The organism is Alcanivorax sp., from assembly GCF_040118815.1.
Taxonomy (GTDB): Bacteria; Pseudomonadota; Gammaproteobacteria; order Pseudomonadales; family Alcanivoracaceae; genus Alcanivorax.
The window spans coordinates 515,047-572,717 of record NZ_JBEDTC010000001.1 but is presented as its reverse complement, the minus strand read 5'-3'; the positions used below and the strand labels follow the sequence as shown (position 1 = coordinate 572,717).

The 57,671-nt window shown below is 53.8% G+C and carries 46 protein-coding genes and 1 tRNA gene (1 of these 47 running past the window's edge); 9 read left to right on the top strand and 38 right to left on the bottom strand.

What is annotated here, in order from left to right; translation table 11 throughout:
- The first annotated feature begins 167 nt into the window (after window positions 1-167).
- From ABNH18_RS02615 to ABNH18_RS02605, 3 genes are all read left to right on the top strand, one after another.
- Window positions 168-1,937 carry a DUF1302 domain-containing protein gene (locus ABNH18_RS02615; protein ID WP_349381319.1) on the top strand — a complete coding sequence of 590 codons (1,770 nt, stop codon included), beginning with the start codon at window positions 168-170 and terminating at the stop codon, window positions 1,935-1,937.
- Between the two features lie 54 nt (window positions 1,938-1,991).
- Window positions 1,992-2,612: a hypothetical protein gene (locus tag ABNH18_RS02610; protein WP_349381318.1), complete on the top strand. Its 621-nt coding sequence runs from the start codon at window positions 1,992-1,994 to the stop codon at window positions 2,610-2,612.
- A 671-nt stretch (window positions 2,613-3,283) separates the two neighbouring features.
- Window positions 3,284-4,348 carry a 3-deoxy-7-phosphoheptulonate synthase gene (locus tag ABNH18_RS02605; RefSeq protein WP_349381317.1) on the top strand — a complete coding sequence of 355 codons (1,065 nt, stop codon included), beginning with the start codon at window positions 3,284-3,286 and terminating at the stop codon, window positions 4,346-4,348.
- Window positions 4,349-4,600: 252 nt separating this feature from the next.
- Here ABNH18_RS02605 and ABNH18_RS02600 read toward each other — a convergent pair whose 3' ends face one another.
- From ABNH18_RS02600 to smc, 6 genes are all read right to left on the bottom strand, one after another.
- The gene (locus ABNH18_RS02600; protein WP_349381316.1) at window positions 4,601-5,506 is read right to left on the bottom strand and encodes a PhzF family phenazine biosynthesis protein; all 906 of its coding nucleotides are present in this window, start codon (window positions 5,504-5,506) and stop codon (window positions 4,601-4,603) included.
- Between the two features lie 294 nt (window positions 5,507-5,800).
- Window positions 5,801-6,229, bottom strand: coding sequence for a hypothetical protein (locus tag ABNH18_RS02595; RefSeq protein ID WP_007148883.1), 429 nt, complete (start codon window positions 6,227-6,229; stop codon window positions 5,801-5,803).
- Between the two features lie 134 nt (window positions 6,230-6,363).
- The gene (locus ABNH18_RS02590) at window positions 6,364-6,948 is read right to left on the bottom strand and encodes a transglycosylase SLT domain-containing protein (protein ID WP_349381315.1); all 585 of its coding nucleotides are present in this window, start codon (window positions 6,946-6,948) and stop codon (window positions 6,364-6,366) included.
- On the bottom strand, window positions 6,945-9,278 hold the full coding sequence (gene ligA / locus ABNH18_RS02585; RefSeq protein ID WP_349381314.1) for an NAD-dependent DNA ligase LigA: 2,334 nt from the start codon (window positions 9,276-9,278) through the stop codon (window positions 6,945-6,947). Before ligA ends, ABNH18_RS02590 begins: the two co-directional genes overlap by 4 nt.
- Window positions 9,279-9,556: 278 nt before the next feature.
- Window positions 9,557-10,504, bottom strand: a complete 948-nt coding sequence (zipA, locus tag ABNH18_RS02580) for a cell division protein ZipA (RefSeq protein WP_349381313.1) — start codon at window positions 10,502-10,504, stop codon at window positions 9,557-9,559.
- A 55-nt stretch (window positions 10,505-10,559) separates the two neighbouring features.
- Window positions 10,560-14,057, bottom strand: a complete 3,498-nt coding sequence (gene smc, locus ABNH18_RS02575) for a chromosome segregation protein SMC (RefSeq protein ID WP_349381312.1) — start codon at window positions 14,055-14,057, stop codon at window positions 10,560-10,562.
- Window positions 14,058-14,403: 346 nt separating this feature from the next.
- On the opposite strand from smc, the gene cysZ reads away from it, so the two are divergent.
- Window positions 14,404-15,195, top strand: coding sequence for a sulfate transporter CysZ (cysZ, locus tag ABNH18_RS02570; RefSeq protein ID WP_349381311.1), 792 nt, complete (start codon window positions 14,404-14,406; stop codon window positions 15,193-15,195).
- A 123-nt stretch (window positions 15,196-15,318) separates the two neighbouring features.
- Here the strand turns inward: cysZ and uvrB are convergent, their stop codons facing one another.
- On the bottom strand, window positions 15,319-17,334 hold the full coding sequence (uvrB, locus tag ABNH18_RS02565; protein WP_349381310.1) for an excinuclease ABC subunit UvrB: 2,016 nt from the start codon (window positions 17,332-17,334) through the stop codon (window positions 15,319-15,321).
- Window positions 17,335-17,662: 328 nt separating this feature from the next.
- Here uvrB and ABNH18_RS02560 point away from each other — a divergent pair, with 328 nt between their 5' ends.
- The 5 genes from ABNH18_RS02560 to ABNH18_RS02540 all read left to right on the top strand — a co-directional run bounded on the left by ABNH18_RS02560 (window position 17,663) and on the right by ABNH18_RS02540 (window position 22,372).
- Window positions 17,663-18,853 carry a pyridoxal phosphate-dependent aminotransferase gene (locus tag ABNH18_RS02560; protein ID WP_349381309.1) on the top strand — a complete coding sequence of 397 codons (1,191 nt, stop codon included), beginning with the start codon at window positions 17,663-17,665 and terminating at the stop codon, window positions 18,851-18,853.
- A gap of 68 nt (window positions 18,854-18,921) precedes the next feature.
- Window positions 18,922-18,997 (top strand) — tRNA-Asn (locus tag ABNH18_RS02555).
- Window positions 18,998-19,377: 380 nt separating this feature from the next.
- Entirely contained in the window at window positions 19,378-20,694 is a 1,317-nt protein-coding gene (locus tag ABNH18_RS02550) for an exopolysaccharide biosynthesis polyprenyl glycosylphosphotransferase (RefSeq protein WP_349381308.1), read from the top strand.
- Entirely contained in the window at window positions 20,694-21,572 is an 879-nt protein-coding gene (locus ABNH18_RS02545) for a glycosyltransferase family 2 protein (protein WP_349381307.1), read from the top strand. The genes ABNH18_RS02550 and ABNH18_RS02545 overlap by 1 nt, the downstream gene beginning before the upstream one ends.
- Window positions 21,569-22,372, top strand: coding sequence for a glycosyltransferase family 2 protein (locus ABNH18_RS02540; protein WP_349381306.1), 804 nt, complete (start codon window positions 21,569-21,571; stop codon window positions 22,370-22,372). The genes ABNH18_RS02545 and ABNH18_RS02540 overlap by 4 nt, the downstream gene beginning before the upstream one ends.
- Before the next feature lie 86 nt (window positions 22,373-22,458).
- On the opposite strand, the gene galE is transcribed toward ABNH18_RS02540, so the two are convergent.
- From galE to tviB, 31 genes are all read right to left on the bottom strand, one after another.
- Window positions 22,459-23,475, bottom strand: coding sequence for a UDP-glucose 4-epimerase GalE (gene galE, locus ABNH18_RS02535; RefSeq protein WP_349381305.1), 1,017 nt, complete (start codon window positions 23,473-23,475; stop codon window positions 22,459-22,461).
- Between the two features lie 57 nt (window positions 23,476-23,532).
- Entirely contained in the window at window positions 23,533-24,906 is a 1,374-nt protein-coding gene (locus ABNH18_RS02530) for a phosphomannomutase/phosphoglucomutase (protein WP_349381304.1), read from the bottom strand.
- A gap of 95 nt (window positions 24,907-25,001) precedes the next feature.
- Window positions 25,002-26,168: a nucleotide sugar dehydrogenase gene (locus ABNH18_RS02525; protein WP_349381303.1), complete on the bottom strand. Its 1,167-nt coding sequence runs from the start codon at window positions 26,166-26,168 to the stop codon at window positions 25,002-25,004.
- A gap of 225 nt (window positions 26,169-26,393) precedes the next feature.
- Window positions 26,394-28,034, bottom strand: coding sequence for a glucose-6-phosphate isomerase (gene pgi / locus ABNH18_RS02520; protein WP_349381346.1), 1,641 nt, complete (start codon window positions 28,032-28,034; stop codon window positions 26,394-26,396).
- 2 nt (window positions 28,035-28,036) lie between these two features.
- Complete coding sequence (locus tag ABNH18_RS02515; RefSeq protein WP_349381302.1) at window positions 28,037-29,317, bottom strand: UDP-glucose dehydrogenase family protein; 1,281 nt, start codon at window positions 29,315-29,317, stop codon at window positions 28,037-28,039.
- 27 nt (window positions 29,318-29,344) lie between these two features.
- On the bottom strand, window positions 29,345-30,241 hold the full coding sequence (gene galU, locus ABNH18_RS02510; protein WP_349381301.1) for a UTP--glucose-1-phosphate uridylyltransferase GalU: 897 nt from the start codon (window positions 30,239-30,241) through the stop codon (window positions 29,345-29,347).
- 617 nt (window positions 30,242-30,858) lie between these two features.
- Window positions 30,859-31,470, bottom strand: a complete 612-nt coding sequence (gene cysC, locus ABNH18_RS02505) for an adenylyl-sulfate kinase (RefSeq protein ID WP_349381300.1) — start codon at window positions 31,468-31,470, stop codon at window positions 30,859-30,861.
- Window positions 31,471-31,562: 92 nt separating this feature from the next.
- The gene (locus ABNH18_RS02500) at window positions 31,563-31,901 is read right to left on the bottom strand and encodes a four helix bundle protein (protein ID WP_349381299.1); all 339 of its coding nucleotides are present in this window, start codon (window positions 31,899-31,901) and stop codon (window positions 31,563-31,565) included.
- 91 nt (window positions 31,902-31,992) lie between these two features.
- Entirely contained in the window at window positions 31,993-33,765 is a 1,773-nt protein-coding gene (locus ABNH18_RS02495; protein ID WP_349381298.1) for an SLC13 family permease, read from the bottom strand.
- A gap of 274 nt (window positions 33,766-34,039) precedes the next feature.
- The gene (locus ABNH18_RS02490) at window positions 34,040-35,923 is read right to left on the bottom strand and encodes a polysaccharide biosynthesis protein (protein ID WP_349381345.1); all 1,884 of its coding nucleotides are present in this window, start codon (window positions 35,921-35,923) and stop codon (window positions 34,040-34,042) included.
- 484 nt (window positions 35,924-36,407) lie between these two features.
- Window positions 36,408-37,616, bottom strand: a complete 1,209-nt coding sequence (locus ABNH18_RS02485; protein WP_349381297.1) for an O-antigen ligase family protein — start codon at window positions 37,614-37,616, stop codon at window positions 36,408-36,410.
- 298 nt (window positions 37,617-37,914) lie between these two features.
- Window positions 37,915-39,111 (bottom strand): DegT/DnrJ/EryC1/StrS family aminotransferase, encoded by a 1,197-nt coding sequence (locus ABNH18_RS02480; RefSeq protein WP_349381296.1) that lies wholly within the window; start codon window positions 39,109-39,111, stop codon window positions 37,915-37,917.
- Window positions 39,112-39,159: 48 nt separating this feature from the next.
- The gene (locus tag ABNH18_RS02475; protein ID WP_349381295.1) at window positions 39,160-39,774 is read right to left on the bottom strand and encodes a Fic/DOC family protein; all 615 of its coding nucleotides are present in this window, start codon (window positions 39,772-39,774) and stop codon (window positions 39,160-39,162) included.
- Between the two features lie 251 nt (window positions 39,775-40,025).
- Window positions 40,026-40,643 (bottom strand): acetyltransferase, encoded by a 618-nt coding sequence (locus ABNH18_RS02470; protein ID WP_349381294.1) that lies wholly within the window; start codon window positions 40,641-40,643, stop codon window positions 40,026-40,028.
- A complete protein-coding gene (locus tag ABNH18_RS02465) occupies window positions 40,640-41,233 on the bottom strand; it encodes a sugar transferase (protein WP_349381293.1) in 594 nt (197 codons plus the stop codon). Before ABNH18_RS02465 ends, ABNH18_RS02470 begins: the two co-directional genes overlap by 4 nt.
- Complete coding sequence (locus ABNH18_RS02460; RefSeq protein WP_349381292.1) at window positions 41,230-42,360, bottom strand: glycosyltransferase family 4 protein; 1,131 nt, start codon at window positions 42,358-42,360, stop codon at window positions 41,230-41,232. The genes ABNH18_RS02465 and ABNH18_RS02460 overlap by 4 nt, the downstream gene beginning before the upstream one ends.
- On the bottom strand, window positions 42,357-43,529 hold the full coding sequence (locus ABNH18_RS02455; protein WP_349381291.1) for a hypothetical protein: 1,173 nt from the start codon (window positions 43,527-43,529) through the stop codon (window positions 42,357-42,359). The genes ABNH18_RS02460 and ABNH18_RS02455 overlap by 4 nt, the downstream gene beginning before the upstream one ends.
- Before the next feature lie 75 nt (window positions 43,530-43,604).
- On the bottom strand, window positions 43,605-44,684 hold the full coding sequence (locus ABNH18_RS02450) for a glycosyltransferase family 4 protein (protein WP_349381290.1): 1,080 nt from the start codon (window positions 44,682-44,684) through the stop codon (window positions 43,605-43,607).
- 52 nt (window positions 44,685-44,736) lie between these two features.
- Complete coding sequence (locus tag ABNH18_RS02445; RefSeq protein WP_349381289.1) at window positions 44,737-45,714, bottom strand: glycosyltransferase family 2 protein; 978 nt, start codon at window positions 45,712-45,714, stop codon at window positions 44,737-44,739.
- Between the two features lie 236 nt (window positions 45,715-45,950).
- Window positions 45,951-46,652: a hypothetical protein gene (locus ABNH18_RS02440; protein WP_349381288.1), complete on the bottom strand. Its 702-nt coding sequence runs from the start codon at window positions 46,650-46,652 to the stop codon at window positions 45,951-45,953.
- 161 nt (window positions 46,653-46,813) lie between these two features.
- A complete protein-coding gene (locus ABNH18_RS02435) occupies window positions 46,814-47,899 on the bottom strand; it encodes a glycosyltransferase family 2 protein (protein ID WP_349381287.1) in 1,086 nt (361 codons plus the stop codon).
- A gap of 19 nt (window positions 47,900-47,918) precedes the next feature.
- Complete coding sequence (locus tag ABNH18_RS02430) at window positions 47,919-49,367, bottom strand: lipopolysaccharide biosynthesis protein (protein WP_349381286.1); 1,449 nt, start codon at window positions 49,365-49,367, stop codon at window positions 47,919-47,921.
- 16 nt (window positions 49,368-49,383) lie between these two features.
- Window positions 49,384-50,082: a sulfotransferase gene (locus ABNH18_RS02425; RefSeq protein WP_349381285.1), complete on the bottom strand. Its 699-nt coding sequence runs from the start codon at window positions 50,080-50,082 to the stop codon at window positions 49,384-49,386.
- Window positions 50,079-51,092 (bottom strand): sulfotransferase, encoded by a 1,014-nt coding sequence (locus ABNH18_RS02420; RefSeq protein ID WP_349381284.1) that lies wholly within the window; start codon window positions 51,090-51,092, stop codon window positions 50,079-50,081. The genes ABNH18_RS02425 and ABNH18_RS02420 overlap by 4 nt, the downstream gene beginning before the upstream one ends.
- Before the next feature lie 13 nt (window positions 51,093-51,105).
- Window positions 51,106-52,083, bottom strand: a complete 978-nt coding sequence (locus ABNH18_RS02415) for a hypothetical protein (protein ID WP_349381283.1) — start codon at window positions 52,081-52,083, stop codon at window positions 51,106-51,108.
- The gene (locus ABNH18_RS02410) at window positions 52,067-53,260 is read right to left on the bottom strand and encodes an ATP-grasp domain-containing protein (protein WP_349381282.1); all 1,194 of its coding nucleotides are present in this window, start codon (window positions 53,258-53,260) and stop codon (window positions 52,067-52,069) included. Before ABNH18_RS02410 ends, ABNH18_RS02415 begins: the two co-directional genes overlap by 17 nt.
- On the bottom strand, window positions 53,257-54,357 hold the full coding sequence (locus tag ABNH18_RS02405; protein ID WP_349381281.1) for a DegT/DnrJ/EryC1/StrS family aminotransferase: 1,101 nt from the start codon (window positions 54,355-54,357) through the stop codon (window positions 53,257-53,259). Before ABNH18_RS02405 ends, ABNH18_RS02410 begins: the two co-directional genes overlap by 4 nt.
- The gene (rfbA, locus tag ABNH18_RS02400; RefSeq protein ID WP_349381280.1) at window positions 54,354-55,226 is read right to left on the bottom strand and encodes a glucose-1-phosphate thymidylyltransferase RfbA; all 873 of its coding nucleotides are present in this window, start codon (window positions 55,224-55,226) and stop codon (window positions 54,354-54,356) included. Before rfbA ends, ABNH18_RS02405 begins: the two co-directional genes overlap by 4 nt.
- Before the next feature lie 2 nt (window positions 55,227-55,228).
- Window positions 55,229-56,293 (bottom strand): dTDP-glucose 4,6-dehydratase, encoded by a 1,065-nt coding sequence (gene rfbB, locus ABNH18_RS02395; protein WP_349381279.1) that lies wholly within the window; start codon window positions 56,291-56,293, stop codon window positions 55,229-55,231.
- Complete coding sequence (locus tag ABNH18_RS02390) at window positions 56,290-57,330, bottom strand: NAD-dependent epimerase/dehydratase family protein (protein ID WP_349381278.1); 1,041 nt, start codon at window positions 57,328-57,330, stop codon at window positions 56,290-56,292. The genes rfbB and ABNH18_RS02390 overlap by 4 nt, the downstream gene beginning before the upstream one ends.
- 308 nt (window positions 57,331-57,638) lie before the next feature.
- On the bottom strand, window positions 57,639-57,671 hold the 3' portion of the coding sequence (gene tviB / locus ABNH18_RS02385) for a Vi polysaccharide biosynthesis UDP-N-acetylglucosamine C-6 dehydrogenase TviB (RefSeq protein WP_349381277.1). Its footprint extends 1,242 nt past the window's final position; only the last 33 of its 1,275 coding nucleotides appear in the window; the start codon falls outside the window, past its right edge; it ends in the stop codon at window positions 57,639-57,641.

Sequence of the window (57,671 nt, the reverse complement as noted above, 5' to 3'; positions counted from 1 at the left end):
CGATTTTCAGAATCATGGTTCAAAAAAGAATTCCACAATCTTCAGTGCAAAGGATTCAGCGCCCGGAAGGGACCGGGCGGATTATGCAAAGTGCGCTACAACACGCGCTTACAACAAAAACGGAATGTCTGCCCGGTTCATCCCCGGTGCAGTGGGAGAGCAAAATAATGCGAAACAAAGCAATCGCTGTTGGTTACAGCAGTGCCCTGGTTTTGGGCCTGCTGTCAGCCACAGCGCCGGCAATGGCCGGCGGTGAATACAAGTTCAACGATGACTTCAGTGCCAAATGGAATCTGAAGGCCTCCGTGGGCGCCATCTCCCGGATGGAATCTGCCAGCAAGGAAAACCTGTTCGCCGGTGACACCCCCGGCGGCACCTCAGGCTCTGCCGTATCTGATGACGGCAACCTGAACTATGACGGCGGTGAAGTGGTTTCCTCCGTGGTCAAGGCCATCGGTGACTTCAACCTGCAGTACAAAAACTACGGCCTCTTCGTACAGGCCAAGACCTGGTACGACTACACCCAAAAGGAAGGCTATGTTCCCCATGGCAACTACCCCAATGAATTCCAGGGGGGAAAGCTGAGCGACGACGGCTTCCATCGCAATTCCCAGTTCCAGGGCGCAACGTTCCAGCAGGTCTTTGCCCACGGCACTTTCCAGGTGAACGAACAACCCCTGAAAGTGGCAGCAGGTCGTAAACTGCTCCTGTGGGGCCGTAGCCTTTATTCACGCGGCTCCTTCAGCTCACTGAATGCGGTCGACCTGGCCGCATTGCACCGCCCGGGGTCGGAATACACGGAATTTCTGACGCCCTCTGGCATGGTCACCGTGGATTACAACTTCACTGACCGTCTGAGCATGAAGTCTTTCTACCAGTATGAATGGCGTGCGGCGAATCTGGACGGTTGCGGGACCTTTTTCTCTACCCTGGACAACACCGCACTGGGTTGTGATGCCACCTTCTCCAGCTCCGCCGTCATCCCGAACCAGAATGCCTACAACGCCGGTACCTACATTCCCCGCAGGGATGAAAATGAGCCCAAGGACGGCGGCCAGTATGGCCTGAAGTTTGACTATGCGTTCCCGGAATCCAAGGCCAAGATCGGCACCTACTTCTTCAATTATCACAGCCGACTGCCTTACTACTCGGTGACCAAGGAAGACAGCCCGCTCGCCCAAGGGATCAACCCTCCGAACAACAATATCGCCTACTTCTATGAATACCCGGAAGACATTCAGGTATTCGGTCTCACCGCCGACAAGACCTTTGAAGGCGTGGGCAACCTGGCGCTGAACCTGAGCTACCTGCCGGACATGCCGATCCAGATCAATACCCCGGACATGACCACGGCTCGCGTACTGGAAGCCAACGGCGTTCCAGCTGCGGCAGCTTCAGGGTTCGCGACCATTCCACAGGGAACCATCGATTACGTCTACAACTCCGGGAGCGAAGTACACGGCTTTGAGGAGTTTGACATTCAGCGTGCCGAGCTGGCCTTCACCACCATTATTCCGAAGTTGATGGGCGCGCAGAAAACCGTCGTTTCCATGCAGGTGGGCTCGGAATTTATTCCTGATCTACCCAAGCAGGACCAGATGCGCTTCCGTCGTCACACCAACTTTGGTGTCGGCGAACTGGGAGAAGACGGTTATGTCACCGACTTCAGCTGGGGCTATCAGCTGAGCCTGACCTCCACCTACGCCAACGCCATCGGCGCGGTCACCCTGACACCCGGCCTGACGTTCAGCCACGGTGTGGAAGGTTACTCCAGCGATGATGCCATGCAGGAAGATGCCCGTACCGTGGGCGTGAGCATGGGCATGGCCTACAAGAAACTCAGCGCCAACCTGTCCTACACGACCTACAACGATGAAGAGTACAGCGTGGTCGAAGACCGGGACTACCTGTCCCTGAGCACCAGCTACAACTTCTAAAACGGATAGTGAAACAGCCGGTTACGGCCGGCTTTTCTCAAGAGGATGGAAACCATGAAAAAACTGCAATTTACCCTGGTGGCCCTGTTCGCTGTACTGCTTACAGCCTGTGCTAGCGGCTACCATGACACCAAAGTCATCAGCGCTGAATCCGGCTCCCAGGCCACGCCCAAAGGCCCATACCAGTCCTTGGTCGTTGGCGTGCTGGTAGACCACGAACTGCGCGAACATCTGGAAGATGCCATCGTCGCCAAGTTTGCCACCATGGGCGTCAAAGCCACCGCTGCCTACACCGTTTATGGCGACAAGGGCGTAGAAGGCAAAAGCCTGGACTACCTGGCCAAACGCATGAAGGACAACGGTTTCGATAGTGCCCTGGCCATCCACCTGGAAGACCAGACCACTGAAACCACGGAAGTCAAAGGTGACCCTGGCGTAGCCATCCCTGCCAGTGCAGGCATGACCATGACACCGCAGGTTTACAGCCCGGACTTCTTTATCAGCGAAGACATCTATACCGCTCGCCTGGAACTGTGGGACGTGGACCAAAAAGCCATTGTCTGGACCGGTAAGACCGTCAGCTTTAACACCGGCGGCTTCAAAGGTCTGGAAAAAGGCGCAGACCACTATGCCAAAACCATTACCAATGCGATCCAGGATGCCAACATTTTCTGATTCTGTTTTCTCCGACTTGTCTTGCTGACTTGTCTTAACAGTGGATTGTCTCCACCTTCCTCGCCCACTTCGGTGGGCGTTTTTTTGTCGCTCTGCGACCGCAGCATGCTTCACGCTGCATGCAACACGCTAAATACCTGATCGTCCTGCTACGCCTGATTGCGGTGGACCCGAAAACGCTACCCGCATCCAGAAATAGCCACCGGCTATCGTGCGGTATGGTCCCAGCCTCTTGCACCCTTCACACGCTGCCGCTACTCTTTAGCCTTCAATGAAGCAAATTTAAGAGACATGACCATGCACGCAGCACAGCTCAACACACACATCCTGACTGGCCCAGTGGCCGGTATGGCTGTGTCTGCTGCGTCTTATTACGGGTATTGGTTTAGCCGCTCGCGCGCCTGACCGTTACTCAGGCGCGCCCGTTAAGGGACGCCTGCCGAATACACGAAACCCCGGCCGGTAACCCGCCCGGGGTTTTTTATTGCCCTGACAAACAGACAAATGCAGCAGACAGCATCCAGAGGACAGCACCATGTATCACTATTACCCGAACCGCCTGACCACCCGATTTAGCCGCTGGCTGCACCCGCACAGCACGCAACACAGCATCAAGAAGCGATCGACGAATCACGCGCGACGATAACGCGCCGACGCCACAAGGAAAGACCATGCAACAGGTAAACACGCAACAGACAGAGACAACCGACAGCCCCATCCGCGATCGTCAGGCCGCTCCGCGACGTAGCCTGCCACTGCCCTCCCCCACGGTGCTGCGTGAGCGCCTGCCGGTGGATGCCGCCCTTGCCGCGCAGATTGAGCAGCAGCGCCAGACCATTCGCAACATTCTCAATGGCGAAGACCCGCGCTTGCTGGTGATCACCGGGCCCTGCTCCCTCCACGATCCCAAATCGGCCCTGGAATACGGCCACCGCTTGGCGGATCTGGCCACGCAGCTGGACGACAAAATCTTCATCGCCATGCGCGCCTACGTGGAAAAGCCGCGTACTACCGTGGGCTGGAAAGGGATGCTCTACGACCCGCACCTGGACGGCAGCAACGATATCGCCACCGGCTTGAATGTCTCCCGCCACCTGCTGCTGGATCTGGCACGGCTGGGTTTGCCGCTCGCCACAGAGCTGCTACACCCCATGGCCGCCGATTACCTGGGCGACCTGCTGAGCTGGGCCGCCATCGGTGCGCGCACCACCGAATCGCAGATTCACCGGGAAATGGTCAGCGGCCTGCCGCTACCTGTGGGATTCAAGAACGGAACGGATGGCAGCACCGGCGTGGCCTGCGATGCCATGGGGGCGGCCATTCATCCGCACACCCACCTGGGCATGGACGAGCACGGCCGCAGCGCGCTGGTGCAAACCGCCGGCAACCCGGACACCCACCTGGTGTTACGCGGTGGCCACGACGGCCCCAACTACGATGCCGACAGCGTGGAGCGCGCCACCGCCGCACTCCAGGCCAAAGGCTGCAACCCGCGCCTGATCGTGGACTGCAGCCACGCCAACAGCGGCAAGGACCCACTGCGGCAGCCGGCAGTGTTACAGGATCTGTTGCAGCAACGGGCGCAGGGGCAAACCGCCATTGCCGGCGTCATGCTGGAAAGCCATCTGCACGATGGCAGGCAAGGCCAGGAGAAACCGCTTCAATACGGCCTTTCCATCACCGATGGCTGCCTGGGATGGGACAAGACCCGGTCAGAACTGTGTGCGATTGGATAAAATGAAACGGGATAAGAGGAGAACCACACTCCTCCCACTGCGGGAGGGGTGTGACGTGAACCTTGCAGGCACCGCTTGCGCTGCCATACTTTAATGATTCTCAGGGCCGACCACTCCGCAAGGAACCCCTCATGCTCAACAATCTGACTCTCGACCAACTCATCACGGCCTTCGTCGTTTTCCTTGGCGTGATCGCCACCGTGGCATTCATCGTCTACCTGAAAAATCGCTCCGACAACGAGTAACTCCGAGTCAGGAATAGAGCAACGACCCGACCCCCATCTTGATCACGTTGCCACCAATGCGGCAACGCACTTCCTTGCCAGGGCGCTTATCGAACTCCGCATGCAGAATGCTCTTGCGCGTCTCGTGGCTGCCCCGATCCACAGACAGGGTATGCGTACCCGGTGCTGCCTCACCCTGCTCAGCCAGGTAGGCGATAAACTCCGGCATTACCGCCCCGATGGGCGGAAACGCATCGCGCGGCAATGACGGGTTAAGCAAGCGACCGTGAAATTCCGTGAAGCCGGTGATAGTCCCCGGTGCAAACAGAAACAACTCCGAGGTATAAACATCACCGAACAAATCCGACCAGCGCTCCGGGTTCAGGCTGGCCGCCAGTACATGCTCCGGCTTGGTAAACGGAACGATCAGTGTGGGCTTGTCTACGCTCACCACCATCGGTTTGTACTTGCTGAAAGAAATGTGTTTTTCATCGATATTGAGCGCGGCAGCCAGGCGTGGAATTTCCGGGGTGTAGCGATCCAGGGTCGGCGTCAGCACCCGGGCAAACTGAATGGCGCCGGGCGCGGTATCGCCCTTATCAATAAAGCTCTCGATCAACTGTTCGTTTTGCTTGAGTAGAAACGACGCAAACTCGCCCTCATCTTTTGCCATTCCCATTTCATAAGCCACATAGGACGCTGCCAAAATGGTATGGGCACCGAACAACTGCCTGCCCCTGCTGTTGAACACCGTCACCGGCGACGCGCTGTTTCCCGGCTCGATAAACACCGTTTCGGTTTGCTGAAATTCACTGGCAATGGCCATTTTACTGGCATCACTACTGTTAGCTGCATCCAGCGTAACCACGGGAACCTGAGTGCCCTGAAATGGTGCGCCTGCAAATACATCAAGCAACGAATAATCGAGAGCCATCATCCTCACCTTTTTTATAATCGTCTCCCTCGACTATGCCGCAAGGGGATAAGAATGCAATCACAGAAAAGGGAAAAAACGACAAAGAGAAAGGGGTATTAACGTAGGTCGAATTAGGCCGAAGGCCGTAATCCGACACTGGATTATTACCGCGAAATACGAAACAAGATGTCGGGTTACGGCTACGCCTAACACGACCTACAAGGAGAGCCGATGGAGCGACCCAGGCGCTATGGTCTATAGGCCTAAGGTCGTAATGCAACACTCAACGGAATCGTTACCGCACGAAAAAATTCAGGCTATAGCCCCTTCGCGAGCCCACTCACAGCGTACCCGCAAGGGGGCATCAGAGGGTTCGTGATAGACATCGGCGCTATCCCACACGAACGTATGAAACCCGGACAATTCGGTTTCCAAGTGCACCACCGCATTCACCCAGTACATGTTCTTTAGCAGGGATTCAAACTTGGCGATCCAATGTTCCCACTCGTACTCCACCGCCCGGTAAGACATGCCGAAATGGATCACCTGAGTCTGGAACGTCCCGCCCATCAGATCATCTCCCGGCACGGAAAACATTTCCCGGCACAGAAACGGCCACTCATCCGCCTGAGGCAATTGTCGAATGGCTTTACGGTTCTGAAAACAGCTAGTCTTGCGCTCCTGCAAATTGCCAAACGGCAAATGCTTGATGCAACCGTAAACGATGGATTCGTTATCCAAAAAACACCCCGAGAAATCAGCTACAAGCTACAAGCTTACAGCGACAAGTAAAAATCAAGAACCATTCAAATCAAACCAAGTCACAAGGACGGAACTTTTCTATTTTTCCTAATCCAATCCAGCGTAGCTCGTAGCTACCCCCTGCCACATCCCTGCATCTGCTGCTGATACCGGTTCGCCATGGATGCGGTGCGTTGAGCGGCGCCTTTCATCCATTTGTTGTTTTTCCAGGTACCGCGGGCATAGCCTCCGTGGCCGGCGTAGTAGTTGAGGTACAGGTTGTAGGTATCGTTACGGGCCACGCCGTTTTTCTTGTAACTTTGGTAGTGATACCAGCCGACAAATTGCACCGCATCCTTGAAGTCGTCCCGGTCCGCGCCACGGCGGCCAGTTGCGTCCTTGTACCAGTCCCAGGTGCCATCCAGCGCCTGGGGATACCCATAGGCCGACGACGGGCGTTTCCAGGGAATAAAGCCGAGGAGCTTGGTCCGCGGCGGCTTGGCCTTGGCATTGAAACCCGATTCCTTGTAGATGGTGGCCATCAGCACCGGCACCGGCACGCCGTATTCCTTCTCGGCATTCTTGGCGTATTTATACCAGTTGTTGAACCACCCACCACGCTGGTCGAATATCGCACAGACATCGTCGGTGTGGGTTGGCGTGCCGGCACAGCCACCCAGGCTCAACACTGCCAATAAACAGACCAGCCAGACTTTCATAACGCTCCCGGATCGATACCGTGCTCGGTGAATATGGACAGTAGCGCGACTTCGTCGCACACCTCAACGCCTAAAGACTCCGCTTTGGCCAGCTTGGAGCCCGCTGCGGCGCCCGCCACCACCATGCTAGTGTTTTTGGACACCGATCCCGCCACTTTCGCTCCCAGTTGCTGCAACGACTGTTTCGCCTGGTCGCGAGTGAGCTGCTCCAGCGTACCGGTCAGCACCCAGGTTTGCCCTTCCAGCGGCCGACTCTCCGCTTGGGCCGGTGCGCGGGCAGCCAATGCTGTGACTTGATCCTCTGCATCCTGTAAGCGGTCTTGCCAGTCGTTTTCCACCAGCGCCTTGGCCAGCTGCGTCATGACACCGGAACGCACGCCCTTGAGTTCGGCTCCCGCGCCTTCTGTCGCGGCCGTGCTTAATTCAGCCACACTGCGGAAATGCCCACCGAGGGTTTCCAGTGTCTTGTCGCCAATGCCTTCAAGATTCATGCCCAGCCGCTTGGCAGATTTCAGTAATTGCGCCAGCGTCAGGCTGTTAACGAAGGCCGCCGAGGGAACGCCGCTGGCTTGCGGCGCCACCCCTTCCGAGAGCAGGCCATCGATGACCGCCTCGTTATCTGCTTCGGCAAAGAAGGCACCGATGGCCTTGGCCACTTCCATGCCCACATCCGGCACCGCCAGCAACAACAACAACGGGGCGCGACGGATGCCGTCCAGATCACCAAAGCAGTCCGCCAGGTTTTTGGCGGTCTCTTCACCAATCTGCAAAATGCCCAGAGCAAACAGGAAACGGCCCAGCCCCACGGTTTTGGAATCGTTCAGAGCTTCAATCAGGTTATCCGCGGATTTTTCGCCCATGCGCTCCAGGCCCGCCACCTGCTCGGCTTTCAAGCGGTACAGGTCGGCAATGGTAGCAATCAGTTCCTGATCCACCAGCGCATCCACCAGCTTGTCACCGAGCCCATCGATATCCATGGCCCGGCGGGACGCAAAATGCTTGATGGCTTCACGCTGCTGGGCACCACAGATCAGACCGCCGGTACAGCGAGCCACGACTTGATCATCGCCACGGAGAATCTCACTGCCGCACACCGGACAGGCCGGTGGCAGAGAAATCGCCTGTGCCTCTGCCGGCCGCCGTTCTGGCAGCGCCCGCACCACCTTGGGAATCACATCCCCGGCCCGGTACACCACCACGGTATCGCCTATGCGGATATCCAGGCGCTGAATTTCATCAATGTTGTGCAGTGTGGCATTGCTGACAATCACCCCGCCCACATGCACCGGTTCCAGCCGTGCCACCGGGGTCAGTGCGCCAGTGCGGCCCACTTGCCAGTCCACACCATTAAGCACGGTGAGTTCTTCCTGGGCGGGAAACTTGTGGGCGATAGCCCAACGCGGCGCGCGGCTGACAAAGCCCAGGTCCTCTTGCCAGTCGAAACGGTCCACTTTGTAGACCACGCCATCAATGTCGTAATCCAGATGATCGCGTTTTTCCAAAATGCCTTGATAGAAAGTCAGCAAGGCGTCGACTCCGTGGCAGACACGAACTTCCGGGTTTACGCGCAGTCCCCAATCACGCAAAGCATCCAGCATGGCCGAATGCGTGGGCGGCTGCTCCCAGCCCCCAAGCTGAGCCATGGAGTAGGCATAAAATTCCAGCGGCCGTTCGGCGGTAATCCGGGAATCCAGCTGACGCAGGCTGCCCGCCGCCGCATTACGCGGGTTGGCAAAGACTTTCAGCCCGGCTGCTTCCTGGCGGGCGTTCAACGCCGCGAAGCCGCCGTGCGGCATCACCACTTCGCCGCGCACCTCCAGGCGTGCGGGCAACGCATTGCCACGAAGCTTGAGGGGCACCGAGCGGATGGTCCGGGCATTAACAGTAATATTCTCGCCGGTCTGACCATCGCCCCGAGTGGCAGCCCGCACCAACTCACCGTTTTCGTACAGCAGCGACACCGCCAATCCGTCCAGCTTCGGTTCGGCCACGTAATCAACGGTCTCATTCACATCCAGGCGTTCGCGAATGCGCTTGTTAAAGGCCCGCAGGTCATCATCATCGAAGGCGTTGTCCAGGCTCAGCATGGGCACTTCGTGCGGTACCTGCTCAAAGGCGTCCAACGGCACATCCCCCACTCGCTGGGTGGGGGAATCCGCCGTGATCAAATCCGGGTATTGGGCTTCCAGGTCTTTCAGGGCACGAAACGCCCGATCGTACTCGGCATCCGGCACCGCCGGGTCATCCTGTACGTAATAGCGGTAGGACCAGTCGTTAAGCTGATCGCGAAGGTGTTGGGCTTGCTGGGAAGGGTCGTTGTTATTCGTCACAGTGATCGCAGCGGTGAGAGTTTAGTGATTGAAAGGATCGGCTGAGTTGAAAGTGTAAAGTTCAAAGTTGAAACGCGGGATGTCGCCGTGTTTTCGGAAATGCCTTGCCCGCGATTGCCGGCGATGATGCCAACCAGGCCTTGAGGATCACCCGATTTGGCTTTTCCTTTTCAACTTTAAACTTTCAACGCTGAACGGCTTCTGGCGGAGATCGGCATTCGCCGATTCCCGCCCTACGATTCCGGTTTTCACTCGTCGCTAGCAGCTAATAGCTGCCTTTAAGCGCTCGGCACCCGCTGGCGACGCTCGAATTCCTGCACGCGCTGGCGCAGGTGCTCCATGGTCTGCGGGGTCAGCACGCTGTGCTGTTCATCTTTCAGTTCACCGTCCAGCTCAGAAGCGAGGCGCTGACAAATGGATAACATCTTGTCCAGGGCGCCAATCGCGTCAGTGGGCCCCGGTAATTTAAGGAAGAAGGTCACGCCGGCAAAGGTTTTGTCTTCCATGGTATCCAGATCGAACGTGCCCGGCTCCACCGCATTAGCCATGGAGAACTGCAGTTCATCAGTATCTTGCACGCTCACATGACGGTGAAAAATATTCATGCGCCCGTAGCGCAGGCCCGCTTCCAGCAACATGCGCAGCAGGGCACTGCCTTCAAACGGCGCGCCACGGTGTGCAATCAGGTGCACCACGATCACTTCCAGTACGGGCTGGGGTTCACGGGGCGCCTTGGGGGCCGGCCGGGGTTCTACCCGCGTTTCTTGACGGGGTTCCTGCCGCGGAGCTACACGAGGCGCCGGGGCCGGCTCTGGTTCCGGTTCAGGCGGTTTTTCCGCTACCGGTTTTGTCGGCACCGGAGCGGGCTCGACGTCAGGCTCCGGGGCACGCTCCGGCTGGGGCTCAGGATTCTGTTCACCGTCGAACAGGCTTTGCTGTTCTGCAGTACGGCCTTCAGCAGCCGCTTCATCGGGCTCCATCACCATGGGCGGGCGCTCATCCTGCTCCGCCTCTTCCATGGCTCGGCGGATCACCCGAGCAGAACCAATCAGCTCCGGGTTGTAACCACTACTCTCTTCTTCCTCCGACTGATCGCGGTAGCGCGGGTCGATACGCATGCGTAACCGCCCGTGCCGCTCCCGAATCATCCGCCGCACGCCGTCGGCCAGAATCAGCAGAATCAGAATAACCAGAATGCCAATCAATGTTTCCAGGTTTAGGCCCATTGCCTCTTCTTCCTTGCTTGTGCTGAAGTGCCGCTGTTACAGCAACACCGATTCCTCACATTGCCGCCATTTCGGCCGCTTCTTCCACATCGACTGCAACCAAGCGGGACACACCAGGCTCATGCATGGTGACCCCCATCAGGGTAGCAGCCATCTCCATCGCAATCTTGTTATGTGTGATGTAAATAAATTGCACTTTTGCAGACATTTCCGACACCAGGTTACAGAAACGCCCCACGTTCGCGTCATCCAACGGCGCGTCCACCTCATCAAGCAGACAGAATGGTGCCGGGTTGAGCTGGAAGATACTGAACACCAGCGACAGGGCGGTCAGCGCTTTTTCACCGCCTGAGAGCAAGTGAATGGTGCTGTTTCGCTTGCCGGGCGGGCGCGCCATGATGGTTACGCCAGTATCGAGGAGGTCGTCGCCAGTGAGTTCCAGGTACGCATGGCCACCGCCGAAGACTTTCGGGAACAGCTCCTGCAGGCCACGGTTGATACGGTCGAAGTATTCCTTAAACCGCGCCCGGGTTTCCCGGTCAATCTTGCGAATGGCGTTTTCCAGGGTCCCCAAAGCGTCTTCCAAATCGTCGTTCTGGCTGTCCAGGTAGTTCTTGCGCTCGGACTGCTGCTGATACTCTTCAATGGCCGCTAGGTTGATCTGGCCCAGGCGGGAAATCCGCTGGCCGATCATGTCCATTTCCTGGGCCCATTGCTGCTCATCGGCTTCATCCGGCAAGTTTTTCAGCACCGTATCCAGATCAAAATTCTGTTCGGACAACTGTTCGGCCACGGTTTGCCGGCGGGTGCTCAGGTCCTGCCACTGCATGCGCTTCTGATCCATGGCGCTGCGCACTTCCTGGGCCTGACGCTCAAACTGGCCGCGCTGCCCTTCCAGATTACGCATTTCATGGTCCACCGTTTCCAGCTCACGGCGGGCTTCGGCGAGCTTGTGCTCCGCTTCCAGGCGCACTTCCAGCTTTTCTTCCAGCTGCATCTGCAGTTCCGTGCCCGGTTCGTCGCCCTCGTTGGTCTGCTCTTCCAGCAGCGCCTTACGCTCCGCCATCATCTGCACCTGGGTTTCCAGGCGGCTCAGGTTCTGGCGCAGGGAGTCGGCCTGGGTGCGCGCACCCTGTACTTCCATAGCCAACTGGTGGGACTGATCCCGGTCGTGGCGGGCCTTCTGGCGGGATTCATCCAGCCGCAGGCGCAGTTCATCACGACGGGACAGCAGCGTTTCACGCTCGCCGCTGTCGGTTTCCATGGCGTCCAGCGCTTCCGCCAGCACCGCTCGGGCTTCTTTCAGCTGTTCCTGTTCCTGCTCGAGCTGCTCGTTGGTCTCATCCATTTCCCGGCTGAGACGCTCACGGCGCATAGTGATTTGCTCCAGGCGCACCTGACGGGCGCTGACCTGGGCATTGATTTCGCCCAGTTCCCGGTTAATCCGGCTGGCCTGGCGCTGCACTTCTTCGCGCTCTTCTTCCAGTTCGGAAATTTGCTCGCGGGTGCTTTCCAGCTGTTCTTTCAGGTTATCCACGGTGGCCTGAAGGGTATCGATCTCGCCTTCCAGGGTATCCAGTTCGCGGCGACGCTCCAGAATACCGGCTTCCTGATCTTCCTCTTTGGCCACTTTCAGCCAATCCGGGCCTAGCCAAATGCCGTCGCGGGTCACCACGGACTCGTGGGCATCGAGCTGACCACGCAGGGTCAGTGCCGCATCCAGGTTATCGGCCACATAGACCCCGGCCAAAAGCCCTCCCGGCGCCTGCCCCTCAACATGTTCACGCAGCAAGGTGGACTTGCTCCCAGCCGCCTTCACTGAGCCCGGGCTAACCAGCGCCACACGGCCGTGGGACAGGTCATCCAGCCATTCGCCCAGCTGCTCAAAACCACTGACGGCAACGGCCTGAATGCTGTCGCCCAATACGGCTTCCAGCGCCTTTTCCCAGCCTTCCGCCACTTGTAACTGGTCAGCCAGGCGCGGCTCGCCATCCAGCTCATGCCGGGTCAGCCAGTCGCTGACCGCGCCATCGTCGCCCATGGCCGCTTTCTGCAGGGCTTCCAGCGAGGTGCGTCGCCCTTTCAGGCTTTGCAGCTTCTCGCGGGCCTCATCCAGCTGACGGCCCCGGTCGCCGTTATCGCGGCGAAGTTGATTGATTTCTTCCTGCAAGGATTCGCTGCGCAGTTCGTTTTCTTCCGACTGCCCGCGATATTGCTCAACCTGCTCTTCCAGCTCGCGCATTTCCTGGGCCAGCGGGCCGGCATCCAGGGATTCCTGCTCTTTCTTCAAGCGGTCGATACGATCACGCAGGCGCTCCTGGGATTTGTCCAGATGCTGAATGCGGGACTGCTCCACCTCGGCCTGGCGGCGGGATTCGCCGGACTTGCCATTGAACTCTTCCCACGCCTGCTGCCAGTTCTGCATGGTCTCTTCAGCCAGCGCCAGGGCTTCGCTGGAGGCTTCCTGCTGTTCGGAGACCATTTCCAGCTCCGGCTCGCGCTCGGCCAGGATGGCATCCAGTTCCGCCACTTTCTCGCTGTCGATACGCAGGTGCTCGTCGCCTTCTTTCCAACTGGCGCGCACCTGATCCAGTTCTTCGTACAGCTGCTGCTTGCGCTCGCGCTGGTGCTGAATGCTCTGCTCTAGGCGTGCCACTTCTGCGCCCAAGGCGTAAAAATGCTGCTGCACTTCGTTGAAGCGTTCCTGCACTTCGTGGTGCTTCTCGCGCAGGCGCTCCACTTCCGCGTCCACGTGGCGCTGTTCCGCCACTTTCGCTTCCATGGACACGTCCAGCTCGCCGATCACGTGATCCAGCTGCTTGACCTGCACATCCAGCCCTTTCCAGCGCAACGCCTTGAGCTGCGCGCCTTTCAGGCGTTCTTCCTCTTTGTACTGCTTGTATTTCTCCGCCGCGCTGGCCTGCCGGCTCAAGCGCTCAATCTGGCGTGCCAGCTCATCACGAATATCGGTCAGGCGCTCCAGGTTCTCGCGGGTGCGGCGAATGCGGTTTTCGGTTTCACGGCGGCGGGCCTTGTACTTGGAGATCCCCGCTGCTTCCTCGATATACACCCGTAGCTCTTCTGGCTTGGCTTCAATCAGCCGGGAAATCATGCCCTGCTCAATAATGGCGTAGCTACGCGGCCCCAGGCCGGTGCCCAGGAAGATGTCGGCAATATCCTTGCGCCGGCACTTGGTGTTGTTGAGGAAATAATTGGACTGGCCGTCCCGGGTCACCTGGCGCTTCACGGAGATTTCGTTGAATTTGCCGTATTCGCCGGTGACGGTGGCATCGGAGTTATCGAAAATCAGCTCAATGGACGCCTGTGCCACCGGCTTGCGGGCGTTGGAGCCGTTGAAGATCACGTCCGCCATGGACTCACCGCGCAGGTGCTTGGCGGAGGATTCCCCCATCACCCAGCGCACCGCGTCGATGATATTGGACTTCCCACACCCATTGGGCCCCACCACAGCGGTGAGGTTTTCCGGGAAATTGGTGGTGGTAGGGTCCACGAAGGACTTGAACCCGGCCAGTTTTATTGATTTCAGTCGCATACGATTGCTGTCTCTACGCCGGCAACGGCAAAACACCCCATAAGGGCGCCAATAATAAAAGGGGTAAGTCTAGCGACAACCCGGGCCGAATTCATCCGCCGAGACGCTGAGATTACAATATGGCCAAGAACCCGCCGCGTTATACCGCATCCTGGCGGCACTGCATTGCAAAGGAGTGCAAAACATCCCCCCCCTCAGCGGGTCAAGGGCACAGAAAGATCGAATTCCTTAACAGAAAGCTCTCTCTGTGCAGCGCGGGGCACCACAGGTACCATTCGGAACAACCCGTCTTCGTGTTGCCACGTGCAGCATGTTGCGTGAAGCGTCTCTTTTATAAGGATTGCCCGTGTCCCAGATCGCCGATGCCATTACTTACCTGACCCGCAGCCTGAAACTGGCCCGTACCCCGGAGCTGCGGCGTTATGTGATCATCCCGCTGATCTTCAATATTCTCGTGTTCGGGGGCCTGTACTGGCTCAGCGGCAGCTGGATTGCCGGCTGGATCACCGCCGCCACTGCGGACTGGGCACTCACCGGCTTCTGGAGCTTCCTCAATGGCGCCCTGCACTTCATCGTTGATGCGGCCGTGGTGCTGGTGTGGATTCTGCTGCTGGGCCTGTTTGCCAGCGTGTTCTCCATCGGCGTGCAGCTGATCGCCGCCCCATTCATGGGTTTTCTGGCGGAAAAGGTGGATATTCAGGTCACCGGCCACCCCATGAACGACGAATCTATCCCCGCCATGATCGTGCGCACCTTCAAGCGCGAACTGCGTAAAACCTGGTACTGGCTGTGGCGTGCCGTGCTGATTCTGTTTGTGGTGGGGGTGGTTTACTTCATCCCGGTGATCAATGTGTTCGCCTCCGCCATCTGGTTTCTGTGGTCCGGCTGGCTGCTGGGCATGCAGTACATTGATTTCGGCGCCGACAACCGTCAGGTGCCCTTCGACGTCATGCTGAAAAGGCTGAAAGAAAAGCGCTGGCTGGTACTCACCTTCGGCGCCATCGTCATGGCCCTGACCATGATTCCGCTGGTGAACCTGTTCATCATGCCGGTGGCGGTGATTGCCGGGACGCTGATCTGGGTGGAGCAACTGGCGCCCAACAGTCAATCTCTTGGCTCACCCACACAAAGGCCGTGAAGACGCATGACCTGTAGGAGTGGTGGTTCCACCACGAAAAAACATTAGCGAAGTAAGCCGCACCTCGCATCGCGGTGGGACCACCGCTCCTACAAAAGCTCCGGGCCGAATGCAGAGCCGCCTCTACCGCATAAAACCCAGCTCTCTGAGCTGGTGAATCTTGTCCCGGGTGGCGGCGGCGTCCTCGAACTCCAGGTTCTTGGCGTGCTCCAGCATCTTGGCTTCCAGTACTTTGATTTCCTTGGCCACTTGCGCCGGAGAGCGAGCCTCCAGATAGTCCGCCGAGGCGTCAGCCACCTTCTTATCGCCTTTGTATTTGCGGTCGAAACGGCTACCGCCGCTGTCATCCATGATGTCGCGAATTTTCTTGTTCAGGCCCTGCGGGGTAATGCCGTTGGCTTTGTTGAACGCCTCCTGCTTCTCGCGACGGCGGTCCGTTTCATCGATGGCTCGCTCCATGGAGCCGGTCATCTTGTCTGCGTAGAGAATCGCGCGGCCGTCCACGTTTCGTGCCGCCCGGCCGATGGTCTGAATCAGCGAGCGGTCGGAGCGCAGGAAGCCTTCCTTGTCCGCATCGAGAATGGCCACCAGCGCCACTTCCGGCATATCCAGGCCTTCACGCAGCAGGTTAATCCCCACCAGCACGTCAAACTTGCCCAAGCGCAGGTCGCGAATAATCTCCACCCGCTCCACCGTATCAATGTCGGAATGCAAGTAGCGCACGCTGATACCGTGCTCGTTGAGGTATTCGCTCAGATCCTCCGCCATCCGCTTGGTTAGCGTGGTCACCAACACCCGCTGGCCTTTGGCGATGCTCTCTTTGGCTTCGCCGAGCAGGTCGTCCACCTGGGTGGTGGCCGGGCGAATTTCAATTTTGGGATCGACCAAACCGGTGGGCCGCACCACTTGCTCCACCACCTGCCCCGCGTATTTCTTCTCATACGGACCCGGCGTCGCGGAAACGAATACCATCTGTGGGGCCAGCAGCTCCCATTCCTCGAATTTCAGCGGCCGGTTATCCATGGCCGAGGGCAAACGGAAGCCGAAGTTCACCAGCGTTTCCTTGCGCGAACGGTCGCCTTTGTACATGGCGCCCAGCTGGGGAATGGTCACGTGGGACTCATCGGCAATCAGCAGTGCATTGTCCGGCAGGTAGTCGAACAAGGTCGGCGGCGCTTCGCCCGGCGCCCGCCCGGAGAACAACCGGGAATAGTTTTCCACCCCGTTGCAGTAGCCCAGCTCCTGCAGCATTTCGATATCAAAGCGAGTGCGCTGCTCCAGCCTCTGAGCTTCCACCAGCTTGTTCTGTTCTTTCAGCTCTGCCAGCCGCTCGGTGAGCTCCTCCTTGATTGTCTCCACCGCCTTGAGCACGGTTTCACGCGGCGTCACGTAGTGGCTCTTGGGGTAAATGGTGGTGCGACCGATGCGACGAATCAGCTCGCCGGTGAGTGGATCGAAGATGCTGATCGACTCCACTTCGTCGTCGAACAGCTCGATGCGCACCGCCTCCTTCTCTTCTTCCGCCGGGAAGATATCGATCACATCGCCACGCACCCGGTACGTCGCCCGGCGAAAATCCATCTCGTTGCGGGTGTACTGCAATTCGGCCAGGCGACGCAGCAATTCGCGCTGATCAATGTGATCACCACGCACCAGGTGCAACACCATGGCGTGATAACTGGCCGGATCACCCAGGCCATAAATGGCCGACACAGTGGCGACAATAATAGTGTCCGGGCGCTCCAGAATGGCCTTGGTGGCAGACAGTCGCATCTGCTCAATCTGCTCGTTCACCGAAGCGTCTTTCTCAATGAAAGTATCGGAGCTGGCGACGTAAGCTTCCGGCTGGTAGTAGTCGTAATAGGAAACGAAGTACTCCACCGCATTTTCCGGAAAAAACTCCCGAAACTCCCCGTACAACTGGGCCGCCAGCGTCTTGTTCGGCGCCATGATGATGGTGGGCCGCCCGGTCTGCTCAATCACGTTGGCCATGGTGAAGGTCTTGCCCGAGCCGGTCACACCCAACAACGTCTGGTGGCCCAGGCCGTCATCAATGCCCTCGATCAACTGGGCAATGGCCGTAGGCTGATCACCAGCAGGCTGGTATTCGGAATGGAGTTTGAAGAGGCTTTCAGACATTAGGGCTTCCTGATGGCTGCCGCCCGCCCGAAGACGGGAAAGCGACAAAAGTCATGCGTTCAGAATCGCCGCATAGTGTACCCCCTCCGACGGAAGGCGGCATCCAGTGTGTCCCGTAGGAGCGGTGGTTCCACCGCGATCCGGGGTCCTGCCCCGGACCAACCCCTTCGTGGTGGAACCACCACTCCCACAAAAGCGCCCAGGCACTGCCATCCAGATGAAACACGGGACATTCACAGCCAAACCCGCTAAAATGCCCGCCCCTTTCTATGTCGCTCGTTGTGCCAAAAGCGCAACCGATCCGACGCTCTAGATGAACGAGGAGTGCATGTCCGATATCAGCCTTTCCGACCGCGTACAACGCATCAAGCCGTCCCCTACCCTTGCCATTACCGCCAAAGCCGGTGAACTCCGCGCACAGGGCAAAGACATTATTGGGCTGGGTGCCGGTGAGCCGGATTTCGATACCCCGGAACATATCAAGCAGGCCGCCATTGAAGCGATCAACGCCGGCAAAACCAAGTACACCCCGGTGGACGGCACTCCTGGCCTGAAAAAAGCCATTATCGACAAGTTCCAGCGCGATAACGGCCTGTCCTACGAGCCCGGCCAGGTGCTGGTCTCCAGCGGCGGCAAACAAAGCTTCTTCAACATGGCCCTGGCCCTGCTGAACGACGGCGACGAAGCCATCATCCCCGCCCCCTACTGGGTCAGCTACCCGGACATGGTGCTGGTTGCCGGCGGCGTACCGAAGATCCTCGAAACGGACGTAAACAGCCGCTTCAAGATCACCCCGGAGCAGCTGGAAGCGGCGATTACGCCGAAAACCCGTCTGTTCGTGATCAACAGCCCCTCCAACCCCTCCGGCATGGCCTACTCCCTGGAAGAGCTGGCTGCCCTGGGCGAGGTACTGAAGAAGCACCCGGACATCATCGTCGCCACCGACGACATGTACGAACACATCCTGTGGACCGGCAAGCCGTTCATCAACATCGTCAATGCCACCCCGGAGCTGTACGACCGCACCGTGGTCATGAATGGCGTCTCCAAGGCCTATTCCATGACCGGCTGGCGCATCGGCTATGCCGCAGGCCCGCAGAAGCTGATTGCCGCCATGAAGAAGGTGCAGTCCCAGTCCACCTCCAACCCGGCGTCCATCAGCCAGGCAGCCGCCGAAGCGGCGCTGGCCGGCGATCAGGGCTGCGTGGACGAAATGGTCAAAGCGTTCAAGGAACGTCACGACTACCTCACCGCCGCACTGGATGCCCTGCCCGGCGTGAAATGTGTCCAGGGCGACGGCACTTTCTATGCCTTCCCGGACTTCTCCGAAGCCATTGCCAACATGGATGGCGTCGAGTCAGACACCGACTTGGCCACCCTGCTGCTGGAAACCGCAGAAGTCGCGCTGGTACCCGGCTCCGCCTTCGGCGCCCCCGGCTGCATGCGCCTGTCTTTTGCCGTCGGCATGGACACGCTGAAGGAAGCGATCCGCCGGATTGAGCAAGCATTGGCTAAATAAGCAACAAACGCGCCTCCGGGGTGTTGACGGCCCCGAGAGGCGTCACTAATATACGCGCCTCAAGACATTCCGCCTTAGCTCAGTTGGTAGAGCAAATGACTGTTAATCATTGGGTCGCTGGTTCGAGCCCAGCAGGCGGAGCCAAATAAGAAAAGCCCGGTATCGCAAGGTACCGGGCTTTTTCTTTGTCCAATGATTGGGCACCCTGCGGGGGCTGGTTAATCATTGGCGAATGCAATGCATTCGCCTGGTTCGAGCCCAGCAGGCGGAACCGAATAAGAAAAGGGCTTATCCATAAGGTAAGCCTTTTTCTTTGTGCATTGACCAACAAACACGGTCGTCATTCACAACGCCGAACCAGAAGCTTGCCCCCCCCCCTTATTCTCATACAGCCATGCTTACTTGCCCCCAACGACGGTGAGAGAAGCAAAGCTATAATAAACCCATAGGGCAATTGTGGATGACCCACAACATGTTAGAATTAACCGCATTCGCCTGAACGTTATACATACATGGAAACAGGCATGTCATTGCACACCAAGATTGAGCTGACTATGCAGCAGGATCCCGTCAATATCAGCCCATCCCGACATAATCGGTGGTACGAACGGATTCTTCTCAATCCTCTGCTCGGGCATCTAGGGGCGATGACAATCATCATTGCTGGCGCCCAATTCAGCAGCTATCAAAGCTGGGTCCAGAACGACAACCAGTCCATGACTCTAGGCCTACTCGGGCTCTGCTATATTATTACGGTTTACCTGAGCAAAAACATTGCCAAGTTTGCGGGCGGAAAAGCTCTGCCCTATACCCTCGCCACCACGCTACTTGCCGCTGGCCTGATATTCGCTCTAATTCTTTTGGTGCGACTCGAATATGCCCGAACATCACTGGTCTCTGGACTCGCTCTATTACTTGCTACACAAACCGCGTCAGTCATCGTCGGTCACCGTTTTCGCAGTCTAAAGCTGGCATGCATCCCCGCCGAAGGGATACAGGAAATACTGCCGCATAATTCCCAAAACTTTGAATGCAGGCTGCTTACCAGACCTGACTTGGACGGCATTCGCTATGACGGCATAATCGTCGATATGGACGCCAAGCTGGATGACGAATGGATTCGTTTCGTTAGCCACTGCAACATTGCCGGCATGCCCGTTTTCAATGCCCGCAAGATCACCGAAACACTGAGTGGCAAGGTAAACTTGGCCACGTTGCAAAGTACGGACCTGGCCAACTTGCAGCCTCAACCCGTCTACTTAGCAGCAAAACGTGCCATCGATATCCTTCTCACACTGCTAGCAGCCCCTCTTCTGCTGCCCACCTCGCTTCTAGTCGCCATCCTGATTCGGCTTGACTCCCCTGGCGCCGCCATCTTTATTCAGGAACGTACAGGAAAAGGCAACCGCCCCTTTCGCATGTATAAATTTCGCTCCATGCGGCCTACCAGTGATGACGACGACGCCCCCCAATTTGCTGACCAAGATTCACACAGAATCACCCGGCTCGGGACGTTCATACGGAAATTTAGAATTGATGAACTCCCACAGTTTATCAATGTACTGAAAGGCGACATGAGCCTAATTGGGCCAAGACCAGAACAGCCCGGCTTTGTGGAACAGTTCGAAACCAAAGTGCCGTATTATAGCTATCGACATATTGTGCGCCCTGGAATTACCGGCTGGGCACAAGTAAATCACGGTTATGCCAGCGATACTGAAAGCACCCGAGAAAAAGTAGAGCACGATTTCTATTACATAAAAAACCTGTCGCCGGCACTGGATTTCCTAGTAATCATGCGCACACTGAAAACCATAGCGACGGGATTTGGTGCTCTTTGATGGATAAAGTTCAGCCCCAAATCACCGTAATAATCCCCATCTATCAGCACTGGGAGCTTACTGAGACTTTATTTTCTGCACTGGCGAAACAAACTCTCCCGAAATCCAACTGGGAATGCTTGATCGTGGATAATGGTTCGGACGTTGTGCCTGCCTCGGAATCACTGCCAGACTTTATAACCCTACTTGAATGCCCACAGCCCGGTTCCTATGCTGCAAGAAACAGAGCTATCCAGGATGCTAGAGGCGAACTACTGGTATTCACCGATGCCGATTGCCGGCCCAACCCAGATTGGCTGGAAATCATCTACTCAGAATACCAATCCCATTCTGTTCCGACACTTATTGCGGGCGGAGTAACCGTACTGCGCTTCGACCATCAAAAACCCAACAAGATAGAAGCCTTTGACATGGCAACGGGTCTGCCACAGGAAAGGTATACCCGCCGTGGTTATGCAGTTACCGCCAACCTCTCAGTTCCAAGGAACATATTTAGCAGTGTTGGTCCGTTTGATGACCAAAGATTCTCAGGAGGCGACGCCGAATTCTGTCAGCGAGCAGGTCGCGCAGGCGTGCCATTAGTCTATATACCTGAAGCCAACGTCGATCATCCCGCACGCAACAGCTGGGAGGAGCTCGCCACCAAGCTAAAACGAGTCAAGGGCGGGCAAGTTCGTTCAGGCCCCCTGAAACGGAGGATGAAATTTATTATCAAAACCTTCATCCCCCCTGTATGGACTTATTGGTTTGTTATCAGCAGCCCAAAGATTACCCCTCTTCAAAAAATCACCTCCCTGCTGATACAAACACAACTCTGGCTGGTGGAAATTGCAACCACTATCAAGCTGCTAACAAGCGGAAAGGTTGAGCGCCGGTGACCCTGGACCCGGAAGTCTCTATCATTACACCATGCTACAACGCTGCCAACACTCTGGGGCGAACCATAGACTCTGTCCTTTCTCAAGAATTTAAATCCTGGGAACTGCTACTTGTAGACGATAAATCCTTGGACGACACCTACAAAAAAGCACTTGCATACGCCAACACTGACAACAGAATTCAGCTCATAAAGCTCGATAGGAACAGCGGCGCCGCAATTGCCCGTAACACGGGAATTGCTTATGCGAAGGGGCGATTCATTGCCTTTATCGATGCCGACGATCAATGGCATAGCGACAAACTTCAAATTCAGATCAACCGCATGAAAAAGCAGAATTGGCCACTTAGCTATACAGCTTTCACGAGAATCAATGACAGCGGCTCGCCAATCAACACGGTTGGAGTCCCCCACAGGGTCAGCTACAAGTCATTGCTGAAAACAAATTATATCGGCTGCTCAACAGCAATCTACGACACAGAGAAAATCGGAAAAGTATTCATGCCAGAGCTTCGAAAGAGACAAGATTTTGGACTATGGCTGAGGATACTGAGAACCACCGATTTTGGGTATGGCATCAACACTCCGCTAACCTTATATCGAGTCGGTGAAGACTCTCTATCATCAAACAAGCGGAAAACGACTGGCTATAACTGGCGCCTGTATCGCCAGACAGAACGGCTCTCACTGATGCTGAGTGCTTACTACTTTGCCCAGTACGCGATTCGTGGGGTTCTGCGGAGCAAGCTCCCAAGGATAGCTACGGCCTTCGGCCTTCTGCATAAACCAGAAAAACTGTGATCTACGCGGAACCCATTCGCTCTAGCTACTGAGCCAGCCGTCACCACACCTGCAAATCAGTGCTAATCTGAGATTCTCCCCACCCCTCAGAGCCCGTAGCCGTCCGGATTATTCTTTTGCCAGAGCCAATGATCGCGACACATATCATCGACACTTCGCAACGCTTTCCAGCCTAAAACTTGCTCTGCCTGTTCCGGGTCGGCATAACAGCTAGCCACATCACCAGGCCTACGCGCCATTATCTCATAGGGAATTTTTCGTCCGGCTGCTTTGGCAAACGCTTCCACCATCTCCAGCACGCTGTAACCCTGCCCGGTGCCAAGGTTGATTGTCAGTAGCCTGCCCTCGTCCTGCAGAGATCGCAAAGCATCCAAGTGCCCCTGAGCCAAGTCCATCACATGGATATAGTCCCGCACACCGGTGCCATCCAGCGTCGGGTAATCTCCGCCGAAAACACTTAGCCTGTCGCGCTTGCCCACCGCGACTTGAGCAATATAAGGAAGAAGATTGCTGGGAATACCCGTAGGATCCTCACCGATTCGGCCACTTTCGTGGGCACCAACCGGGTTAAAGTAGCGCAATAACGCAATGCGCCAACCTTCATCCGAAATATGCAAATCACGCAGCATATCTTCTATATGCAGCTTGGTAGCCCCATAAGGGTTAGTTGCACTCAGCGGAAAGTCTTCGCGGATCGGGACACTGGCCGGGTCGCCATAAACCGTGGCTGAGGAGCTGAATACCAAGGTTTTCACGCCGGCACGCTCCATGGCCTCCAGCAACCGCAAGGAACCGACCACATTACAGTCGTAATAGCGCATGGGCTGGGAAACAGACTCTCCAACCGCTTTGAGTCCGGCAAAGTGAATCACCGAACCAATATCGTTTTCCTCAAACAACCGTGCCAGCAACGCCTGATCACGGATATCGCCTTCCACCAGTGGAGCTTTTGCACCAGCAATTTCTTCCACACGGCGAAGAGATTCTCGACCACTGTTGGAGAGGTTATCCAGCACCAACACCGGGAAACCATCCTCAAGCAATCTCAACACCGTATGAGAGCCGATATAACCGGCGCCGCCAGTAACCAAAACTGTTTTCATACACTGCATCCCTTGCTACCACTTCTGTAGCCGATATCGACTGCCAACTACAAAGAATTAACCCGCTGCCTCGATAGCCTTGCTGATAGCCACCTCGAAACGCTGGCGAATCTCGGCAAGGGCAACCTCATCAGTCGCCTCATACCGGGTAACCAGCTTGGGAGACGTGTTGGAGGCTCGGCAGAGCCCCCAGCCGTTTTCGTAGTCCATACGAATACCGTCAATAACACATCGCTGACCTTCACCCAGCTCAGCCTTGTTCTGCAACCATGCCACGATATCGAACTTGTTTTCATCGGTCACCTTTAGAGTGATTTCCGGCGTTGTACACAACACTGGAAAGCCGGCGAAAAACGCATCGGCATCAATGTCCTGCCGGCTTAAAATGCCCAGGATCCGGGCAGATGCCACCAGAGCATCATCAAAGCCATACCAGTCTTCAGCGAAGAAAATGTGACCGCTCATTTCACCAGCCAACAGCGCGGCGGTTTCTTTCATGCGCGCCTTGATCAAGGAGTGGCCGGTCTGCCACATCTCAGGCTCTCCACCTGCCTCACGAATAACGTCAAACAGGGCCCCTGTGCACTTCACGTCGAAAATCACCTTGGCCCCAGGATGCCTCTTCACCATATCCTCAGCAAGAGCCATCAACAGGATATCCGGGTACACCAGTCGACCTGCCGGCGTCACCACGCCCACTCGGTCACCATCGCCATCAAATGCCAAGCCAAGATCTGCTTTTTCTTCTGCTACTTTGGCCATCAGATCTTGAACATTCTTCAGGTCTCCCGGATCGGGATGGTGATTCGGAAAGGTACCATCCACCTCAGCGAACAAGGGCACAACCTCACACCCTAACGCCGCCAGCACCTGAGGCGCCTGGACACCGGCGATACCATTGCCGCAATCCACGACCACTTTCAACGGTTTGGCCAGAGAGTGCACCGCCAGAAATGCCCGTTGATATGCGGCCAGAATTTCCCGCTCCTCCTCGTTCCCCTGCCCCTCAACCAGGTCCTCAGCAATAATCCGCTGATACAGATCTTGGATACGATCCCCGGACAAAGTCACGCCATCAATCACAATTTTGAAGCCATTGTAGTTGCCGGGGTTATGACTGCCGGTGAGCATCACACCAGAATTCAGGTCATCAAAATGATGGGTAGCGAAATACAGGGCCGGAGTAGGCACCATGCCGACAAACACCACATCACACCCCGTGGCACGAATGCCATCTGCCAGCGCTTGGGTCAGAGCTGGGCCAGACAAGCGACCATCACGGGCAAGCGCAATACGGTTTTGGCCCTGGGCCAGTACTTCTGAACCGATACTACGGCCAATCAGGTGCGCCCATTCATCCGTCAGAGTGTCGTTATAGATCCCCCGAATGTCATAAGCCCGAAAAATCGAGGAAGGAATAGGATGACTCATAGCAAATCCATTTCAGAAAGATCACAAAGAAGTGAATACCGAGGCAATCATGCGTAAAGCCCATCACCAACAGAGCAGGTAGAGCCGACAGCAACTTAATCGCTGCCGAACAAATCTCGGGTATATACCTTATTGGCATAAGGCTCCAAAGAGTCCGTCAAACGGTTGGAGATAATGACGTCACAGCGTTCGACAAAGTCATGAAAGTCAGCAATCACCTCGCAGTCCATAAAACGAGGATCATCCAGAGACGGCTCAAACACAACCAGCTCAACGCCTTTACCCCGCAGCCGTTCGATAACACCCTGCACGGCAGACGCGCGAAAGTTATCGGAGCCCGCCTTCATGATCAGCCGATAAACCCCCACGCGGGAAGGCTGACGACGCAGAATATCATCCGCGATAAAATCCTTACGGGTGTCGTTGGCTTCCACAATGGCGCTGATCAGACTGCTGGGCACGTCCTCGTAGTTTGCCAGCAGCTGCCGAGTATCCTTGGGCAGACAATAGCCGCCATAGCCAAAGGACGGGTTGTGGTAATGCTGCCCGATGCGCGGGTCCAGCCCCACACCCTGAATGATCTGTCGGGTATCCAATCCCTTCATGGCAGCATAGGTATCCAGCTCATTGAAATACGCTACCCGCATGGCCAGATACGTATTCGCAAACAGTTTAATCGCTTCCGCCTCGGTGGAATCGGTGAACAGCACAGGCACATCCGCCTGCTCCGCGCCCTCCACAAGCAGGTTTGCAAATTGCCGAGCCGCACTATCTCGCCCACCGACAATTACACGGGAAGGATGGAGGTTATCGTACAAGGCTTTTCCCTCACGCAGAAACTCCGGCGAGAAAAGGATATTGTCCACCCCGAAACGCTCACGCATTGACGCCGTAAACCCCACTGGGACCGTAGATTTGATTACGATAGTGCTTTCCGGACTCACCGCTAGCACCTGATCAATCACAGACTCCACGGAAGACGTATTGAAGTAATTCGTGACAGGATCGTAATCCGTAGGGGTTGCAATGATCACAAAATCCGCACTTGGAAACGCCGACAGAGGATCCGTTGTCGCCTGAAGATCCAGTTCCCCCTTCGCCAAGAAAGCTTCAATCTGCTCATCATGAATAGGGGATTCACCTTGGCGAATTTGCGCCACCTTGGTCGCATCAATATCTACCGCCACCACAGAATGATGCCGAGCTAACAGTACCGCATTTGATAAACCCACATAGCCTGTACCGGCAACAACAATTTTCATTGATATCCTCAAGATAAAAACAAGGCCGCCATATTATCCAAGCGAGCCGGAACAACACTATGCTGATCCAGATCCGGCACATACGCCAAAACCCCAATAGAGTCCAGCCACTACATTAACAAATTATGCAGAAAACGATTGCAAAACAAAGCGGCCAAAATTTGACACAAAGTATCGCTCGCTCTTAGCGAAAATTCATCCGGCAAGCGACAAAGGCCTCCGAACTTACTCCACAAAGCCAGCAACATGACGAGCCAAGGCCACAGAAGATGCATCCAGCCCGGTAACAGAATCTGGCTCAGCCAATACCGTCAGCATATCGGTGGCGATAATCTTGCCCATTTCCACCCCCCACTGATCAAAGGGATTAATTCCCCAAATCACCGCCTGAGCAAACACCTTGTGCTCATACATGGCCAACAGCGCACCCAGTACTCGCGGGGAAAGCTCATCCAACACAAGGGTCGTACTAGGCTGATTGCCCTGGTAACGTTTGTAGGCAGGGAGCGCCAAAGACGGGTCCAGTGCCCGCTCCCCAAGAGCCAACAACCGGGATTGGGCCAAACAGTTAGCATTGGATAACGCATGCTGCGCATCCAGCTCCGTCACCGAATCAGAATGAACCGCTTCGGTATACCGTCGCGCCGTCATCAAAAACTCACACGCCACAGGCTGTGTCCCCTGATGCAGCAGCTGGAAAAAAGCGTGCTGTGCGTTGGGGCCAACTTCTCCCCAGATCACCGGGCAGGTGTCATACGTTACCGGCTCACCAGAGCGAGAAACGCTTTTGCCATTCGATTCCATTTCCAGTTGAGCCAAATAAGCAGGCAGATGCTTCAAACGGCCGTCATACGGCAGCACAGCCCGTGCCTTAATGCCCAGGAAGTTAATATTCCAGACATCCACCAACGCCAACATCACTGGAATATTTTCTTCCCATGGCTTAGTCAGGCAGTGCTGATCCATATCGTGGGCGCCAGCCAGCAGCTCGCGAAATCCCTGCATGCCCACCGTCAGGGCAATAGGCATACCGATAGCGGACCACAGCGAATAACGCCCACCCACCCATTCCCAGAACCGCAGCTGATTCTCCGGCAAAATCCCCCACTCTGTCATGCGCTCGGCATTCGCCGATATGCCAATAAAGTGGCAACGCAGCAGAGACGGGTCTTCATGCTCCAACGACAAGCCCCGAGCCAGCCAGCAACGTGCAGTGTTGGCATTGTGCAGGGTATCCACGGTTGAAAAAGACTTGGAGGACACCAAAAACAAGGTCGTTCTGGGATTCAGCTCCTGAAGAACCTGGGAAACCTGGCTGCCATCCATGGAAGAAACAAAATGCAACCGTGGACGTAACTGCCCTTCCACCGGCAAACTGGACTGCAATGCAAACGCAGCCATCAAAGGGCCAAGTTCCGATCCCCCCACCCCCACGTTGACCACGTCGGTGATGGCATCGCCCAAAACGCCGCGCCAGTGCCCCTGGAGAATACGCGTCGCCATCGCATCCATTGCATCCAGCTGCTCATGTACAGCTGGGGCGCTATCTACAGGCTCTCTCAAGCTCCAGTGCTTGGCCGGGCGGCCCTCCGTACAGTTAACCTCAGCACCATCAAAAAAAGCATCAATCCAGTATCTCAGCTGACGATCATCTGCCAGCTTCAATAGGAGATCCCGACTTTCATTCGTCAGGCGCTGTTTACTAAAATCCGCCAAAAGCCCAGCTGTTTGCAGGCTGTATCTTGCAAAACGGTCTGGATCCGAAGCGAATAAATTCGCCAGATGTAGGGCTTTATCCTTTTCGGCACAGTCAGCCAGCTGTGACCAGATCGTACTGCTAGTAAGAACGTCCTGTTCAGAAACCATAATCAAACTCGCCCAATTCCTCTGTACACTAAGCCCTGCTCTTTGACAAAACCGGGATCATAAATGTTACGGCCATCAAGAATCAGTGGCTCTCGCATCTGTCGTTTAAGGCGCTGCCAGTCCGGGCTCCAGTAGGGTTTCCATTCGGTAATTAACATTAATGCATCGGCACCCTCAACGGCCTCATAAAGACCATCACAGAGAATCAGATCACCCCGACCGTGAGCCCATGCCTTCAAGTCTGGTAACGCTTTCGGGTCGTGTACAGCCACCTGCACCCCCTGAGCCCACAGTGCTTCAATCACCTTCAGCGCCGGAGCATTGTCCACGCGATGAGTTCCGGGCTTGAAGGCGGCGCCCCACAACGCCACCTTTTTACCCGACACATTGCCATGGTAAAATTGCCAAAACTTGCGAAACAGCACCTCTTTCTGCCGTTCATTAGTCTGCAGAACCTGCTCCAATAGCCCCGGCTCAGACAGCCGGTTATCCAGCGCATCCACTAACGCCAGCACATTACGACTCAGCCCTGGGCCACCAAAACCACAGCCAGGGTACAGATAGGATTCTCCAATTCGGGGATCAGCTCCCATCGCCACACGTACCATATCAATATCCACACCCAACGATTCCGATAGGCTGGCCATGTCATTCATGTAGCTAATTCGAGTCGCAAGAATTCCGCTGATAGCCAACTTTGAAAATTCAGCCTCTCGCAGCGACATAACCCGAATCACGTCCTTACGGCGATTGAATGGGCGCAACAGCTCACGCACCAGTGCCTCGCCTTCCCTGTCTTCGCACCCCAGAAGGATACTGTCAGGGCGAGTAAAAGTAAGAAAAGCGTTACCCTCTTGAATCAAATCAGGCAGAGCCACCAGCGCCAGGGTCCCGCGCACCTGCTGAGAAACATCTCGCAGGCGCTCAGCAGCGCCCACCGGCCCCGTAGTCTGATTAACAATCACTTCACACTCACACGATTCTGCCTCTTGGCGCACAATCGTCTCGGCGATGGCCTCTTGCCCCGGTGGCAAAGCCAGGAACACAGCCACAGAGCGCTCGGCGGGAGCGTCCTTCCAGAAACAGGGCGTTAGCCTGCCACTCTCCAGCTGCTCTGTGAAAAGTCGGTCGAGACCCTGCTCCCGGAACAAAGGCCTCCCTGCCGACAAATCCTCACGGGAAGAAGGCTCAACTACTACCCAGCTCACCTGATGACCTGTCTGGGCCATCGCAGTAGCAGTGACCTGTGCACAGAGGGTGTCGCCATAAACCGTTATCTGCATAGCCTTAAATTCCCTTTATGAGCCTCGTCATTCGTCTGCCGGATTTTCACTGATCTCTGCCACCATCATGGCTTTGGCCACATCAGCCAGCTCAGGGTGGCGCGTCGCAAAGTGAAACACTGCCTGCAGATAACCCGCTTTGTTGCCGCAATCGAAAGTTCGCCCACGCATGCTATAAGCATCAACAGTCTGTTGCTGCATCAACGTGGCAATCGCATCGGTCAGCTGAATTTCTCCACCCGCTCCCGGCGGAGTGCGCGCAAGAATCCCCATAATGTTCGCAGGAAGAACATAACGTCCGACCACAGAAAGTCGTGAGGGCGCCCGGTCAGCCGCCGGTTTCTCCACAATCCCTACCATCGGGGCACACTCACCCCGACCAGGGGCATTGCCTTCCAGCGCCACAATTCCATAGCGATCAACCAGATGAGCAGGGACCGCCTCTACCATGATTTGGGCAGCACCACTGGCATGAAAATTAGCCACCATAGTGCCTAGGTCCTCAGCCTCCCCACCACAGTCCACAAGCACATCCGGCAACAACACCGCAAAAGGTTCATCACCCACCACCGGCGCGGCACAAGCAACTGCATGCCCCAACCCCAACGCTTGATTCTGGCGTACCGATATGACACTCACGCCATCAGGCAAAATATCGCGCACTTCCGCCAGTAATTGAGCTTTTCCCTTTTCTTCCAACTGTTGCTCAAGTTCAAACTGGGTGTCGAAATAATCCTCGATGGCCGTCTTCGCCGAATGGGTTACCAGCACGATTTCCTTGATGCCCGCCCTCACGGCTTCTTTTACCACATACTCAATCGCTGGCCGGTCGACAATCGGCAGCATTTCCTTCGGAATCGACTTGGAGGCTGGCAGCATACGAGAACCAAATCCTGCCACTGGTAACACCGCTTTTTTAACCATTTTTCTCACTCTTGGAAACTTACGCTATCAACAAACAAAAGGCCTAGGGGCCTCAGACTTGTCTTACTTAAACAGTGCTTACTGGATGACACACTAGAATCGTTCGAACACGTAGGGTGGCTTGACCCGCAACGGCGCATAGCCTCCACGGTTGTCGTCAACCCCACAACTGATGTCCACACTATGCCATTTTATCGCGCCAGTTTCCGCCACACCTTCAGTACCAGAGACACTGTCGAGCTGACCTCCCGCCCCTACCCCGCCAATAGCTGGGAGCATGCCCGGCAGCTGGCCGATGCGTTTGGCTATGAGGATGTGCGGATTGCTGCCAAGGCCACCATGCCGATGGCTGTGTTACCGTTTACCCTATGCTTACCAGTGTTGAATGATCGAGCCCTTGGAATAAGTCACAATCGATGAGCGCCAAAACGCTATCGTTTCCTGAAAGGGCCGAGAGGCAGTCCCTCCGTGACCTGAAGACAAACCCAATCACTGCACCATGTCGGATTACGGCTACGCCTAATTCGACCTACGCAAACTCACGGGCCTCATACTTTTTGTATGCCGAATTAGCCTGAAGGGCGTAATCCGGCATCTTCCTTAGCCAAAAAGCCGCTTTAAACAATGGCGGCGATCAGCTGCTTCACACAGGCTTCAATATCGTTTTCAGCGGTATTCACCACCAACTCCGCCTTGGCCGGCGCTTCGTAGGGGCTATCGATACCGGTGAATTCCTTGATGATGCCCTGGCGTGCTTTCTGATACAGGCCCTTGGGATCACGTTTTTCGCACTCTTCCAACGGCGCATCCACAAACACTTCCACGAACTCGCCGTCTTCGAACAATTCACGGGCCGCATCGCGGTCAGCACGGAACGGGCTGATAAAGGCAGTGACGACGATCAGGCCCGCATCGACCATCAGCTTGGCCACTTCAGACACCCGGCGGATATTCTCGGTACGGTCTTCATCGCTCATGCCCAGGTTCTTGTTCAGACCGTGGCGCACGTTATCGCCGTCCAGCAAGTAGGTGTGCCGGCCCTGCTCGGTCAATGCCACTTCCAGCGCATTTGCCAGTGTGGACTTACCGGAACCGGACAAACCCGTCAGCCAGATACACTTAGGCGTCTGCCCGTTAACCTTGGCACGGTCCGCCTTGGTCACATTCGACTCATGCCAAACGACATGGGCTTTGGATTCGTTTGCTTTTTCCTGGTACGGAGAAGACATAAATACCTCACTTTGTTCGAAGAGCAGCGGCTAGCTACGAGCTTATAGCTGCTAGAAAAACACAACCGGGCCTTTGGCCCAGCACCATAAAATCACTTCAACTTGCGCATGATCGCGAACAACATTTTCGATAACTGATTAACCTCATCGCCCCACTTATTGCTTACTGCATCAGAGATGTAACCAATTCTTCTGCCAATGATTAACTGGGTTTTCAATTCACCAGCCGAGCCTTTAGCATAATTCAGAAACAAGGCTTTCTCCTTGTCTGAAGCCCGCTCGAACCCCTCTGCAATATTCGACGGCAAAGACAATGACGACCGGGTTATCTGATCCCTAAAACCAAAATCACGATGACCCGCAAAGTGCCGATAAATCTCAACACTCAAATCCACTGATCGACGCCAAACATCCAAATTTTCAAGACGCATCCCTGCTTCTCCACATTATTAACGCCCCATCCTTGGGAACTTTTCCTTTTACCTGATCCAATCGAGCGTAGCTCGTAGCTCGTAGCTCTCTTTAAAACCCCCAAACCATCGGAATCACCGTCAGGCTAATCACCGCCACCACCACACTCATCGGAAACCCGATTTTCAGATAATCACTGAACGTGTAGCCACCTGGGCCCATGACCATCAAGTTGGTCTGGTAACCCAGCGGGGTCATAAAGCTGGCGGAGGCGGCGAACATGACCGCGACGATAAAGGGCATGGGGCTGACGCCCAGCTGTTCCGCCACACCGATAGCAATGGGGAAAACTAATACGGCAGCGGCATTGTTGGTGATCATTTCGGTGAACACCGCTGTAAGCAGGTAAATAATCACTAGCGCCATAAAGGGCGACAAGCCGCCGTCCGGGATCACCTGTTCCACAATCCAGGCGGCCGCGCCACTGGACTCCATGGCTTTGCCCAACGCAAAAGAGGCGCCGATCACCACCAACACCGGCAAGTTCACACTCACGTTCATCCGCGAGCGGTTCACGGTGACACAACGCAACGCGATCATCAGCCCGGCTGCGAACATGGCCGCCTCCAGGGTCGAAGCCAGCCCCAACACATTCGCCATCACCATGGCCACCAACACTGCCACTGCCTGCGGCGCACGGCGAAAGTCCGGGGGCGTGGAATCCTTCAACGGGCTCACCAGCATGAAATCGCGACGATACTGATACTGCTCGACAAACTGCTGGCTGGTTTCCAGCAGCAAGGTATCCCCTACCTTCAAACACTGCTCGCCCACCTTGCCGGGCACACGCTTCCCATTACGGCTGATGCTCAAAATCGCTGCCTGGTAACGGGTCCGGAATCCGGTTTCCTTCACGGAACGGCCAATGCCGGGGAATTCCGGGCTCAGCACCACTTCCACAAGATGGCGCTGGTGGTTATTCAGGCCCAGCTTGTGCGCACCACCATGGGCGGCCTGCAAGCCATTAATGCGTTGCAGCTCCCGCGCGCACTCCGGCACCCCGACAAACGCCAGTAGATCGCCTTCCTGTAGCGTCATTTCCGGGCCAACCGCCGTAAACAGGCGTTCATCGCGCTGAATATCGGTCAAAAAGCCATAGGTTAGGTTACGCAGCCCCCCATCCTGGATAGTACGGCCGGCCAACGGGCTGCCTTTCGCCACCAGCATCTCAACGTGGTATTCACGGGCATCTTCCCACTGGGACGCCATACTGGCCCGGTTCGGCAACAAAAAGCGACTGATTAGCAACATGAATGCCGCACCACCCAGCAGTACCGGCACGCCCACCCAGGCCACATCGAAAATACCAAACGCCGGCAGGCCTTTTTCCTGCACCAATCCATCCACCACCAGGTTGGTGCTGGTACCAATCAAGGTACAGGTACCGCCGAGAATCGCCGCATAACTCAATGGCAGCAGCAGCTTGGAAGCAGACAGCCGCAACCGTTGCGCCCATTCCTGCACCGCAGGAATCATCATCGCCACAACGGTGGTGTTATTGAGAAACGCACTAAGAATGGAAGCCGGTGCGATCAAGCGAAACTGGCTGGAAAGTACGGACTTGGGCTGACCTAACAACCGGTGCGCCACCCAGTAAATCGCCCCGGTATCCCGCAAAGCCGCCGCCACCACGTACAGCGCGGCAATAGTCATCAGGCCCGGGTTGGCAAAGCCGGACAGCGCTTCACCCGGGGAAATAATGCCCGTGACCAAGACCATTACCAGCGCCGCCATCATGGTCATATCCGCAGGCACACGGTTACTCACCAGCGCCCCCAGCACAGCCAACACAATCAGCAGTGTTATCAGTATGTCCACGGTCATTCGGTCAACCACACAAGCCAAGACACCACGTGACAAATCCCGCAGCAAAAGGGCATTTTACAGGGCAAAGGGAATATAAAAAGGAAGGGCTTAGTCAAATTTACTATAAGCAAAAACCAACACTCACAGGATAATGTCGGATTACGGCTGCGCCTAATCTGACCTACGCAACTCACCATCAAGGGGATTGCATCGCGGTGGAACCAACGCTCCCACAACGTGTAGTTTGGTAGGTCGGGTTAGCCTAAAGGCGTAACCCGACAATCAGGCAAGACTATTCTGCCATGCTCGCCGTCTTCGCCACCATAGGCGGCAATTCGCGGCTTGGGGCGCTTTGCGGCGACTCGATACTCGCCCCACCGGGCTCGTAGCCATTCACATAGCTGCGCAGCAAGGCGCGCAGGGCATCCTGGTCAGCGCGGGCCAATCCCTTGCGGAAGGCCTCCAGAGCAAAATAAACTTCATCCCATTCCAGCTTTTCTTCATGGGCCTGCATAATCATCTCGTGCTCGGTTCGCGTACTGCAGTCCCCAATCAGCAGCTCTTCATAGAGCTTCTCACCCGGACGCAGGCCGGAAAAGGCAATATCGATATCGCCGTCCGGATTATTGTCATCCCGCACGGACATACCCATCAAATGCACCATGGTGCGGGCCAAGTCCACAATCCGCACCGGCTCACCCATATCCAGCACAAACACCTCGCCGCCCTTGGCCATGGCGCCGGCCTGAATCACCAGCTGGGAAGCTTCCGGAATAGTCATGAAATAACGAATTACATCCGGATGGGTCACCGTCACCGGCCCGCCCTTCTGAATCTGATCACGGAACAGGGGCACCACGGAGCCGGAAGACCCCAGCACGTTGCCAAAACGGACCATGGAAAACACCGTTTCCGAGCCCCGCGCGGCAATGGCCTGAAGCACCAGCTCAGCAAAACGCTTGGTGGCCCCCATCACATTGGTAGGGCGCACCGCCTTGTCGGTTGACACCAAGATAAAGTGCTTCACATGGGCCGCTTCCGCGCCTAAGGCTGCTTCCAGCGTCCCCAGAATATTATTGCGCACACCCGCAGCTGGGTTCGCCTCCACAATCGGCACATGCTTATAAGCCGCAGCGTGGTACACAGTGTCTACCCGGTTTTCACGGCACAGGCGCTCCATCAGCCCACGATTCACCACCGAGCCCAACACCACCTCAATCTCGATATCTCTGCCCAAGCTAGACAGCGATGTCCGCAATTCCTTCTCAATGGCATACAGGCCAAACTCGCTTTGATCCAGCAGCACCAATCGGGAGGGATTCAGTTTGAGGATTTGACGACACAGCTCACTACCAATGGAACCCGCAGCCCCGGTCACCAAAACATGCTTGCCGCTGATACAGCGCGACAGCAGATCCGTACGGGGCGGCACCGCATCACGGCCCAGCAAGTCATCAATGGAGACTTCCTTGATTTCCTCAAGGCGCGCCTTGCCGCTGGCAATATCCGCAAACGAAGGCACCGTCTGCACATGTACATTCAGCGTTTCCAGCCAACGCACTACCGCCATGCGCGTGGCGCGGCTTTCAGAAGGCAGCGCCAAAAGCACAGTCCGGATCACACCTCGCTCAACGGCCTTTTCAAGCTTGCGGCGACTGACTACCGGCACGCCGCAAAGCAGTGTGCCCTGTTTGCCTGGCGCATCATCCACAATCATCAGCGGGTGCAACTCCGCCGTGGAAAGCAGGCCAGACACTAACTGAGCACCAGCACCGCCGGCACCAAAAACCGCCACTGACTCACTGGCAATGCGTTTGCCTAGAACGTTATAGAGAAAGCGGCGCATCATGAAACGGCTGCCGCCCAGGTAGAGCACCAACAACGCCCAGAAGATGATAAAGACAGAACGGGGCGTCGACGCCGACACCATATAGGAGGAAGCAGCCAGCACCACCACAGCAAACGTCACGCCAGCCAAAATAGACCACGCCACCTCTGCACCGAGGTAACGCACAATCGAGCGGTAAAAGCCAAAGGCGTACAAGGCAGGCAATAGCACCATGGGCCCGGCCACAAGCAACCAGAGGTCAGCAACGTCTGGCGTTGCCGAATTCAGGCGCAGCCCATAAGCCAGCCACAGCAGCAAAGGCGCCGCCAGCGCATCCGCACTCAGCATAATCAAGCGCTTAGCCGCACGAGACAGTGATACCATCTGATGCACGGGGGATACAGATACTTGTTCGTCATAACAGGTCCATCCATGCGACCACAGGGGCGACTAATACGGCAAAGTCCCTCTTAGCCATACGTCTGTGACTTTCGTCACACTAATTAGCCGGAGGAGCATTATAGGCCGTTCCTCAGGATATCCAACGGGTAAAAAGCACTAATTTAGGTGCAATCTAGTCATAAACCGTGACAATTAAGCGACAAATGGCAACCACAGTCAGTGACGCTGCCTCGTAATCGTGAATCTTTTTCAATCTGTTGCAAACGAACGCTCCGCGGCAACCCGGTAGGTCGAATTAGTCTGAAGGACGTAATCCGACACTCATTCATCCATAGACCAAGCCAAGCACAGCTATGACAGACGCACTCACTTGCCAAGTCCCTTGTCGGATTACGCCTTTCAGGCTAATTCGACCTACAAACCACACCATCTACTCGTAAGTCGTGTTTACCCAAGGGCACAGAGAGGCCGAAGGCCGTAACCCGGCATCGCCCTGACACTCAGCCGCCTGTTTGAGCAAGCACCAGCAGGCCACCAGCAGGCCCAGAAAACCTGACAACCCCCGGGCGTCCCGCAGCATGGACTGACTGAGTCCAAACCCGACAAAGGCCACCACAGTCAACACACCACACAGCGCAAACGCCTGCACCTCACTGTTCCCCGCCTTTGCGCCCTGCCGCCAATAGCGCCAGAAAAGCCATAGCGGCACCCCATACATGCCCAGCAATGACAACAACCCCAACAAACCGCGACGCGCCAGGGTATCAATCATGTCGCTATGCAACTGATCATGAAGACTCACCCCTTGTGTAAAACGACCTTCAGCGACCCACTCATCCCGGCGCACCTCAAGCCTGCCCTCGCCCCAACCAAGCAACGGCTTTGCCTTGATCAGGAGCCAACCGGCCTCCCACATTTCCAAACGTATCCCCAGCGAGGAGTCACGCTCTCCATCAACGTATTCCTCAAGATCTCCCACTCCCTGGCTGACACGATTCGATACCGACACCTGCGGCAATAGCGCGATCATCAACAGTGAAAACAACAAAAGCACAGACCAGACAGCAATGCCCTTGCGGGGCAGCATAAATGACGCAGCCCAACACAAAATCAGCGCCAATACAGGAAACACCACCCAGCCCCCTCGTGTACCGGATAACACCGACGCCAGCAGCCCCGCGAACACGCCCAATACACACAGGACCCGTTTGCAGCCCGAGTATTCATGCCCAAATAATGTACGCGGATATACGAGTAGTACCAGTGAGAGCGTCGCCAGTAGTAACGCAAGGTCCCCAAACGGGATCGGGTTCATCCCATTGTGTGCGCGCCCACCACCAAGCCAGAGAGACTCATAAGCAGCAATTCCGCCGGCCAACAGCGCGCCAAACAGCACCCCAAACCACCACGCTGAGGCTGTCGGTGGCACGCATCGCCATACCAACAAGACCAGGCCCGCGAGCAGTGGCCACATCGGCAGCCAGACACCCTGCCGCCCCTCACCCACCGGCCACTGCCCAGTACGCCAGACGTCACCTAGCCACACTGCAGAAAACAAGACAAGAACCGCCAGTATCAGGTAGTCATCAACAGAAAATGCCCCACTAAAACGCCGCCCCGAAAACAGTAAGCACAGCACTGCTGAGGCCCCAGCGATGAGGGGAAGTGCCGCATACGTAGAGTGGAACACCAGCAGAAAAGCCAGAAAAGAAAAAAGCAGAACGCTCGCCGAGAACCGGCACAATCGAATCAAACACCCACCTCATAGGTAGGTCGAATTAGTCCGAAGGACGTAATCCGACATTCATCCATCCATAGATTGAGCCAGGCATAGCCATGACCCGCAGCACTCACCTGCCAAATGCATTGTCGGATTACGCCTTTAGGCTAATTCGACCTACAAACCATGAACACAGACCAATCGCCCGTAGGTCGTGTTAGGACGAAGGCCGTAACCCGACATCCGAACTCATCACCTTGCGCAACACCTCACAGGTCTTATCAATCTCGGCCTCGGTCAATGTCGGGTGTACCAAAAACATCAACGAACTATCACCCAATGCCTTGGCCACCGACAAACGCTCTTGCGGCCCCAAGCCAAGATCTGTAAACGCTTTTTCCCGATATACCTCAGAACAAGACCCTGAAAAACACGGCACCCCTTCTGCGACAACAGTATTCATAATCCGGTCACGCACATCTGCAACCGGCTCATTAACAGCAGCCTCATCCACAAACACATAACACTTGTAACCCGCATGGCCGATGCCTTGCGGCACCACCGGCACCCGCAGCCCGGGCAACGATGCAGCAGTCTCCCAGATTGCCCGACAATTCGACTGACGCGACCTTGTCCACTCAGGCATCAGCAGCAATTGAATCCGCCCAATAGCTGACTGCATTTCTGTCAGCCGCCAGTTAGTACCCACAGACTCATGCAACCAGCGAAACCCCGGCGGGTGTTCACGCTCATAAACGGCGTCCCAACTTTTTCCATGGTCCTTGAAACTCCACATCAGGGACCACAAATCACGATCATTCACCGTAACCATGCCGCCTTCACCGCCAGTGGACATGATCTTGTCCTGACAGAACGACCAGCAGCCCACATGCCCCAGACCACCTACCGGCTTGCCCTGATAAGTCGCACCATGGGCCTGGGCACAATCTTCAATGATGAACAGATCATGCTGTTCAGCCAGCGCCATAAAGCCCTCCATGTCGCAAGGCCAGCCAGCCAGATGCACACAGACAACCGCTTTGGTCTTCGGGGTAATCACAGCGGCAACCGTTTCAGGGGTAATGTTCTGGGTATCCGGGTCCACATCCGCGAACACCGGCGTCGCACCGGCATTGATCACGGAAGTCGCAGACGCCAGAAAGGTGCGCGGCGTCACCACCACCTCATCACCTTCACTAATACCCAGCCCCTTCAGGGCCAGATCCAGCGCCAACGTGCCGTTGGCTACCGCAATGGCATACTCGGTACCGGCGAAGGCCGCAAATTCACGCTCGAATTCACGCCCCTCCTGGCCAGTCCAGTAATTCACCTTGTTAGAGAGGAGTACGCGGGACACCGCATCGGCCTCCTCCTGAGAAAAGGAAGGCCAGGGGGAGAAAGGGCCGTTAAGCATAAGAAATTGGATTCCGTTCAGTATCAAAAAATAGCCTGAAGCAGGCCATCACAGCGTTGTGATGTGTAATTGCAGCAGCCTTACCAACAATGAATAATCCGGCACATCCTGCCGAGCAGCCCGACAAGCCTGAGCCATCTGCTCACCAGAGATAGCCCACCACTCAAATGCATAGCCAGACAGTTCGGCCAGTTGGTCAATCAAAATACGTTGAGTTCTGCCATTCCCTTCCCGAAAAGCATGAACAAGATTGATTCGCCCGAGGTAATAGGCCGCGCGCTCAGCAAAGGCCCAGGCCTCAAGCGTGCGTAATAGTCCCTCATCATGCAGGTCACGGAAAATCTCATGGGCAATCGTCTCTACCATCGAGTAAGGGAGGAACAGCTTTCCTCCCTTACCAATTTCGGTACGCCGCAACTCTCCCGCCCACGGATAAACGTTGCCGAACAAGGCCGCATGGATTGCACATAAATGCGCCAAATCAAAGGAGGGGGTAATTGGAAAGGCAATCAACTGGGCATACGCCACAGCGCTAATATCTGCTTCGGCCTGGTTTAATCTAGCGGTATCCGTAATACCGAGGCTGTTAACAAGACAGGATGAACCCGGTATGAGATAAGGATCTTCATCCTGAAGATCATAATTCTGATAATCGGCGTCCATACTTCAGCCAGCGGGCTCAACCTGCCGATACTGCTCAACCAATGCATCAATCGCCACAGAAGCAGGCTCACTTCCCCGAGCCACACGCAGCATCTTTGCACGGGCATCACGGGATAGTTGAACATTCTCAATAGCCATAGACCCGACGGCCTGAGCAACCTTGAAGGCAACTGTTTGATTTTTAGAGCGTCCCATAGAGCAAGCCCCACCAAAATACCGGTTAGCTATATCATAACAGGGAAAATCCCCGATTACACAGACCGTGCAGGCGTACCCACCACCGTCAAACCATCTTGAATATCAGATACTACCGTGGCGCCGGCGCCAACAGTCACAGCACGACCAATAGCAATGCATTGCTTAACCTGGCAGCCGATGCCCAGCCATGTACCCTCACCTACCGTGACCTCACCGCCCAATGCAGCGGCCGGACAGACATGGCTGTAATCGCCAAGCACACAATCATGGTCGAGACTGGCACGGGTATTGATAATGGCACCGCGCCCAACCCTCGCATCGACATTGATCACCGAACCTGCTACCACCAACACACCCTCACCAATCTCCGCAAAGGAGCTAATCACGGCGGAAGGGTCAACCAGTGATACCAGCGGAAGGGATTTCGAAAGCACCCATTCGCACCAGGTTCTGCGATGCTGTGCATTGCCTATGGCAACAAAAAACGCATCGCAATCATGATTATCGGCATTCTCCGGGACATCCAGCACATCCCAATGACCAATCGAGTACGGCCCCTCAGCGGCGAGGCCATCAAAGAACACCACTTCCAACCAGCCACAACGTAAAGCCGTATCTGCAGCCACCTTGCCGTGCCCTCCGGCACCGATAATCCCGAGACGACGGCTCATTTCTGGCTCCCGGTAAAACGCGTCATGGTCGCCTCACCATCCTGATTGATGTCGTCCCGCTTGATCACCTTCCAGACCGTCAGAAACAGGATCTTGATATCCAGCCACAGAGTACGGTTTTCCACATACCACACATCCAGTTCGAACTTCTCTTCCCAGGACAGGGCATTGCGGCCATTCACCTGCGCCCAACCGGTAATACCAGGACGCACTTCATGACGGCGAGCCTGTCGCTCGGAGTACAGTGGCAGATATTCCATTAACAAGGGGCGCGGCCCTACCAGACTCATATCCCCCTTGAGAACATTCCACAGTTCCGGCAACTCATCCAGACTGCTGGCGCGAAGAAACTGCCCAAAGCCAGTCAACCGATCCGCATCAGGCAACAGCTCGCCATTGGCATCGCGCGCATCCGTCATGGTGCGGAACTTGGCCATCGCAAATGACCGCCCCGCCCTGCCCGGGCGGGTCTGCCGGAACAGCACAGGGCCGCCCAGCTTTATCCTGACAAGCAAAGATAAAACCACAATGACTGGTGCCAGCAGCAGCAAACCTGCCACCGCGCCAAGAATATCCATCAACCGCTTCATGTCAGCCCCATTTCCCTGAGCATCACCGCATTCACTTTGTGTACATCGTACTTGTCTTCCGCCATCTGCCGCGACCGCGACCCCATGGCCGCAACCCGATCCGGGCTCTCGATGAGCTTCATCATGGACGCTGCCAGTGCCGGTGCATCCTGAACCGGCACAAGATAACCGTTATCGCCGTTCACCACAGTCTCACGGCAACCAGGGGCATCAGTGGTAATCACCGCCCGCCCCATGGCCATGGCTTCCAGCACGGTGCGGGGCGTTCCCTCACGGTAGGAAGGCAGCACATACACGCTGCTATCAACGATAGCCGGGCGAACATCAGAAAGCTTGCCCAGGAACTCGATTGTCCCGGCAGAAATCCACGCGTCCAGCTCGGCCTGGCTAATGGCATCCGGGTTGTCATCAATCCAGCCCACCAGCCGAAACGTTACTTCCGGGAAACGCTCCTTCACCAAAGCCGCCGCCTGAGCATATTCGCGCACGCCCTTGTCCCCAAGCAAACGTGCAATCAGCAAAAATGAAGGCTTTTCAGGCAGCCCAGCCACCGTATATTCCGCCACATCCACCCCCGAGCCATTCACTACATAGGTGGGAATGGCGGGCTTGAGCAATGAGAGCGCCCGAAATAGCGCCTCATCATCAGGGTTCTGGAAGAACACAAGCCGATTACGGGAAAGCGAGAACCGGTACAACTGCTGAATCAACGTCCGCAGCACCCTCCGCAAGCCCGTGGCCTCCCCCGTAAAGGCATAGCCTAGCCCGGTAATCAGCGCAAAACGGTTCGTTACACCCGCTAGCCAAGCAGCCAGCGAGCCATAAATCACCGGCTTGATGGTATAGCCGAGCACGCAATCCGCACCGATTTTTCGCATTAGCGTTCGCAGTGCAAACAAGGCAGACAGATCCTTAACCGGATTCATACCCGTGCGCTGAAGCGGAATGTCATGAACCTGAACGCTTAGCATTTTGAGGCGTGCCGCAATATCAGAATCGGGATCAAGACCAGGGACGGCAACATGAACCTCACAACCTGCGGTCAATAGCGCTTCGATAAGAGGGCCACGGAATTTGATCAACGAATCCGGAAAACTTGCAACAAGCAAAAAGACAGACTTAGTCACCGGCGCCCCCTCTCCAAAGAAACCTGCCCTGGTTCTACCGGCACCCGTGACCTACCAATGACCGAGATCAACAGGAAGACAAGCATGGGAACAAACATCCATTTCTGCCTAAGGGCAATCCCCAAATTGGCCGTTGTCATTGCTAAAATAAGCCACGAACCGAGTGAATACGCCCACATAAAAGTACGATTTTCGTTTAAGCCGGATTTCTTTCCTCGAAACATTGAAAATCCACCAACTACGAATAAGAACAAAAGAATAATATTATCAGCGCCAGCAGCAAGAGAAAAAGCATTTCGAGCCTCAAAGATAAACGGGCGAAATAAATACGTAAACATTTTTACCGGAAGAGACATAGAAGCAATATCGACACCGCCACCACCATCCATATTGTAAGTTTGACGCTTATCTATATAGTCTGTGACCGTTTCAGCATCAACAACCTCACCAATACCCGCATAGTCCAAAGCGAATGGAACCAACACAGAGGCCACCCCTGAAGCAACAAAAACGAGAAAAAACTTCCGTAATATAGGCGTCTTACCATCTAATAAAGAAGCACTGGCAACAGCCAAAACCATAATGCCAGCCATATGCGGCCGGACGAGAAACATAACGAAAATGGAAGATGTCATCATCACGCCACGTTTAGAAAGATTAAGTGAGCTCCAAAGCGCCAACCCTACAGCCATAAAGGAAATTGCATCTTTCCCCAAAGCAGAACTCCAAAAACTAACAGAAGGCAGCAACACAAAAACCACAGCCAAGTAACGCACCCACCACACTTTTCCTGAAACAGCGTGTTTCAGACTCCCCCAAAACGCGAGCAACCCAATTTGCCCAAAAATATTAAACACTAAGAAAACACCAAGAATAGACATTCCCATCCCAGAAACTAACAACGCAGAAATAGCATCCACAGCCGCAGTGCCGACCGCAATATCACCATCCCAAAAAAGCCCACTATTAAAATACTTAATCGCATCACCGCCGGACGACAACACAAAATAAAGGTAGAATAAAGAAAAGAGGGAATGCCACACATATAAAAAAACAGACTCAATGTCTCGAATTAAAAAAAACCTTCCAAACTTTATCGTTACCACAACCCCGAAAAACAAAACGAAAAAGGCACTAATAAAGTGATAAACAGATGAAATAATTTCCAAAACCGCTCCTGAATTAAAATTCCGCATAACGACAGAGAAACGCAGAGACCGCAGGAAATTCATTATTAATAAAAATCACTCAGAACTCTCACACCTATAAACATCAAGATATTTTTCGGCCATCTCCTCTAATGAAAATTTTTCAGCCTGACTGTGAGCAGAAAAAGATATGTCGGCAACGTTATACAACCTAAAATCATCAGCACTGCTAACTATCCCATCGACCCAACAACTCACATTCCCCACATCCTTAACAAGCGTAACTGCCATATTATTCGGATCTAATACATCCCTCAAACCAGGAACATCAGATGCAACAATGCTTATTCCAGTTGACATACCTTCCACTGCAACCAAGCCAAACCCCTCCCATAAAGAGGGAATCAGCTGTATATCCGCTTCTTTTAAGTGTTCTTCAATATAATCAGACCACCCCACAAGCACCACTTTGCCTTCCACACCTTCACACTTAATAAGGTGCTCTAATTTTTTTCTTTCTGGACCCTCACCGATAATCTTATATACCTCAATAATTTCTGGAATTTTTGCAACCGCTTTAATTGCAACAGAAAAGTTCTTTTTTTCTGTAAGCGAGCCCACAGAAACAAGACGGACCCTTCGGCCCGGAACAGGAGGGCGGTGATACAAATCATATATTGGTGCGCCGTTTGTAACGGTAACAACCCTAGGAAGGAAGCGGTCACCAATCCAGTCGATCAAACTTTCTTTAACGGCCGGACTAATACAGATGATTTTTGAGTACCGACCATAAATAAACCTTTCCAATAACCTCAAAAAAGGAACCTGCCTTCTCTTATTCGTAGTATTATGCTCAGTGTAAATCAACCTTACATTATTAATTCCCAAAGAAGCCAGTGCAACATAAAAGAAAGGCCATGTGAGATGGGCATGCACTGTCAGCACATCATTAGATTCTGCACTCAGCCTAATAATCCACTTACGAATATAGAAAATGGCTAAAGGGTTTTTGGGCCCAACGCCAATAACATGCTCTCCGTTATTTTTATCTGCAGATTTTCCAGAAAAGTAAAGTGCTTTTGTTTTAACACCTTTATTTTCATACAGCTTGTGAAGCTCCCTGACAAGAAGTTCCGCCCCCCCACCACTTAAAGATGAAATTACATTCAGCACCATAAATTAATTCCAAATAAACATTAATGTTTTACATTCCGTCAGCCTCTAAAAGTCAACTCTTAACGATCAGGCCAGCGCGTTTTACAAAGAAAGATTTTAAAATAGCACCACACCTCAACCCGACAATAAGAAATATCCTTGAGGCTCGGCTATAATATTTTTTATCATAACCGTGAAATTTCGCCCTCTCCAACCAAAGCTGACAGTCGTCACTCGAAACCAACGGATCAGAGGCAGCAACCCAAGCTTGTATACAACAATACTTCCCCAATGCATAGCGAATCTGTAAAGGCTGATTTTTCGGGCAATGGCAAAGCCATTCAATCAAATTATTATAAATAACTTCAGACGAAAACAAGGTATTCTTTGCTGTCCCATTACTAATTCGATAATTTTCATGCTGCCAATAAACTCCATATCCTTTTTTTGAAACAGCCACCTCTAAACCTGCAATAAATGCTCTAACAGCTAATTCACCATCTTGATTTTTTTTGATTCTTTCATCCCATCCACCAATACGTTTAACGCTAGCTGTTTTCCATACGACACTACAGGTCGGTACACAACTCTTAAGCAGCCAATAAAATATCCACTCATAGTTGCTTAGAGATGGAGGATACCGCATTCTTCCTTCCTTCTGTTTCTCGCCATTATAGCGCCAAGGACCAAAAACCATATCAGCGCTTTCGCTTTCAGCCGACTCAACCAGCCCTGCGAGAATACCTGCCTCAACATAATCGTCAGCATCTAAAAACATCACATACTGAGTTTTAACAAAGGAAAGCCCTTTGTTTCTCGATTTGGGAGCCCCTTCATTGTTTTTGTTTTTTAAATGAACAACCCCTGTAAACCTATCAATCACTACAGACGTATTATCAAAAACGCCGTCCTCAACAATTATTATATTGCTTTCCATTACCCCTTCCTCAAGAAGAGAAGTTATCGTTCTAGAAATAAATTGTTCCGACTTATAGGACGGAATCACTACTGATAAATTAGCCAGCACCCCGTAAGAAGTGTTAACACTCATAAAAAAACCCTATTCATTCACTCACTTCGCCGAACTTGGAATCGCCTCACATTTCAAAGAGGCCCCACAATAAATCGATTTCTATATTTTAAATATCGCCCATTTGCTCAGCGTGGTCTTGAAAAAAATACGAAAAATGACAAGCTACTTCAACATCAAAACCTTACATCAGTTGGTCGAATTAGCAGCTGCAAACAGATAAGAATATACTTAGCGAAATTTCAGATCACATCAAGTTAGCTTCGCTCATAATATCGTTCAATTCCAATGAATGCATAATCATTACCACAAACAGCGCCACCTAACGCACCATATGACGACACCCATACTCTTTGCAAAGCTTTGGCCAGAAGAGAATTAGCACTAGTAGAAAGATTCGAATAAGCAAGACCATGCGGGTGAGTCATAAAAAAAAGTTCGTCCATACCAGCAGGAACCGTTTTTACTTGCTGGCCGCTTAACGTCAGCAACTTCGAATACCACAGGTCATCCGCCCTTGGCGCAATGTCGATAAATCTATCATCGTAGATATCCTGCTCACGGAACATGGCCTTTGACAGCACGGCACCGCCACCGAAAGTGACAATATAATCCTTTGAAAGAGCGGTACTTTCGGATATCAAACCCCAATGCATGTACGAGGTTTTTGCACCCAGGATCCCATATCGGATTTGCCGCACCCTGCCCGCAACAACCTTGTCTGGATAAGACTCATACTCCGACATAAGGCTAGCAAGCCAAGCCTCACCATAGAAAATGTCATCATCTGCCGTGACGATGAGATCGTCGGGACCAGCTTCACGCAGCGCAGGAATTAATTTCCGATAAGGCCCTGTATTTGGTGTCCAGCGAACTTGTATCAGATGTCGATTAGTTTCAGGCAAAGACATTACAAGCCGATTAATGATATCGTCGCCGGCAATGCCTTGGTCACTCAAATACGGCTCCCTCGATACCCAGAGATTAATTTGATCCGGGAGTCTCGACTGCATCAGCAGTGATGTTAGTGCGATGCGGCAGAGGCTTAGCCTTTCAGAGGTCGTAGTCAGATTCACCGACAGCATAATCAATAAATTCCCTATTCAATAACAACGAGGCGTTAGGCTTTAATTAATTGACGCGCCATTCCTTTTGCTCTTTTCAAGATTGCATACAAGCAAAACAAAACACGACTAGGAACAAGCAGCTGATCTCTCTTACCAAACGGAACCTCGTAACTGTCTGCAATTTCAGCAATGACTATCAACATAGAATGGCTTTTTCGATATATAGCCATATTTATATAATCACGCAGCACCATTTTTAACCGGATTTCTAATGCTGATTTAGGTATCTCAGAAAAAACCGACAGCTTTCTCGTATAAGCCAAAATACTCTTAAGTCGCTCAAGCAGCTGCGTTTCCTCAGCCTGCTTGGTCATTGCCGTATAAGAACCTGGCACATTTCTTCGATAAACACTCAAAGCGTCAGGGAAATAAAGAATTCCAGGTCTTCCAATGATCGCTTCCACAAAATAGTCACCGAACGGCAAGTCTATTGCTTCAAAGAACCAAGTCGGCATAGAAAGAAATGCCTCCGTACGAAACACATAAGAGGCGGTTGGCGAAAACTGGGACATTGATGCAACAGGCGCAGCAACCGGTAGTATCAATTCTCGATCACCATGCTCATACATCAGTGTTGCTTTTTGCCTTTCCACATCCAGCATATATGCTGGGTGAATTGACAAATCCACGTTTGGATTTCTTTCTAGGCCCTCTACCTGCAATCGTAACTTCTTGGAATCAACCCAGTAATCATCTCCTTCACAGAGAGCACAATAACGCCCCTTAATCAATTTCTTGAAATAACGAGGAGGCCTAAACCCCTGTGAATATTGATTCTCAAAATGAAAAATAGGCTTTATTATTCTTGGGAACTTGGCTGCATACCGCTCCACAATTTCTTTTGTGCCATCTGTTGACGCGTCATCGGCAATAATTATCTCAAAGGGAAACCCCGTGTCCTGACAAAGGAACCCTTTAATAGCATCTTCGATATAGTTCGCATGGTTATACGTGGCGCATAGTATGCTCACGAGCGGCGAATCAACATCACCTTCCCAACCAGCCATAATCTCTGCTTCTGGTCTTGGCTCGGGTGGCTTGGGGACGATTCCACCCACGTTTGGCTGCTGCTCTGACATAGCGACTCTACTTCCTCAATTACTTAGCGCGTTGTTGCTGTTTGGACACTTTACCCCACAGCATTACCAGCCCTTCTGCACGAATAACGGCACTACTGGCAAGATAAACACTCGCGCCCAAAAGCCCGGAGAGGGCTAGCGTGACGACCTGATGCGTTGATAACAGCTGCCCGAGCCACCAAGCTGAGGCGCCGCCTAGCATTGCAGCAGCGATGGGTTTGATCACGTCTTTGATTTGCTCAAGCAGTGAATAGTCAATTAACTTTGCTGAAAAATAGGTATTTGGTAGTAACCCAAAGAAAGAGGCGGCCACCTGCGAGGCAACAATAGCTAACACGCCATAGGGTATGGCCACGAATAGCATAGTTAGGTTCACTGCCTTCTTCACTAGTCCAACCTTGAAAACAAGATCGGAGCGGCCCTTTACGTTAAGCAAATTTATATTCAAGGCATGGAGGGGAAAGATCATTCCCACGATACACAACAGCTGGAGATAAGGCACCGCACCTTGCCACTTTTCATCGAACGCCAAGCGAATAAGAATTGGTGCTAATGAGGCCAACAGCATCATGATCGGAGCAATCAGGAACATCATCAGCTGCATGATCTGACGGTATTTGTATTTCAGTGTGGCGTTGTCGTCTTGCAAGGTTGCGAGTGCCGGAAAGGTCGCTTGCTGAACTGCACCGGTTAACTGTTGCGAAATCAAATTGCTGATTTTTTTAGCGAAAAAATAAAGCCCGGTTAGCTCTGCACTAAAAAAACGCCCGATCACCAGCACATAAGAATTTTGGTACAAAACTGACAGCAAGCCTTCCGCCAACAGGTTTCGCCCAAAAGCAAACAGCCTCAAAAATGACTCTATTGAAAACTGCCAACTAGGCCTCCAGTTTCCAGCCAGCCAAAGAATGACGGCAGACATGGCTGCTTGACTAAGCATTTGCACAACCAGGCTCCATACGCCCCAGCCTTGATACGCCGCTGTTACCGCCAAGACACCAGACACCACAGAGGCGGCCGTATTGGCCTTCATCTGGGTTTTGAAATCCATTTTTCGGCTGAGCACAGCGATTTGAACTATTTTCGCTGCGTTGATGAAAACCACCAGCCCCATCACCCGCACTACCTCAGCCAGCTCTGGCTGGCTATAAAATAGGGCAATATAGGGCGCGCTAGTGAAGATAGCGACATAGGCTGCCACGCTAAGCCCAAGATTGGTAAGAAAAACGGTGTTTAAATCGGCATCCGATACGCTCTTGCTGCGAATCAGCGCAGCGCCTAGGCCTGAATTGACAAAGGCGTTGGCTAGCTCAAACACCACCGTGGCCATGGCAATTAAACCGAAGGCATCGGGCGCCAGTATGCGCGCCAGGAATAGCAAAAAAATGGTGCTGGCTCCGCGCGTTAGAAACATGCTTGCCAGGTTCCACAACACGCCTGCACCGATTTTTTGGTTCATTGACTGCATTTAATACTGCCCTGCATTACGTTTTGTTCTCCCAAGGGAAGTCATCATAAGGAGAGTCGACCCCAAGAAATTCGACAAATTTTTGATAAGCCCCCTGCTCAGCTATGTTAATCACAAGAAGATCGCTGGGACGACCTTTGAAATACTCCATCACTTCACGATTGTAACGTTCATAATGAGCGGTCATGACGTCTTTATTGTAAGGATCTTCCTCGGTTGTGCCATGCACACGAATGACGTTGTGCATGAAGCCCGGCTGAACATATTGTGCGGCTTTCAGGTCCTCTACAGTAGGTATGCGACCCTCTTTACCAAACCTCTTGGCATGAAAGCGTGTGATGGAACGGTACCACTGCTCCGAGTTGTCCCTGACGGTGAGAATGAACTTACTGCCGGGGTAGGCTTGATCAAGCTGTTTATATGTTTCCGGGTAGCTGAAAGGAACATCCTGGAAAACTTGGGCTGACTTGCAGTACTTTATAATCGGCACAAAGTTACCGTCGAAATAATGCTCCATCGTGAGGATTTCAGCCCTGCGCTGTTGCCCTACTGGATATTGAAGAGCTTCGAAAGCAGCTTTCAGTGAAGTGGTTCCTGTTTTATTTCTTCCAACACAGAAATATTTCGTTTTGCCTTTGGATTTTTTCTTGCTTTTAAATTCAACAAGTAACATTTTTAGCTTTCGCTTTAATTTACTAAAAACAGCGTGACTCATTTTTCTTGTTCCTTAATATATGCATACACTCGCTCAGCGTCTTCTTGCGAATACTCCTCCAGCCGCCACCGATTAGTGTTAGAAAACTCAGTGTCGCCGCTGTAGGTAGGCACTTTATCAACACCATCCTGCTCAATCAGCCTGCGACTTATTTCGTTATAGTAGTGTTCTGGCCGTTGACAAAAATCTTCGTACTGGACAACGAGCTTTCGATTTTCTGGCAAGTTCGCGATCCCTAGCTCTACGGATTGGTTTATTGCAAAAATCTGCCCCGCCACTGACTCAAGTGGATCAAGGCTTGCTAGCTCCGGGTATTCTTTAATTTTGAAGGAATACCATGTGTTAATATCACCATACTGGCGCTTTCTTGCTTCTAGCGCAGATTGAATATTGAAGATTGGATCACGACGTATCCAAACAAATAAAGATTTGTCGAACTGCTCTGCCAGCCCTGGAATGTTCTGGTTCATGATCATGGCTTTCATGGCGAACGGTTTCTCAAAGATGTTCGCCAGCACGTTTAACTCGTCACGGAACCCTGCCAGGTTACCTTTCTCACGCAATTCCTCGCCGGGCAGGTAATCAAGTTCACCAAAGGGCAGAAAACGCCGCCAGAAGTACCAGAATTCGTTCGGCGCCAATGCGCCTTTGGTTTTACCGTTATCAGAACTAAAGTTGATTTCGGAATTAAAATCCAAAATTTCGTTCCGGAAATTGTATTGAGGGTCTGTTAGCAGCTGCTGGATTTTGGCACCCACCAACGGAGAGCCGAAGAAGCGAGAGAGCATGTTGGTTGGGTAGGCCGCAAGGCCGGTGTTGGCTAGCCATTGCATAAACAGTGTACTACCAGAGCGATGTGGCCCCATCAGAAAGATCTTTGAAAAACGCTCTTCCGAATCCTTTAGATAGGCCTCGTTGGCTCCAGCGAGGTTACCGTTCAGTTCTTTTAGTAGCACCTCAAGTGTGGAGACCCGTGCGTATTTTTCTGTCCGGTTTTCAGGAGCAGCCATGTATAAATACCCTTTATTTGATTGCCAACAGGCTTACAAGCCTTTCCATATCTTCTTCGGTATAGCGCTGATCACAGGGGAGAAAAAGGCCATTAGTTACCAGTTCCCACTCAAAACTTTCTTCTTCCACTCGGGTCAGCACTTCAGGCCAGTAGCTAGGAAGAAACACTCTGTTTGCAATTAGCTCTGCCCTTTTTGCTGCGCTCACATTCGGGAGAAACGGGTAACATAGCGGCGCGGTAATGTCGCCGATATCCAGACTTAGCTTGTTATATTCCCGGAGCTTTCTTTCCAGGTACTGCGCGTTACGGGTACGTGCAACCCTAGCTGCATCGTAATTAACCGACCGCAAGAGCTTCTCCGTGAGTCTGGACATGCCCTGAACAGGCAAATCGCAAATCGCTTTCTCGGCATCCTGGTACTTTTGATAAGCCGCTTCGGGACTTTCTGTGATTCTGCTAATCAAATACCCCATGCGGCTTTCAGAGGTTGTATCCCTGAACTCTGATTGCTTGATTCGTGGATCGTCCGAAAATAGAAGCCCTCCGTCGGGAAGGCCGAAGAACTTTCGGGGGGAGTAAATGGTAGCCAGCGCGTCAAACGGTTCGTCAAATAGTGCCTGAGAATTATCAATTACAGCACTGTCAGCGCCGTACTTGTCGATGACATCTTGGGCCTGTTGGCTGCACACCCCGAAGTAATTCACGAATAAAATAATGGAGCCTTCATCAACTCTCAAGTGCTCTTTTATCTCGAACCTTTCGGTGAGGTCATAAAATTTAAGCTCCACTCCTCTGCCCGACAGAATAGCGCTCATGGTGTCGCACAAATATCGGGGCAGCCATACACTACGAGCTTCTATCTGCTCCACCAAACTGGCAAATGCAGCTCTTGCCGAATTGAATTTAAGGGCTTTGGATAGCCAGAAATCATTGTTATCGGGCAGCTCAAGACCGATGTAGCCGCCCAAGGCATCACTCAACAATGACACGAATATCCCGCTCCATGTTGTCGAGCATATCCAGCATTGTTTCCTGGCTCGGATATTTCAGAATCATTGTGCCCAATGTGTCGTGGGATCCGCTGAAGACGTTTACTTGTTTTCCCGGCTGGAGCTGAACATCTTTCTCAACGATATACCCTTTGGCTCGCTCAGACAGAGACAGATCTTGGTATTGACCGTTTTCAATAGCGTGCACCATATAGCTGGACCAAAAGCCATTGACCGGTTTCATCTCAAGCCCCACACAAGGTAAACCCAAAGCTGCATCCACGGTGTACTTAATAAGATCAACACCAGTAGCGTAGCGGATTACTTCCGGTATCAGGCAGCCACCGTTTCTGGGCCCAAGCTCGAGGAAATAGAACTTTCCATCTTCCGAAAACACAAAATCAAAGTTCAATGCTCCGGTTTTCATCCCCAGCAATGTCAAAAGCCGTTGGGATTCATTATGAGCCTTGCTGAGGAGTTCGTTACTGTGGGATGTTGGGAATGTTTGCCCTATGGGAACGAGTCCATTGCAGAGTTTGTCGAAGTGTTCATCGGCCCAGCAACGGAAAACTAATTCGCCATCAAGGACAAATCCATCGCCAGCTACCTGGTAGCCTTGCCGAACGATTCTTTCTTCGACAACTACCTTTTTCTCGCGGGAGAATTTAAGAGCGTGCTGAAAAGCATCATGAAAACTCTCTGCGCTTTGAAGGTGTGTTACGCCTTTACTGCCTGAAGAATCCACAGGTTTTATAAACGCTGGAACACCAATTTCATCCAGCCAAACCTTGGCTTCCGCCTCTTCATAAAATGCCTTGGAGCGCGGTACGCTGAAGTTGTTCTTGGCGAGAAAATCTCTGAACAGATCTTTTCTAGCGAGAATTTCTACCGACTCGTAAGGGTTGCCGGGCAACCCCATTTTTTCAGCAACATAAGCGGCAGTTGGCGCGGCAGGGTCGGATGCATAGGCAACAATGCCATCGATCTCTTCTGCCTTCGCTACCTCAAGAACCGCTTCTTTGTCTGTTGTGGAAACGTTGTAGTATTCGTGGCCCAGTTTATGGCCTGGGTTGTCGGGCAGGTAATCCAAGGTGATAACGTGGTGCCCCTGCTCCAACGCGTATTTAATAGGTGGTATCTGAGTTGGGGCTCCACCCAGAAATAGAATTTTTTTCATCCCTTAATCACCTCTGTCACAACGCCTGTTATTTTTTCTAGAATTTCAGTAGGCATACTTGAGTAAATGGGCAGGCACAGTATCCGGCTGGCTATATCTTTTGATACTGGCTGGTTTACTTTGGCCTCAAGGCGCTCCACCGATTCCAGTGATGGGTAAAAATATCTTCTAGCCAGCACGCCATTGTCTTTGAGAGCGGCTACCACACGCACGGCTTGTTCTTCACTGTTAAAAACCACCGGGAAATAAGCGTAGTTGTAGCTAAGCGCATGGCCTTTGGCTTGGAGTTGTACAGCGTTACCTAGTGCTTCCTGGTACCGCTGCCAAACATCTGCCCGCGCTGTCAGGTTTTCTTCCATTTCATCAAGAACACACAGCCCCATCGCCGCCTGCAATTCATTCATTTTAGCGTTGATGCCAATCTCGCCAATACTCTCAGGGCCAGTGATGCCGAAGCTAATCATTTGCTTCGCACGCTCCAGATCTTCCTTGCGTTTAAAGATAATGGCCCCGCCCTCTCCGGTATGAAATAGTTTTGTGGCGTGGAAGCTGAGGGTTGCGGCATCACCGTGCTTGAGGAGACTTTCGCCTTTATATTGGACGGCAAACGCATGGGAGGCATCGTAGATGACTTTCAGGCCATGGCGGCAGGCTATCTCATCAATGGCTTCTACATCGCAGGCATTGCCAAAAACATGCACGGGCACAATGGCTCTGGTATTTGACGTTATAGCTTGCTCAATATTCTCCGGGTTTATACACCAGGTATTCGGATCGATATCTGCAAAGACAGGTTGCACTCCATCCCATTTCAAGGAACTGGCGGTCGCGATGAAGGTGAACGGCGTGGTGATGGCTTCTTGCTGCTCGCCATGTTCGTGACCACTTGCTCCTAACGCACGGTATGCAACCTGAAGCGCCAAGGTACCGTTTGCCACCAGAAGCAAGTTCTCAACACCCAAATACTCTTCCAGACGGGCAGTAAGTTCTTGCGCCAGGGGGCCATTGTTTGTCAGCCAAGCTCGCTCATAAATACCGTCAAGGTACTTATCCAGCTTTTCACGGCTTGGCAGGTACGGTTTTACGACGGGTATCACTGTGGCCCCCTGATAATATCCAGCAGGTATTGGCCATAACCATTTTTCGAGAGGGCCTCACCCGCCGTTTGAACTTGCTCAGTGCTGAGCCAGCCATTTCGCCACGCGATTTCTTCCAGGCAGGCAATCTTGTAGCCCTGACGGCGCTCGATGGTTTCTACGAACTGCGCCGCTTCCAGCAGGCTCTCATGGGTGCCGGTATCCAGCCAGGCGAACCCTCTGCCCAGCTGCTCGACCGTGAGATCACCGCGCTCCAGGTAGGCCTGGTTTATGCTGGTAATTTCCAGCTCCCCTCGATCAGAGGGTTTCACGGACTTGGCGATTTCAATGACATCGTTGTCGTAGAAGTATAGGCCAGTCACTGCGTAATTGGATTTCGGGCTTGCCGGTTTTTCCTCTATGGAGATAGCGCGTTTATTTTCATCAAAGGCGACGACGCCAAAACGCTCCGGGTCTTTTACCTGATAACCGAAAACTGTCGCGCCGCTAGTGATAGCCGCTGCTGTCTTGAGTTTAGGGCTGAAGTTCGGGCCATAGAAAATGTTATCGCCCAGAACAAGGCACACACTGTCTTGCCCAATAAAATCTTCGCCTAAAATAAAGGCTTGGGCGAGACCATCTGGGCTTGGCTGGACCTTGTAGCTAATGGCTACCCCAAATTGCTGGCCGTCGCCCAGCAGGTGCTGGTAACTGGCCAGATCGTTCGGTGTGGTTATGATGAGTACATCCCGTATTCCTGCCAGCATCAACACAGATAACGGGTAATAAATCATTGGTTTGTCATAGATCGGCAGAAGCTGCTTCGATACGCCCATGGTTATGGGATAAAGCCGCGTGCCCGATCCGCCTGCCAGAATAATGCCTTTCATCTTTATTCTCCTGTACCCAATCGTTCGCGCCGGTAGCTGCCATCCTGCACCCGCTGGCACCATTCGCTATTGTCCAGATACCACTGAACAGTCTTGCGGATGCCGGTTTCGAAGGTTTCTCGTGGAGCCCAGCCCAGCTCTCGCTCGATCTTGCTGGCGTCGATGGCATAGCGCAGATCGTGGCCGGGGCGATCCTGTACGTGGGTAATCAGATCCCGGTACTGGCGGACGCCTTCTGGTTTCTCCGGCACCAGCTCTTCGAGCAGATCGCAGAGGGAGTGGACCACTTCGATATTCTGCTTTTCGTTATGGCCCCCAATATTGTAGGTCTCCCCTATTTTCCCTTCGGTGGCGACTTTATAGAGAGCACGGGCATGGTCTTCCACGTACAGCCAGTCACGCACCTGAGTGCCCTGACCGTAGACGGGCAACGGTTTCCCGTCCAAAGCATTGAGAATCATCAAAGGGATGAGCTTTTCCGGGAAATGAAAAGGACCGTAATTATTGGAGCAGTTGGTGATCAGCGTCGGGAAGCCATAGGTACGGCGCCAGGCGCGCACCAGATGGTCGGAGCTGGCCTTGCTGGCTGAATACGGGGAGCTGGGCGCATAGGGGGTGATTTCAGTAAACAGGTCTTCCGGGCCGTCCAGATCGCCGTACACTTCATCGGTGGAGATGTGGTGGAAGCGGAAGGCCTGCTGAGCGTTGTCGTCCAGGGTATTCCAGTATTGGCGTGCCGCTTCCAGCAAGGTGTAGGTCCCAATGATGTTGGTTTCCATGAAGGCGGCGGGGCCATCAATGGAGCGATCCACATGGCTTTCTGCCGCAAGGTGCATGATGGCATCGGGCTGGTACCGTTGTAATACCTCATCCAGGGTAGGCCTGTCGCAAATATTTACCTTTTCAAAGGCATAACGGGGGCTGTCACTGACACTGAGCAGGCTTTCCAGGTTGCCGGCGTAGGTGAGATTGTCCACATTGACGACGCTGTCGCCCGTGTTGCTGAGGATGTGACGAATGACGGCAGAGCCGATAAAGCCTGCACCGCCAGTAATCAAAATTTTCATGCGTCGCTCCCGCCTTTCAGCGTGCTTTCGTACCAAGGCATGGCTTTGCCGATGCCATCGTAAATTCTGTAGGCAGGTTCATAGCCCAGGAGTTCCTTCGCCTTGCTGATATCCGCCTGGGAGTGGCGAACGTCTCCGGTGCGGAAATCACGGTAAGCAGGATCGTTTTCATAGTTCACCCCGCACTCTTTCAGGCCTGTTTTCAGAGCATCGAACAGGATGTTAAGGGTGGTTCTGTCGCCCAAGGCCACGTTAAAGACGTGGTTTTTGGCTTCTGCCTCTGCGGTGGCGGCCAGCAGGTTGATCTGCACCACATTCTCGATGAAACAAAAATCCCGACTGGTTTCGCCATCACCATTAATGAAGACGTCCTCGCCCTGGATCATGGCAGCGGTCCATTTGGGGATCACGGCAGCGTAGGCGCCATTTGGGTCCTGACGCTTACCGAACACGTTGAAGTAGCGAAGGCCGATGGTGGTGAAACCGTAGGTGCGGGCGAACACGTCGGCATAGAGTTCGTTGACGTATTTGGTGACCGCGTAAGGGGACAGGGGCTTGCCGATCTTGTCTTCTACCTTGGGGAGCCCTGGGTGATCACCGTAGGTGGAACTGGAAGCGGCATAGGTGAAGCTGGTCACGTTTTCGTCTTTGGCAGCCACCAGCATGTTCAGGAATCCGTCGATGTTGGCTTGGTTGGTGGTGATGGGGTCTTCGATTGAGCGCGGAACAGACCCCAAGGCAGCCTGGTGAAGAACATAATGCACACCGGTTACCGCTTTATGGCAGTCATCCAAGTTGCGAATATCGCCTTCGATGAAGGTGAAGCGAGCCCATTGGTCTGCGATGACCGTTTGTTGTACTTCATCCAGATTGTGCTGGTGGCCGGTGGCAAAGTTGTCCAGGCCGATGACGGTCTGGTCGAGGCGCAGCAGGCATTCGAGCAGGTTGGAGCCAATGAACCCCGCCACGCCTGTGATAAGCCAGGTTTTGGGGTTGGCTTCGAGGTCTTGCTGTACCTGTTCGTAGCGGGTTGTCATGGTGGTTCCGTTGTTTGTTCGTTTAAACAAGCTTCTAGCAGTGAGCTACAAGCCTCAAGCTGCAAGGAAAGGCAAAAACCGGGCTTCGACTTCGGCGGTTCGCCCACCCCTTTGGGGCATTCGCCTCTCAAGCGAGGCTCCTACATTTTTTGTGGGAGCGGTGGTTCCACCGCGATTTGCCGGTTTTCTGTCATTTCGCGGTCGGACGACCGCTCCTACAAGAGAATCGCTTGCAGGCATACCCTGACGAGCAGAGAGAGCTCCTGGGGTTTTGTCTTTTACTCATAGCTCAAAGCTCACAGCTGCCTTTACAACCGTAGGTCCACCTCCTCCTTGGGGAG

Excerpts from the sequence above, each read along its gene's own strand:
- ABNH18_RS02605 (WP_349381317.1), top strand. The coding sequence starts at position 3,284 with ATGCAACAGGTAAACACGCAACAGACAGAGACAACCGACAGCCCCATC.
- galE (WP_349381305.1), bottom strand. The coding sequence starts at position 23,475 with ATGAAAACAGTTTTGGTTACTGGCGGCGCCGGTTATATCGGCTCTCAT.
- ABNH18_RS02525 (WP_349381303.1), bottom strand. The coding sequence starts at position 26,168 with ATGAAAATTGTTGTTGCCGGTACAGGCTATGTGGGTTTATCAAATGCG.
- ABNH18_RS02410 (WP_349381282.1), bottom strand. The coding sequence starts at position 53,260 with ATGAAAAAAATTCTATTTCTGGGTGGAGCCCCAACTCAGATACCACCT.
- ABNH18_RS02430 (WP_349381286.1), bottom strand. The coding sequence starts at position 49,367 with ATGCAGTCAATGAACCAAAAAATCGGTGCAGGCGTGTTGTGGAACCTG.
- zipA (WP_349381313.1), bottom strand. The coding sequence starts at position 10,504 with ATGGGCCTAAACCTGGAAACATTGATTGGCATTCTGGTTATTCTGATT.
- smc (WP_349381312.1), bottom strand. The coding sequence starts at position 14,057 with ATGCGACTGAAATCAATAAAACTGGCCGGGTTCAAGTCCTTCGTGGAC.
- ABNH18_RS02435 (WP_349381287.1), bottom strand. The coding sequence starts at position 47,899 with ATGTCAGAGCAGCAGCCAAACGTGGGTGGAATCGTCCCCAAGCCACCC.
- pgi (WP_349381346.1), bottom strand. The coding sequence starts at position 28,034 with ATGGTTTCTGAACAGGACGTTCTTACTAGCAGTACGATCTGGTCACAG.
- ABNH18_RS02420 (WP_349381284.1), bottom strand. The coding sequence starts at position 51,092 with ATGGCTGCTCCTGAAAACCGGACAGAAAAATACGCACGGGTCTCCACA.
- ABNH18_RS02550 (WP_349381308.1), top strand. The coding sequence starts at position 19,378 with ATGTCATTGCACACCAAGATTGAGCTGACTATGCAGCAGGATCCCGTC.
- ABNH18_RS02545 (WP_349381307.1), top strand. The coding sequence starts at position 20,694 with ATGGATAAAGTTCAGCCCCAAATCACCGTAATAATCCCCATCTATCAG.
- ABNH18_RS02615 (WP_349381319.1), top strand. The coding sequence starts at position 168 with ATGCGAAACAAAGCAATCGCTGTTGGTTACAGCAGTGCCCTGGTTTTG.
- uvrB (WP_349381310.1), bottom strand. The coding sequence starts at position 17,334 with ATGTCTGAAAGCCTCTTCAAACTCCATTCCGAATACCAGCCTGCTGGT.
- ABNH18_RS02465 (WP_349381293.1), bottom strand. The coding sequence starts at position 41,233 with ATGAAGCGGTTGATGGATATTCTTGGCGCGGTGGCAGGTTTGCTGCTG.
- ABNH18_RS02495 (WP_349381298.1), bottom strand. The coding sequence starts at position 33,765 with ATGACCGTGGACATACTGATAACACTGCTGATTGTGTTGGCTGTGCTG.
- ABNH18_RS02600 (WP_349381316.1), bottom strand. The coding sequence starts at position 5,506 with ATGGCTCTCGATTATTCGTTGCTTGATGTATTTGCAGGCGCACCATTT.
- ABNH18_RS02490 (WP_349381345.1), bottom strand. The coding sequence starts at position 35,923 with ATGCTGAGTGCGGATGCGCTGGCGGCGCCTTTGCTGCTGTGGCTGGCT.
- ABNH18_RS02610 (WP_349381318.1), top strand. The coding sequence starts at position 1,992 with ATGAAAAAACTGCAATTTACCCTGGTGGCCCTGTTCGCTGTACTGCTT.
- ABNH18_RS02425 (WP_349381285.1), bottom strand. The coding sequence starts at position 50,082 with ATGAGTCACGCTGTTTTTAGTAAATTAAAGCGAAAGCTAAAAATGTTA.
- ABNH18_RS02475 (WP_349381295.1), bottom strand. The coding sequence starts at position 39,774 with ATGGACGCCGATTATCAGAATTATGATCTTCAGGATGAAGATCCTTAT.
- ABNH18_RS02560 (WP_349381309.1), top strand. The coding sequence starts at position 17,663 with ATGTCCGATATCAGCCTTTCCGACCGCGTACAACGCATCAAGCCGTCC.
- ABNH18_RS02450 (WP_349381290.1), bottom strand. The coding sequence starts at position 44,684 with ATGGTGCTGAATGTAATTTCATCTTTAAGTGGTGGGGGGGCGGAACTT.
- ABNH18_RS02480 (WP_349381296.1), bottom strand. The coding sequence starts at position 39,111 with ATGCTTAACGGCCCTTTCTCCCCCTGGCCTTCCTTTTCTCAGGAGGAG.
- ABNH18_RS02390 (WP_349381278.1), bottom strand. The coding sequence starts at position 57,330 with ATGACAACCCGCTACGAACAGGTACAGCAAGACCTCGAAGCCAACCCC.
- ABNH18_RS02500 (WP_349381299.1), bottom strand. The coding sequence starts at position 31,901 with ATGCGTCTTGAAAATTTGGATGTTTGGCGTCGATCAGTGGATTTGAGT.
- rfbA (WP_349381280.1), bottom strand. The coding sequence starts at position 55,226 with ATGAAAGGCATTATTCTGGCAGGCGGATCGGGCACGCGGCTTTATCCC.
- ABNH18_RS02530 (WP_349381304.1), bottom strand. The coding sequence starts at position 24,906 with ATGAGTCATCCTATTCCTTCCTCGATTTTTCGGGCTTATGACATTCGG.
- cysC (WP_349381300.1), bottom strand. The coding sequence starts at position 31,470 with ATGTCTTCTCCGTACCAGGAAAAAGCAAACGAATCCAAAGCCCATGTC.
- ABNH18_RS02515 (WP_349381302.1), bottom strand. The coding sequence starts at position 29,317 with ATGCAGATAACGGTTTATGGCGACACCCTCTGTGCACAGGTCACTGCT.
- ABNH18_RS02445 (WP_349381289.1), bottom strand. The coding sequence starts at position 45,714 with ATGAGTGTTAACACTTCTTACGGGGTGCTGGCTAATTTATCAGTAGTG.
- rfbB (WP_349381279.1), bottom strand. The coding sequence starts at position 56,293 with ATGAAAATTTTGATTACTGGCGGTGCAGGCTTTATCGGCTCTGCCGTC.
- ABNH18_RS02470 (WP_349381294.1), bottom strand. The coding sequence starts at position 40,643 with ATGAGCCGTCGTCTCGGGATTATCGGTGCCGGAGGGCACGGCAAGGTG.
- ABNH18_RS02590 (WP_349381315.1), bottom strand. The coding sequence starts at position 6,948 with ATGAAAGTCTGGCTGGTCTGTTTATTGGCAGTGTTGAGCCTGGGTGGC.
- galU (WP_349381301.1), bottom strand. The coding sequence starts at position 30,241 with ATGGTTAAAAAAGCGGTGTTACCAGTGGCAGGATTTGGTTCTCGTATG.